Consider the following 56,496-nt stretch of genomic DNA (forward strand, 5'->3'; position numbering starts at 1 on the left):
GCGGCCTGGTGCTGGTGAAGTGGTGGCTCCTGGCGATCCCGCACTACATCGTGGTCGCCTTCCTCGCCGGGAGTTCCGGGGGCGAGGAGCGGTGGTTCGCCTACACGGGGCTCATCGGCGTCCTGGCGTTCTTCGCGATCATCGCCAAGGCCTTCACCGACACCTACCCCCGGGGCCTGTTCGACCTGCTGGTCGGGCTCAACCGCTGGGTGCTGCGGGTGACGGTCTACGCGGCGCTGATGACGGACGCCTACCCGCCCTTCCGGCTGGACCAGGGCGGCAGGGAGCCGGAGCCCACGCCGTGATCGGAGCGCTGGCGGTGATCTTCCTCCTCGCGCACGCCCTGGTGCACTTCAGGGTCTGGGTGACGCCGCAGGACCCGGAGAACCCGCCCCCCTTCGCCCCCGGCCACTCCTGGGCGCTGGCCGCCGCCCACGTGACCGAGGAGACCTCCAGGGCCGCGGCGACGGCCCTGGCCGCGGTCACGGCCCTGCTGTACGCCATCGCGGGCGTGGCCCTGCTGGCGGACGCCGACTGGTGGGCCCCGGCGGCCGTGGTGGCGGCGGCGGGCGGGCTGGTGCTGAAGGTGGTCTGGTTCAACCCGTGGCTGCTGCTGGGCATCGCGCTGGACGCGGGCGTCGTCCTGGCCGTGACGCTGACCTGGCCCGCCTCGCTGTACTGATCCGGGCCGGGCCGCGACGGACCCGCACGCGCCGCCGAGCATCCACCGTGACGAACCGGAGCAGACCATGCAGGACCCGCCCGTCCTCCCCGCCGCGCGCCCGGACGGCCTCGGCGAGGAGGAGGCCGCCCGGCGGCTGGCGGAACGGGGCCGCAACGAGGTGGGGCAGCCCCCGGGCACGCCGCTGTGGGCGCGGGTGGCCGCACAGTTGCGCGACCCGCTGATCCTGGTCCTGCTCGGCGCGGTGGTGCTGACACTGCTGACCGGGGATCACGGCGACACGGCCGTGATCGCCCTGGTGATCATCGCCAACACGGGGGTGGGGGTGGCCCAGGAAGTGCGCGCCGACAACGCGATCGCGGCGCTGACCGCCATGTCCGCCCCCGTGGCCCGGGTGGTGCGCGGCGGTGCCGAACGGGAGGTGCCCTCGGCCGAGGTGGTGCCCGGCGACGTGCTCCTGCTCGGCGAGGGCGACATCGTCCCGGCGGACGCGCGGCCGCTGCACTCCTGGACCCTGTCGGTGGACGAGTCCGCCCTGACCGGCGAGTCCGTGCCCGTGGACAAGGACGTCCGGGCCGGCGGCCCGGAGGCCGGCGCCCTCCGGGCGGGCACCGTCGTCGTACGCGGCCGGGCGGTGGCCCGCGTCACCGCCACCGGGGCGGACAGCGCGCTGGGCCGCATCGCCGCCCTGCTGCACCCGCGCCGCGGCCCCACCCCGCTCCAGCGCCGCCTGGCGGGCCTGGGCCGGGTGCTCGCCGCGGTCACGGTGGCCCTGTGCCTGCTGGTGCTGCTGCTGGGCCTGGCCCGCGGCCAGTCGCTGGAGACGATGGCCGTCACCGCGATCAGCCTGGCCGTGGCCGCCGTCCCCGAGTCGCTGCCCGCCGTCGTCACCCTCGCCCTGGCCCTCGGCGCCCGGCGGATGGCCGCCCGCAACGCGCTGGTGCGGCGGCTGCCCGCGGTGGAGACCCTCGGCTCGGTCACCGTGCTGGCCACCGACAAGACCGGCACCCTCACCGAGGGGCGGATGGTCGTGGAGCGGGTGTGGACGCCCCGTGGCACCGCCCGCCTCACCGGCGGCGGATACGAGCCGGCCGGCGAGCTGCTGTCCGACGGCGGCACCGGCACCGGCGGCGCGGGCGAGGACGGGCCGCCCGCCCCCGCGACGGCACAGGCCGTACGGGCCCTGCTGACGGCCGCCACGCTGTGCAACGACGCCGCGCTGCGCCCCCCGCACGACGGCGAGGAGCGCTGGACCGCGCTCGGCGACCCCACCGAGGCGGCGCTGCTGGCCGCGGCCGCCAAGGCCGGCCTGGACCGCGCCGAGGTGCTGCGCGAGCACCCCCGGGTCGGCGAGGTGCCCTTCGACAGCCTGCGCAAGCGCATGACCACCGTCCACCGTGAACCCTCCGGCGGGCGCCTGGTGTGCCTCAAGGGCGCCCCCGAGGCGGTCCTGAACGGCTTGCTCCTGGACGAGACGCCCCTGCGGCTGGAGCGAGCCCATCGCGAGGCCGCCGCGCTGTCGGCGGAGGGGTACCGCGTCCTGGCCGTGGCGTCCGGCCCGCTCGACGGGGAGCCCGGCCGCTGGGAGGAGGCCGAGAGCGGGCTGCGGCTGCTGGGGCTGGCGGCGCTGAGCGATCCGCCCAAGGAGGTGGCCGGAGCCACCGTCGCCGCCTGCCGGGAGGCGGGCATCATCCCGGTGGTGATCACCGGGGACCACCCGGCCACCGCCCGTGCGGTCGCCGCCCGGCTCGGCATCCTCGACCGGGGCCCGGGACCGACCGGAACCGACGGGGCCGCGCCCACCGAGCCACCCGAGGTGGTGACCGGCCGCGCGCTGGCCGCCGGGCAGGTCGCCGACCCGTCCACGGTGCGCGTGTTCGCCCGCACCGACCCGCAGCAGAAGGTGGACATCGTCCAGGCCTGGCAGGCACGCGGCGCGGTGACGGCCATGACCGGCGACGGCGTCAACGACGGCCCCGCGCTGCGGCAGGCCGACATCGGGGTGGCGATGGGGCGGCGGGGCACCGAGGTCGCCCGGCAGGCCGCCGACCTGGTGCTCGCCGACGACGAGCTGCGCACGGTGGTCGCGGCGGTGGAGGAGGGCCGGCGGGTCTACGACAACATCCGCCGCTTCCTGCTCTACGGGATGGCCGGGGGAGCGGCGGAGATCCTGGTGATGCTGACCGGCCCCTTCCTCGGTCTGACGGTACCACTGCGAGCGGGCCAGATCCTGTGGATCAACCTGCTCACCCACGGTCTGACGGGCGTGGCCATGGGAGCCGAACCGGTCTCCGCGAACGCCATGCACCGCCCGCCGCGGCCTCCCGGCCGGCATGTGCTCGGAGACGGGCTGTGGCTGCGGATCCTGCGGCTGGCCGCGCTGGTGACGGCCGCTTCCCTGGCGGCGGCGCTGTGGGCGCGCGACGCCGGACAGCCGTGGCAGACCACGCTGTTCCTGGCCCTGCTGGCGGCCCAGCTCGGCATCGTGCTGGGGCTGCGGGAGCGGCTGCTGACGCGGGAGAACCCCTTCCTGCCGGCGGCGGTGCTGGCCGCGGTGGTGCTGGGCGCGGCCACCGTCACGGTGCCCTTCCTGGAGGAGGTGCTCCGCACCGGGCCACTGGGCCCGTCCGCCCTGGCGGCCGTCGCGGCCGTCGGCGCGGCCGGGTTCGCCGCGGCCCGGTTCGAGAGCCGCTTCACGCGCGGCGCCGCGGGAGACGCGGCGGGCCCCTTCGGCGGCCCGCCTCAGGCCTGAGGCCTCACACGCGTACGGCCGTCGCGCCCGCCGGGGCACGACGGCCGTACGCGGGCCGGGCCGGCCGGAGCCCGGTCAGCGCGGGGCGGGCGGGGGGACGAGGACGTTCTCGCCCGTGCGCCCGGCCAGATGGTCCTCGATGTTGAGGGCGGTGGCCTGGACGATCTGACCCACCGCGTCGTGGGTGAAGTACGCCTGGTGGGAGCTGACCAGGACGTTGCGGAAGGTCATCAGCCGGGCGAGGGTGTCGTCGGTCATCACGTCCAGCGAGCGGTCGAAGAAGAAGACACCGGCCTCCTCCTCGTACACGTCCAGCCCCACCCCGTCCAGGCGGCCCTCGCGCAGGGTCTCCACCAGGGCGTGGGCGTCCATCAGACCGCCCCGGCTGGTGTTGATCAGGATCGCGTCGTCCTTCATCCTGCGCAGGGCGTCGCCGTCGACCACGTGATAGGTGTCGGGCAGCAGCGGCAGGTGAAGGCTGATCAGGTCGGACTCGGTGAACAGCCGGTCGCGGTCGACGTACTCCATGCCCAGGGCCAGGCACTCGGGGTTCTCCGCGATGTCGGAGCCGAGCAGTCGCATGCCGAAGCCCGCGGCGATGCGGGCGAAGGCCGCACCGATCTTCCCGGTACCCAGGATCCCGGCGGTGCGCCCGTGGAAGTCGCGTCCCATCAGGCCGTTGAGCCGGAAGTCGAAGTCGCGGGTGCGGACCACCGCGCGGGGCACCCGGCGGTTGACCGCCAGGGCCAGGGCCCAGGCGAACTCGGCCACCGAGTGGGGGGAGTAGTGCGACACGCGCGCCACCGACAGGCCCAGCTTCCGGGCGGCGTCCAGATCGATGTTGTTGTAGCCGGTGGCGCGCTGGGTGACCAGCCTGGTGCCGCCTTCCGCCAGAACGGTCAGCACCCCCTCGTCCAGCACGTCGTTGACGCTGCTGCACACCACCGCGCACCCGGCGGCCGTCGCGGCGGTGTCCCGGTCCAGGACCAGGTCCAGGCAGCGCAGGCGGTGCCGCCCGTCGAACGCCTTCTCCAGCAGGGGCCGTTCGTCGGCGACGACCCCGTAGGCGACGATGTCCACCGCCTCCTTCGCCCTCCCGGCCGTGCCCTCCGCCGTCTGCTCCACCGTTTCCTCCCTCGTTCTGCGCCTCTTCCCGGCGCGCGTGTACGTGCCCGGCCGGCCGTGCGGGGCCGGCGGGGGCGCGGGGTTCCGCGCCCCCGTGGAACACGTTGCCCGCAAGCCTTCCGCGGACGCCTGCCTCCGGCCCAGGGCCGAACGGGCCACCCGGGCCTGCCGAGGGCCCCGGGTGCGCCGGCGTCCGGGGGAAGGCCCGCGGTCGGCGGAGCGTCAGGCGAAGCAGGCCTCCCAGGTCCTGGGGCCGACGACGCCGTCGACCGCCAGGCCGTGCCGTGTCTGGAAGCGCTCGCACACCTCCTTGGACCGCGCGTCGTACCGCCCGCCCGTGCCGGGGGACCAGCCGCGCTCGCGCATCCGCCGCTGCCACAGCCCCACGGCGGGGTGCTCGGTGGCCGGCGGATGGCTGAGGTAGACGCCGGGCCAGGCGGGGGGACCGGAGGCGGGCTCCAGCGAGCCGTCCCGCACATGGGAGGAGAGCATGCCCGGGCAGGACGTCGGCAGGTGGTCGCCGTGCCGGTTGATCCCGTGGCCCGCGCCGCCGATGTCGCGCAGATTGGCGATCGACCAGCGGAAGGCGTCCAGGAGCTCCTCGGTGACGGGGTCGTAGTCGGAGGAGGAGCCGCCGGTGAGCGCGCACACCGCGTACCAGTCCCGGTTGCCGGGGTCGGTGCCGTTGGCGGCGGTCCGCACCCACGGCCCCCGGCCCTCGAAGACGCGGCCGTGGACGCACACCAGATAGGTGTAGGCGATGTCGGCCCAGCCGTTGCCGTCCATGTGGTGGTTCTGGATGCCGCGCACCTGGCCGGCGCACTCGCCGTGGTCGAGGCGGGCGACACGGGTGCCGCCGACGTGGTGGACGGTGGTGCCGCCGTTCCCCGGTGCGATGCCGGAGGGCCGGTTGGTGGGGGCGCGGGCGCCCCATTCCGAGCGGGGGACGAAGACGGCCATCAGGCGTCCACCCCCTCCCGGCAGCACTCCACACCGGCGTTGAGGGGCTCGCCGGGGGCGTCGTCGTCGGCTTCGTCGGGGTAGAGGGCGGCCGGGTGGTAGGGGTGGGTGACCGCCGGGAGCCGGTACTCGCCGGCCGCGGCGCCGGTGCCGAGGACGCCCAGGGGCGGAAGCGCGGCGGCGCCGGCCGCGGCCGCCGCGGCGGTGCCGGTCAGGCCCAGGAAGCCACGCCGGGTCGGGCGGGGGGACGGTCCGGGAGACGGTCTGGGGGACAGTGTGGAGGACAAGGGGTTCTCCTGCCGCCGAGGGGTGGGGAGGGCTGGGGGACGGGGACGGGAAGCCGTCCGCCGGAGTGCGCACAGGGGCCTACCCCCCGGCGCCCGGTACAGGCTCGGCCGTACCGGTGAACACTGCCGCCCCCGACGCTGACCGACCAGACGGTATGCAATAGGCGGCGGGGCGTCTAAGCTCCTGCCGACCCCGCCGGCAGTGCACCGGCACACCGACGCGCCGATACGGCGGGAAGGAGGACCCCCATGGCCATCGACCCCACGGGAGCCGACCTCAAGCGGATGCTGGCCGAGGACCCGGGCGGCCCGGTCGTCATGCTCAACCTGCTGCGCTTCGCCCCGGACGGCCGGGCCTCGTACGAGGAGTACGCGCGGCACCTGGCGGACCGCTTCCTGGAGCGCCACGGCGCCGAGGTGCTCTACGCCGGCGACGGCGCCACGGCCCTGGTCGCCGAGGACGGGCAGGAGTGGGACGCGGTGCTGCTCGTCCGCTACCCCAGCCGGGAGGCGTTCTGCCGCATGGTCGCCGACCCCGAGTACCAGCAGGTCACCGCACTGCGCACCCGCGCGCTGACCGAGGCCGTGCTCCAGCCGACCGTCCCGTGGACCTCACGCGGCGGCTCCTCCTCCGACGGGGACTGACGAGCGGCCGGGCCCGTCCGCGCGTTCCCCGGCGCGGCCCGGCCGGGACATGGCACCGTGGCCGCCGTGACGAGGGACGTGGTGACGGGGGACGAACTGCTGTCCGCGCTGGCGGGACTGAGACGGGCGACCGTCGCAGGACGGCGCGCACCGCACAAACCGCTCCTGCTGCTGTGGCTGCTGGGCCGCTTCGCGGCCACCGGCAGCACGGCGGTGGCCTATGGCGAGGCCGAGGAGCCGGTCGGCCGCATGATCGACGACTACGGCCCTCCCGCGCGGTCCTCCGACCGCGCCGCCATGCCTTTCGTGCACCTGGAGCGCACCCTGTGGGATCCGCGGGACGCCGACGGCCGCCCCATACCCCCTTCCGCCCCCGAGCGGGGCTCCTGGTTGCGCGCCCGGGGCGCGACCGGGCGGCTGCACGCGCCCGTCGAGCGCCTTCTGGCCGACCCCGGCACCCTGGCCTCCGCCGCCCGCCTCCTGCTGGACCTCCATTTCACCCCCGTCCTCGAACCCGCGATCCGCGCCGACGCCGGACTGGACCTGACGGCCGTGGAGGAGGCCGCGCTCACCCTCGGGGCGCGGAGGCGCCGCCCGCGCAGGCCGGAGTTCGCCCGGCAGGTGCTGCACGCGTACGCCCGCGCCTGCGCGATGTGCGGCTACGACGGGGTGCTGGGCCGCCACCCGGTCGGGCTGGAGGCCGCCCATGTGCGCTGGCACAGCCAGGACGGCCCGGACGAGCCGTCCAACGGTCTGGCGCTGTGCTCCCTGCACCACGCGCTGTTCGATCTGGGGGCGCTCGGCCTCACCCCGGACCTGCGCATCCGCGTCTCCCCCCGCTACACCGCCCGCGGCCCGGCGGGCCGGGCCGTCGAGGCGCTCGACGGCGCCCCGCTGGCCGGGCCCCGCCCCGGACGGCCGACGGTCGACCCCGTCTTCGTCGAGTGGCACGACCGTCAGGTCTTCAAGCACGCCGGCCGAGCGGCCACCGCCTGAACGCCGCGGCCACCGGCTGCCGGAAGCGCGCGGAGGTGGCGGGCGGGGTCGCGGACGCGCATGCGGTGCCCCTGAGCGGGTACGGCGTCCTCCTGCACAGGAGATCACCGGCGGTCGCGGACGACCGCGTACGCCATCGAGCCGAGGAGGCCGTCATGACCACCCCCGAGGAGAACCGGCCGAAGACCGAGAAGACCGACCAGGTCGTCTTCGACGAGCAGGGCCAGGATTCCGCCCGCCGGGCCGAGGAGGCCAACAAGGACCGCGGGAACGTCGGACGGCAGCTGGAGGACGCCATGAACGAGGCCGGCGTGGACCGCGAGGACCTCACCGGCGAGAAGGGCGAGGGCGGGCGGAGTTAGCCGCACCGCCGCCGGGCCCCGCGAGCGGCCCCGCGCACACCTCCGGGGCGCGACCGCTCGGCGGCCGCGCCCCGGAGGTTGCCGTCGGTCGGGGCTCAGCCCTTGCCGGAGACCGCCCTGCCCACATCGTCCGGTCCGTCGAAGCGGTCCCTCCCCAGCGGCGAGAGCTCCTCGACGACATCCTTCTTCGCGCCCTTGTCCTTGGCGTTCCTCACCAGGGACTCGCGGCCGGCGGGGTGGTCCACGCCGACCGGGACCTTCCGCAGCTCGATCGGGTCGCTGATCTTCGCCATCGGATTCCTCCTCACGGGGCTGCACAGCCCGTACGGCCGGCCTGGTGCCCCGGCGGCCGGGAGCGGGTCAGGAGGAGGCGCTGCTCGCCGCGCCCGGCGCACGCCGACCCCGCGCCGGGCGCCCCCGGCGCCCGCGGGAGACGCCGGACGCGCCGCCGCGTCCGGAGGAACCACCCCGGCCGGAGGAGCCGCTCCGGCTGGAGGAGCTGCTCCGGCCGGACGCGCCGCCGCGGGGCCGCTGGGGCCGCTCGGCGGGCGGCGCGGCGATGACCACGGGAACGCCGGAGGGCTCCTTCGCCCCGGTGATCCGGACGAGTTCCTCGCCGGTGGACCGCACCGGGGTGACCCGGGGCGACACACCGGCGGCGGCCACCATCCGGTCGACCTCGCGGCGCTGCTCGGGAGTGACCAGGGTCACGACACTGCCGGACTCGCCGGCCCGGGCGGTACGGCCGCCGCGGTGCAGGTAGTCCTTGTGGTCGGCGGGCGGATCGACGTTGACGACCAGATCGAGGTTGTCGACGTGGATGCCGCGGGCGGCGACGTTGGTGGCCACCAGGACCGTGGCCTGCCCGTCCTTGAACTGCTCCAGCGTGCGGTTGCGCTGGTTCTGCGACTTGCCCCCGTGCAGCGCGCCGGCCCGCACCCCGCTGGCCAGCAGTCTCCTGACCAGCCGGTCCACGGCGCGCTTGGTGTGCACGAACATGATCACGCGCCCGTCGCGGGCGGCGATGCGCGTGGCGACCGCGTTCTTGTCGTCGGTGCTCACCCGCAGGATGTGGTGCTCCATCGTGGTGACGGCGCCGGCCGGGGGGTCCACGGAGTGGACCACCGGGTCGGACAGGAAGCGCCGCACCAGCCGGTCCACGTCGCGGTCCAGGGTGGCGGAGAACAGCATCCGCTGGCCGTCGGGGCGCACCTGGTCCAGCAGAGCGGTGACCTGCGGGAGGAAGCCCATGTCGGCCATCTGGTCGGCCTCGTCCAGCACGGTGGTCCGCACCTCCTCCAGCCGGCAGTCGCCGCGCTCGACCAGGTCCCTCAGCCGCCCGGGTGTGGCGACGACCACCTCGGCGCCGTTCCTGAGCGCGGCGGCCTGGCGGCCGATGGACAGGCCGCCCACGACCGTGGCCGTCCGCAGCCGTACGGCCTTCGCGTACGGGGTGAGGGCGTCGGTGACCTGCTGGGCCAGTTCCCGGGTGGGCACGAGCACCAGGGCCAGCGGGCGGCGCGGCTCGGCGCGGTGCCCGGCGGTGCGGGCGAGCAGGGCCAGTCCGAAGGCGAGGGTCTTGCCCGAGCCGGTCTGCCCACGGCCCAGGACGTCGCGGCCGCCCAGCGAGTCGGGCAGGGTGGCCGCCTGGATCGGGAACGGCGCGGTGACGCCCTCGCGCCCCAGGGCCTCCAGTAGCGGGGCGGGCATGTCCAGCTCGGCGAACGAGGCGGCCGGAGGCAGCCCGGGGGTGCCGGCCGGCGCCATGGGCTCGTCCCGGCGCGGGGCGCCCCTGCGGCCGGAGGCCGTCTTCTGGGCGGGGAGCCGCACGGGGGCCTGGGAACGGGGGGGACGGCGGCGGGCGGGACGGGCGGAACGGGTTCCGGAACTCTGGTTCACGCGGGGTGGGACCTTCCTCGGAGCGGCGCGTGCCGGGGAGGCTCCGCGGCGCGTGAGCGGGCGGAGAGTCGCGGGAACGAGCCGGTGAAAGAGCGGATCGCGCTGCTGCGCGGAGAAAACCGGCCGGGCGGGCCGGCCGGGAGCGTACGGCTGGAGGGGTGCGCGGCCGGCCGGCCGGCGGCACGGCCGCGGACCGGAACGCGGCACGAGCCGGGGCCCGCACCCTGTGGCGCGGGCCCCGGCTTTTCGTGGTGCTGCGCGTCGCGTTCGCCGAACGCGACGGGATCAGGCGGGAAGGATGTTCTCCGCCTGCGGGCCCTTCTGGCCCTGGGTGACGTCGAAGGTGACCTTCTGGCCCTCGTGGAGCTCGCGGAACCCCTGGGTGGCGATGTTCGAGTAGTGCGCGAAGACGTCGGCGCCGCCGCCGTCCTGCTGGATGAAACCGAAACCCTTTTCCGCGTTGAACCACTTCACGGTGCCAGTAGCCATACTTTTCTCTCCTCCAGATAGGGGCAGTGCAGGAGATCCGCACTGCGCGGATCTCCGTGTCGCCGCAATGAGACCCCGCCGGAAGAGCCGGAAAAACAAAGGCGCCTGAAGGTCACAAACCGTCAGGCGCGCACAAAGTTCATGGGTACCAAAACTGCAACGTGGTCAAACTTAACACACATTCGCTCCCGGCGGGTGGTCGGCAAAGCCGCCGCCGGAGCGCCCGGCACGCAGACCGCTCCGGCCCGGGCGGCGGCCCCGCCCGGCGCTCCGGGGGACGGGGAGAGGGGGAAACGGGGCCGCCGGGGTCAGCCGTCGGTGCGGATCTCGGAGCGGTCCCGGCCCCACAGGGTGTGGTAGGAGCCGGGCCGGTCGGCGCGCCGGTAGGTGTGGGCGCCGAAGTAGTCGCGCTGCGCCTGGGTGAGGGCGGCGGGCAGCCGCCCGGCGCGCAGGGCGTCGTACGAGGCCAGCGCCGCCGAGAGGCCCGGCACGGGGACGCCGTACCGGACGGCGGTGGCCACCACCGCCCGCCATGCCTCCTGCGCGGCGCCGGTCTCCCCGGCGAACTCCTCGTCGGCCAGCAGCGTGGGCAGCGCCGGGTCCGCGGCGTACGCGGCGCGCACCCGGTCCAGGAAGACGGCCCGGATGATGCAGCCGCCGCGCCAGACGGCGGCCACGGCCCCCAGGTCGATGTTCCAGCCGTACTCCTCGCTCGCCGCCCGCATCATGTTCCAGCCCTGGGCGTAGGAGGTGATCTTCGAGGCGTACAGGGCCTGCTCGACCTGGTCGGCGAAGTGCGCGGCGTCCCGCTCGCCGAGTGGGGACCGGTGGGGGCCCGGCAGGCCGGCGGCGGCCTCGCGCAGGCCGGTGTGCCCGGACAGGGAGCGGGCGAAGACCGCCTCGGCGATGCCGGAGACCGGCACGCCCAGGTCCAGCGCGGTCTGCACCGTCCAGCGGCCGGTGCCCTTCTGCTCGGCGGCGTCGGCGACGACGTCGACGAAGGGACGCCCGGTGGCCGCGTCGGTGTGGGCCAGCACCTCGGCGGTGATCCCGACGAGGTAGGAGTCCAGGCGCCCGGTGTTCCAGGCGCGGAAGACCTCGGCGGCCCGGGCCGGGGCATACCCGGCGACGGTGCGCAGCAGGTCGTACGCCTCGGCGATGAGCTGCATGTCGGCGTACTCGATCCCGTTGTGCACCATCTTCACGAAGTGCCCGGCACCGTCGGGCCCGATGTGCGCGGTGCAGGGCGCGCCGTCGGGGGCCTTCGCCGCGATGTCCTCCAGCAGCGGGCCGAGCGCGGCGTACGCCTCGTTCGAGCCGCCGGGCATGATGCTCGGCCCGTGCAGGGCGCCCTCCTCGCCGCCGGAGACGCCCGCGCCGACGAAGTGGACGCCGTGCTCGCGCAGTGCCCGCTCGCGGCGGCGGGTGTCGGCGAAGTGGGCGTTGCCGCCGTCGACGACGATGTCGCCCGGCTCCAGCAGCGGCGCGAACTCCCCGATGACGGCGTCGGTCGCCCCGCCCGCCTTGACCATCACGATCAGGCGGCGCGGCCGCTCCAGCGCGGCGGCGAACTCCTGCGGGGTCCCGGCGGGCACGAAGTCGCCCTCCCCGCCGAACTCCTCCACCAGCGCCTTCGTCCGGGCGCCCGTGCGGTTGTGCACGGCGACGGTGTAGCCGTGGCGGGCGAGGTTGCGGGCCAGGTTGCGGCCCATGACGGCGAGTCCGGTGACGCCGATCTGCGCGGTGTGGCTCATGGTGTGGCTCCTGGGGACACGGGGAACGCGGTACGAGGCCGAGCGGGGCCGGGAAGGAGCGGTGTACCCGGGTACACCGCCGTGACTCCGCTCACCTGGCGTCCGCGTAGCACTCCACCACGGCCGTGGTGAACGGGAAGCGCACCGGGGTCTCGCCGAAGGCCGCCCGGCCCGCCCGCTCGCCCGCCGCGCGGACGGCCTCCGCCACCGCGTCCGCCTCCCGCGCGGGGCAGTGCACGATCACCTCGTCGTGCTGGAAGAAGACCAGCTCGGCGTGCATCCCGGCCAGGGACTGCCGCAGGGAGGCCAGCACCAGCAGCATCCAGTCGGCCCCGCTGCCCTGCACCACGAAGTTGCGGGTGAACCGGCCGCGGGCCCGGGCCGCGCCGCCGCCGGAGGGGCCCGGCGCGTCCGGCTCGGGCGGGCCGGGCGGGCCGGCCCCGCCGTCGCCGGGATCCGCCTCCCGGGCGGCCGAGGGCGGGCAGGTGCGCCCCAGCCAGGTGCGCCCCAGCCGGCCCTCCTCGCCGGCCCGCGCCGCCTCGTCCACGTACGCCACCGCCGCCGGGTAGCGGCGCCGCAGGTCCGCCAGGTGCCGCAGGCCGTCCCCCGAGGTCTGCCCGTACACCGCGCCCAGCAGCGCCAGCTTGGCCCGGTCCCGGTCGCCGCCGAACGCCCGGTCCGACAGGACCGAGTACATGTCCCGGCCGCTTCCGGCCACCTCCATCAGCCCCCGGTCGCGGGACACGGCGGCCAGCACCCTGGGCTCCATCTGGTCGGCGTCGGCGACCACCAGCCGCCATCCCTGGTCGGCCACCACCGCGCGCCGCACCACCTTGGGGATCTGCAGCGCGCCCCCGCCGTTGCTCGTCCAGCGGCCCGTGACCGAGCCGCCGGGCACGTACCCGGGATGGAAGCGGCCGTCGCGCACCCAGGTGCGCAGCCAGGACCGGCCGTGCGCGGTGTGCAGCCGGTACAGCGTCTTGTGGCGCAGCAGCGGGGCGACGGCCGGGTGGTCGATCTTCCGCAGCTCCCACGCCCGGGTCGAGGACAGCCGGATCCCGTCCCGCGTGAACGCCCTGACCACGTCCGCCGGCAGATCGGGCCGCACCCGCACCCCCGGCCCGAAGGCGCGCGAGACCTCCTCGGCCAGCTCCGCCAGCCGGGCGGGCTCGCCGCCCGGGTAGCTCTCGCCCAGCAGCTCCCGCAGCAGCTCCCGGTGGACGTCCGCACGCCAGGGCACCCCCGCGCGGTTCATCTCCGCCGCCACAAGCGTCCCCGCGGACTCCGCCGCCAGCAGCAGCCGCATCCGCTCCGGTCGTCCGGCCGCCTCCACCCGCCGCAACTGGCCGGCGTACACCTCCAGCAGGGCGGCGAGCGGATCGGTGTCCGGCGGCAGCGGCACCGGGCCCGGCGCGAACAGCGAGGGCTGCCGGTCGGCCGCGGGCAGCGGCGGGTCGTCCGGCACCGGCGCCCGGTGCAGCCGCGCCCAGGCCGCCGACAGCGAACGCGGCTCGCCCCACCGGCCCTCGTGGCCCAGCAGCAGCGCCTCGCACGCCTCGACGTCATGGCACCGCTCCACCCGCACCCCGGCCTCCAGCAGCCGCGGGTACACCTGCGCCGTCGACCGCCACACCCACCGGGTGACCGGGCCGGACGCGGTGCGCTCCGCCACGGCCCGCGCCACGTCCGGCCCGGTCACCACCGGGCCCGCCGCGCGCCCCTGCCCGTCCAGCGGACACAGCAGGGTCGCGCCCTCGTCGGTCACCGCCACCGCCCAGCGCGCCGCGCTCCCCCGCTCCCGTCCGCCCCTTCGCCCGGGGCCGTGGCCGTCCCGCATACGGTGGAGTGTGGCAGCGCGGACCGACAACCGGCCGCGGTCTTCGCCCCGCGGTGACGCGGGGCCGCCGATCGGGCATACTCCAATCGCCACAGCCGCTGGTCAGCCGCTCTCGCGACCCGAGGAGCGACATCGGCCGGTACCACCACTTCCCGGTGGCGGCGCCCCACCCCGAGCGCCCGCCGCCGCAGCCCCCGACAGGGAGGAGAGCGCCGCGATGACCCAGTACGGCCCCCAGCCGGTGGAACGCCGGATGCCCACCGAGGAGGCCCGCGACCTCCTCACCCTGGTTCGCGAACTCGCCCAGCGCGAGATCCGGCCGGCCGCGGCCGAGGAGGAGGAGAGCGGCCGCTTCCCCCGCGAGACCTTCGCCCTGCTGTCGGAGTCCGGCCTGCTCTCCCTGCCCTACGGCGAGGAGTTCGGCGGCGGCGAGCAGCCCTACGAGGTGTACCTGCAGATCCTGGAGGAGCTGGCCGCGGCCCGGCTCACCGTGGGCCTGGGTGTCAGTGTCCACACCCTCGCCTGCCACGCACTCGCCCGCTACGGCTCCAAGGAGCAGTGCGCCGAGCACCTTCCGGCGATGTTCACCGGCGGGCTGCTGGGCGCGTACTGCCTGTCCGAGCCCTCCTCCGGCTCCGACGCCGCGGCGCTGCGCACCCGCGCCGTCCGCGACGGCGGCGACTGGGTGATCGACGGCACCAAGGCGTGGATCACCCACGGCGGCATCGCCGACTTCTACACCGTCATGGCCCGCACCGGGGGAGAGGGACCGCGCGGCATCACCGCCTTCCTCGTCCCGGGCGACGCCGAGGGACTCGGCGCCGCCGCCCCCGAGCGCAAGATGGGGATGGGCGGGTCGCCGACGGCCCAGGTCCACTTCGACGGGGTCCGCGTCCCCGACAGCCGCCGGATCGGCGAGGAGGGGCAGGGCTTCGCCATCGCCCTGGACGCCCTCAACTCCGGCCGGCTCGGCATCGCCGCCTGTGCGATCGGGGTCGCCCAGGCCGCCCTCGACGAGGCCCTGGCCTACACCGCCGGGCGCGACCAGTTCGGCCGCCCCGTCTCCGACTTCCAGGGGGTGCGGTTCATGCTGGCCGACATGGCCACCCAGATCGAGGCCGGCCGCGCCCTGTACCTGACCGCGGCCCGGCTGCGCGACGCCGGGGAGCCCTTCGCCCGGCAGGCCGCGATGGCCAAGCTGTTCTGCACGGACACGGCCATGAAGGTCGCCACCGACGCCGTCCAGCTCCTCGGCGGTTACGGCTACACCCGCGACTACCCGGCCGAGCGCCTGATGCGGGAGGCCAAGGTGCTGCAGATCGTCGAGGGCACCAACCAGATCCAGCGGGTGGTCATCGCACGCCACCTGGCCGGTCCCGAGAGCCGCTGAACGTACCGGCGGTCCGCCCCGCCGAACGGCCCCGGGGGCGGACCGCCGGCCCCACGCCGCCTTCCCGCCGCCCTCGGCGGGGGCGTGCCGGCTCCGCTGCTCCGCTGCCGCCGGGCCCGTCGGCTCCGCCGGGGCGCGGCCGGCGGCGGGCCGTGCCACAGGCTCCCGCACCACATACCCGTACCCCTTCCCGGAGGTGGCGCTCAGGCTCTCCCACCGGTCGGCGGGGAACGGCCGGGCCGGGACCGCGGCCCGGCCCGCGCGGGGCGGCGCGAGCCGTCAGTGGCGCGGATGCCGCCCGTGCGGAACGCGCATCGGGTGTGTACCCGGGCCGCCGACGTGGGAGAACGGCTGCATCCGCCAGTGCAGTCCCTCGGGCAGCGTCAGCAGCGTCGCGGCGTCCTGCTCCCGGGTCTCGTGCCCGGAGCCCTCGGGCCCGGCGTCCTCCACCGGACGCCCCGAGCCCTGGCACACCGTCAGGCCGAAGGGATTCCACGGAGTCGGGCACAGGGCGTGCTCGGGGAGCTTCTCCTCGTCCGCCAGCAGCGCTATCGGCTGCGCGCAGTCCGGGCAGACCACCCGGAAGATCTCGTAGGTCTCGTGGGCGTCGTAGGCCTCGGCACTCTCCTCGTGGGCCTCGGTGTCCGGGTGACCGGCGTGGAGCGACTTCACCTTGCGCATGCAATCCCCCTTGGACGGGCTGCCGGGTGTCCGATCGAGGGAGTCCCGGCCACAGCAAGCATTTCCCTCCGTCGCCCTTCCGTAATCTCCGCGCCCTCCCGGACACGGGAGCGCGAGTGTGGCGTTCGTCACATGCTCGCGCCCCGGGGTCGCCGACAGGCCGAACGGTGTGCCGTGGTGCGCCCGGCGCAGTAGGTTGCCTGTCGTGGAGGAGCTGGATCGTCGCATCGTGGAATTGCTCGTCAGAGACGGGCGGATGAGCTACACCGACCTGGGCAGGGCCACCGGCCTGTCGACCTCGGCGGTGCATCAGCGCGTTCGCAGGCTGGAGCAGCGCGGTGTCATCCGCGGCTACGCGGCCGTCGTCGACTCCGAGGCGGTCGGGCTGACCATGACCGCCTTCATCTCGGTCAAGCCGTTCGACCCCAGCGCCCCGGACGACATCGCCGACCGGCTCGCCGAGGTGCCCGAGATCGAGGCGTGCCACAGCGTCGCGGGCGACGAGAACTACATCCTCAAGGTCCGGGTCGCCACCCCCATCGAACTGGAGCACCTGCTGGCGCGCATCCGCTCCCTGGCGGGGGTCTCCACCCGCACCACCGTCGTGCTGTCCACCCCCTACGAGGCCCGGCCGCCCCGCGTGTGAGGGCCACCGCGCCGCGTACGGGCGACCCCGGCGGCCGGGGGCGGCGGGGGAGGGGGAGACTGGCAGCCATGAGCGACAGCACGGCTCCCCTCGGCCGCCCCCGCACCGTCCTCCTGCGCGGAGGCGAGGTCCACAGCCCCGCCGACCCCTTCGCCACCGCCATGGTCGTCGACGGCGGTGGCATCGCCTGGGTCGGTTCGGAAGGGGCCGCGGACTCCTTCGCCGACGGCGTCGACGAGGTGGTCCACCTCGACGGAGCGCTCGTCACACCGGCCTTCACCGACGCCCACGTCCACGCCACCGCGACCGGCCTGGCGCTCACCGGCCTCGACCTGGCCGGTGCCGGTTCCCCGGCCGAGGTCCTGGACCGCGTACGGGAGCACGCCCGGGCCCGTCCCGGCGACCGGATCCTGCTCGGCCACGGCTGGGACGCCGCCGCCTGGCCCGGGCAGCGGCTGCCCTCCCGCGCCGAACTCGACGAGGCCGCCGGCCACCGGCCGCTCTACCTCACCCGCGTCGACGTCCACTCGGCGCTGGTCACCACCGCGCTGCTCGACCTCGTCCCCGGCGCCCCCGGCATCACGGAACTGCCCGGCTACGCCCCCGACGCCGCCCTGACCGGCGACGCCCACCACGCGGTGCGCGCCGTCGCCCACGCCTCCGTCACCCCCGCCCAGCGCACCGAGGCCCAGCGCGCCGCCCTGCGCCGTGCGGCCTCCCGCGGCATCGGCACCCTCCACGAGTGCGCGGGGCCGGAGATCTCGAGCGAGGACGACCTCACCGGCCTGCTGGAGCTGGCCGCCGCCGAGCCCGGACCCCGCGTCTTCGGCTACTGGGCCGAGCACATCACCTCCCCCGAAGGCGCGCGGCGGGTGCGGGAGCTCGGCGCCCTCGGCGCCGCGGGCGACCTCTTCGCCGACGGTTCCCTGGGCTCCCACACCGCCCATCTGCACGAGCCCTACGCCGACGCCGGCCACCGCGGCACCGGCCACCTGGACGCCGACGCCGTCGCCGCACATGTCGCCGCCTGCACCGAGGCCGGGATCCAGGCCGGCTTCCACGCCATCGGCGACGCCGCCCTCACCGCCGTCACCGAGGGCGTGCGCGCGGCAGCCGAACGGGTCGGCCTGGAACGCGTGCGGGCCGCCCGGCACCGCGTCGAGCACGCCGAGATGCTGACCGGGGCCACCATCGCCGCCTTCGCCGAGCTCGCCCTCACCGCCTCCGTCCAGCCGGCCTTCGACGCCGCGTGGGGTGGCGAGGAGGGCATGTACGTCCGTCGCCTGGGCCGCGAACGCGCCCGCACCCTCAACCCGTACGCCGCCCTGCTGCGCGCCGGTGTGCCCCTGGCGCTCGGCTCCGACAGCCCTGTCACCCCGCTCGACCCCTGGGGCACCCTGCGCGCCGCCGCCTTCCACCGCACCCCCGGACACCGGATCTCCGTTCGTGCCGCCTTCACCGCCCACACCCGCGGCGGCTGGCGGGCGGTCGGCCGCGACGACGCCGGCGTCCTCGTACCCGGAGCCCCGGCCGACTACGCGGTCTGGCGCACCGGCGACCTGGTGGTGCAGGTGCCCGACGGCCGGATCGCCGCCTGGTCCACCGACCCGCGCTCGGGCACCCCTGGTCTGCCGGACCTCGGCCCGGACCGCCCGCTGCCCCTCTGCCTGCGGACGGTGGTCGGGGGACGGACGGTCTACGAACACTCGAACGGGTGACGGGGGACGGGCCCATACCGCCGAACGATGTCCCCGAGGTCTGCCCTCCCACGGTGGCTCTCTCGGTACTGACCTGCTGCTTTGAAGAAACGCCGCAGGTCGTGAGGGTGTTGACAGGCTGTGGCGGTCGGCGGGTAGGTTCGGCCGGGTCCACCACAGGACGTCCGACCGGGGATCCTCCGCGCACAGTCGTCGAGCGAGCTGGGTCATGGGCGGTGCGTCGCACCGGCGTACGGCCGGGAGCCAGACCCAGCGTCCGCGGCACGGGGACGGAGCGATCCCGGCTGGTCGGCGGTGCGACCCGGGTGGGGCCCGGAGGCTCAGTAGACAACGACTTTCGGCCGATCCGCAGCCAGCGGGTCCCAGGTCGGCCCGAAGGGCGCCGGGCCCCGATCCCGAGGAGGCCCCTGTCCGGCCCGCGGTCCGCGCGGGCCGCCCGTCCCACCCCTGTGCGGAATCTCCGCATCCGCCCCACCCCGTACCCGTGGAAGCCGCCGGGCGTTGTACGGTCGGGCTCGTCACCGCACGACCTGCGAGAAAGGCCGCGACCGTGCCATCGGGTCCCGAGACCACCGCCGAAGCCGAGACCGGCGGCGCGGCCGCCGACCGTCCGGACGAGCCGCCGCACCGCCGTACGACCGTTCCGGCCGGCACCCCGGACCGCGCCGCGGCCGGAGGAGCCCCCGGCCCGGCCGCCGGCGAAGCCGGGACCCGCACAGCGCCCCGGCTTCCCGTCCGCCTGGCCCGGTCGGCACGCCGCGGGGCGTGGCGCACGGTGGCGGCGGCGGTGAGCGGTGCCGCCCTGGCCGCCGCCTTCCCCCCGTACGGCCTGTGGCCGCTGTCGATCGCCGCGGTCGCAGCCCTCGCCCTCCTCACCCGGGGGCGTACCGCCCGCCAGGGGGCCTGGCTCGGTCTGGCCATGGGACTGCCGTTCTTCCTCGTGCTGCTCAAGTGGCTCCACGTGATCGGCCGGGACGCGGTGTTCGGCCTGTCCCTGGTCGAGTCGCTGTTCTTCGTCCCGATGGGCGCCGCGCTGGCCGCGACCTCGCGGCTGCCGCTGTGGCCGCTGTGGGGCGCCTGCCTGTGGGTGGCCGAGGAGTGGGCGCGTGACCGTATCCCCTTCGGGGGTTTCCCCTGGGGGCGGCTGGCCTTCGCCGTCACCGACTCGCCGTTCCTGCCGCTGGCCGCTCTGGGCGGCGCACCCCTGGTGACCTTCGCCGTCGCGCTGACCGGCACCCTGCTCGCCGCCGCCGTCCCGTACGGCGCGGCCGCCGCCCGCCGACGGCGGAGAACGGGCGGGGCCGAGGGGACCGCCGCCCCGGCGGGTGGCGGCCCCCGTACGGTGCGCCCGGCCCTCGCCGCCGCCGGGGCGGCCGCCCTGGCGGCGGCCGTCACCGCCGCCGGCCACGCCGTGCCGGTCCGCACCGCGGCGGCCGACACCGTCCGTATCGCCGTCGTCCAGGGCAACGTTCAGCAGCCCGGCATGGACTTCCTCGGCCGCCCGATGCTGATCCTCAACAACCACGTCGAGGCCACCCTGAAGCTGGCCGAGGACGTGGAGGCGGGCCGGGAGGAGCGGCCCGATTTGGTGATCTGGCCGGAGAACGCCTCGGATCTGGACCCGCACCGGTACCCGCAGGCGTACGACGCCATCGACCGGGCGACGAAGGCCGTGGGCGTCCCCGTCCTCGTCGGAGCCCTCGTCGGCCACCCCGAGCGCGAGGGCTACGTCGAGAACCAGGGCATCGTCTGGGATCCCGAGGCGGGCCCCGGAGCCTCGTACACGAAGCAGCACCCGGTGCCCTTCGGCGAGTACGTTCCCTACCGCGACCAGCTCAGCAAGGTCATCACCCGCCTCCAGCGCGTCCCGCGCGACTTCTGGCCCGGCGAGAGCACCGGGGTGATGGACGTCGGCCCCGCCCGGCTCGGCGACGTCATCTGCTTCGAGGTCGCCTACGACGAGATCGTGCGCGACACCGTCAACGACGGCGCCCGCGCGCTGGTGATCCAGACCAACAACGCCACCTACGGCAACACCGGCCAGCCCGAGCAGCAGCTGGTCATGTCCCGGCTGCGGGCCGTCGAGCACGGGCGGGCCGTGGTCACCGCCGCCACCAGCGGCATCAGCGCGATCGTCGCCCCCGACGGCACGATCGGGCAGCGCACGGAGGAGTTCACACAGGACGTGATCACCGCCGACCTCCCGCTGCGCGACGAGACCACCCCCGCCGACCGGATCGGCCCCGTACCGGAGTGGGTGCTCGCTATGGTGGGCGTCCTGTCCTGCGCCGCGGCCCTCGCGACCGGCCGACGGGGGCGGGCACACGGGGTGAACAGGACGGACGAGAAGAGGCGGCAGCAGTGAACGACGCGGGGCAGCGCCGGAGGGATCCGCTCGGCAGGGTCCTTGTGATCATCCCGACCTACAACGAGGTCGACAACATCCGGCCGATCGTCACCAGAGTGCGCACCGCCGCCCCCGAGGCCCACGTCCTGGTCGCGGACGACAACAGCCCCGACGGCACGGGGAAGGCCGCCGACGAGATGGCGGCGCGGGACGAGCGGGTCCACGTCCTCCACCGGGAGGGCAAGGAGGGGCTGGGCGCCGCCTACCTGGCGGGCTTCCGCTGGGGCATCGACAACGGCTACGACGTCCTGGTCGAGATGGACGCGGACGGCTCCCACCAGCCCGAGGAGCTGCCCAGGCTGCTGACCGCGCTCAAGGGCGCCGACCTGGTGCTGGGCTCGCGCTGGGTGCCGGGCGGGCGGGTGGTCAACTGGCCCAGGTCCCGCGAGTTCCTCTCCCGCGGCGGCAGCATGTACTCCCGGACGGTGCTCGGCATGGCGGTGCGGGACGTCACCGGCGGCTACCGGGCCTTCCGCAGGGAGACCCTGCTGGGGCTGGGCATGGACGACGTCGCCTCCCAGGGGTACTGCTTCCAGGTGGATCTGGCCCACCGGGCGGTGCAGGCCGGGTTCCAGGTGGTGGAGGTTCCCATCACCTTCGTCGAGCGCGAGCGCGGCGACAGCAAGATGAGCCGCGACATCCTGGCCGAGGCGATGTGGCGGGTCACCGCCTGGGGTGTGCGGTCCCGTGTGAACCAGGTGCTCGGCCGCAGGCACACTGGATGACATGACGACCGGCGCACCGTACCCGTACGAGCCCCCTCCGCGGCACTCCCGGCCCGGGCCGGGAGGCCCGGGATCCCCCGGCACAGGGCCCCGGCGCCGTCCCGGGCGCGGCCTCGCGCCCCTGGGGCTGGCGGCCTTCGTGATCCTGGAGATCTGGCTGCTGATCCTGCTGGCGGACGCCGCGAACGGACTGGCCGTCCTGGCCGTCCTGGTCGCCGGGGCGGTACTCGGCGCCGCGGTCGTCAAGCGCGCGGGACGCCGAGCCTGGCGCGGTCTGGTCGAAACCGTCGAGAGCCTTCAGCCGGGTGCCGAGCCGCGCCCCGGACCGCGGGCGGACCGCGGCGGGCACGGACTGGCCATGCTCGGCGGCCTGCTGCTGATGCTGCCCGGTCTGATCTCGGACGCTGCCGGGCTGTTGTGCGTCTTCCCGCCGACGGCCGTGCTGCTGCGCCGCGGCGTGGAGCGCCGGCTCGGCCGTCGTACCGGCTTCGCCCCCGGGTCCCTGGGGGACTCCCTGCGGCAGGCGCGTACGGCGGAGGAGCAGTTCCGCATCCACCGGCCCGACGGCAGGGTGGTGCAGGGAGAGGTCGTGCGCGACGACGAGCGCGACGCCCGCCGCGGCGAGGACGGGTAGCGGGCGGGAGGAGCGCACGGACGCAGACGCGGGCGAGGGGCCCGACCACCGGCCGGTGGTCGGGCCCCTCGCCCGCGTGCTCCCGCCGCGTGCCGCCGTCAGGCGGACTTGCGCTTGCTGTCCCGCGGGTGCACGGCGATGTTCATGGTCCCGGAGCGCAGGACCGCCAGCCTCTCGGCCAGCACCTCCTCCAGCTCCTCACGGGTGCGCCGCTCCATGAGCATGTCCCAGTGCGTACGCGCGGGCTTGCCCTTCTTCTCCTCGGGCCCCTCGCCGTTGACCAGGAGCGCCTGGGCGCCGCATACCTTGCACTCCCACTCCGGCGGAATCTCGGCCTCAACCGAGAACGGCATCTCGAACCGATGACCGTTCTGGCATGCGTACTCCACGGCCTGGCGCGGCGCCAGGTCGATACCGCGGTCGGTCTCGTAGCTGGTCACCACGAGTCGCGTGCCGCGCAGAGCTCGCTCACTCATGAATCGTGCCTCCCGGGCTTGTCGCCCACAGGACAGGTGTCGCTGTCGTCGTCATCCGTTCAACGTCCGGTCGGCGGTGAAGATTCCCGATCTGGGACATGCGTCGCCCGTCGTGCCGCTGCCTCGTCGGATATGCGGTACCCGCAGCCGCCCGCTTTGTCACATCCCACAAGGGAGGTAACGTAACGTTCGCCTATCCTTGGCGTGCGGTAACGGTCCATCCGGCGAGTTGCAGGCGTACACTACCCGCCCTTCGGCCGATGGCCTAAATCCGATCCGGCGCAGCGGCGCCCACCGCCGCCACCGCTCGTCTGATCGGTACCCGCGACAGCAGGACGAAACCCAGAACGAAGAAGATCACCAGTGAGATGATCGCGTCCCGATAGCTGCCGGTGAGCTGGTAGGTGAGCCCGAACACCAGCGGTCCCAGCCAGCTTGTGCCGCGATCGCTCACCTCGTACAGCGAGAAGTACTCCGCCTCCTTGCCCGGCGGCACCAGTTGCGCGTACAGCGACCGCGACAGCGCCTGCGTGCCGCCCAGCACCATTCCGATCGCCGCGGCCAGCACGAAGAACCACACCGGCTCGCCCGCGGGCAGCACGTATCCGGCGCCCACCGTCGCCGTCCACGCCACCAGAGAGCCCAGGATCGTGCGCTTGGCGCCGTAGCGCACCGCCAGCCGCCCCAGCAGCAGCGCCCCCACCACCGCCAGGACCTGCACCAGCAGGACCGCGCCGATGAGGGTGGTCTGGTCCATCCCCAGTTCTCCGGCGCCGAAGACCGAGGCCTGGGTGATCACCGTCTGCACACCGTCGTTGTAGAGCAGGTAGGCCAGCAGGAACATCAGGGTCAGCGGGTAGCGGCGCAGATCGCGCAGTGTCCCGGCGAGCTGCCGCCAGCCGCCCCGCAGGGACATCCCTGCGCCGGCCGGACCGCCGCGGGCGTGCGCGGCGGGCCGCTCGCGCAGCCGTCGCAGCGGGATGATCGCGAAGACCGCCCACCACAGGCCCGCCGAGGCCAGGCAGATCCGCACCGCGGTGCCCTCGTCCACACCCAGCGACTCGTGCCCGAGGAACAGTGCCAGATTGGCCACCAGCACCAGGGACCCGGAGGCGTAGCCGAAGGCCCAGCCCCGGGAGGAGACCGCGTCCCGCTCCCCGGGGGTGGCGATCTGGGGCAGGAAGGAGTTGTAGACCACCACGGCCGTGGCGTAGGAGACGTTCGCCACCACCAGCAGCGCGCCGCCCAGCAGATAGCGGTCGCCCTCCAGGAAGAACATCCCCGTGGTGGCCGCCGCCCCCAGGTAGGCGAACACGCCCATGATCGGCTTCTTGCGGCCCGACCGGTCGGCGATCGCCCCGGCCAGCGGCATCACCAGCACCGACAGCAGCACCGAGACGGAGACGGTGTAGGCGAAGTACGAGCCGGCGCGGACCGGGATGCCCAGGGGGTGGACGTAGCCGGCGCCGTCCGCCGCGGCCTCGGCGACCGAGGTCAGATAGGGGCCGAGGAAGACGGTGAGCACGCTGGTGGAGAAGACGGAGACCGCCCAGTCGTAGAAGTACCAGCCGCGCTGCTCGCGGCGCCGCTCGGCGGCCCCGGCGAAGCCCTCCGCGCCACTCGTGTCACCGGCGCCCTCCGTGCCGCCGCCCGCGCTCCTCGCCGCTCCTCCGGCGTCCCCGGCGCCCCCGGCCCCCGCCACGGTCTCGGTGCCCACCCGCGCCCCCTCGTTCGTCCCGTGCGCAGACGCGGGTCGCGGGCGGGGAGCGGCCCGTGCCGCCCGGCCGCCGGACGTCAGATCCAGGCCCCCCGCTCGGCCAGCACCGTGCGCAGTGTCTCGATGTGATCGGTCATGATGCCATCCACGCCCAGATCCAGCAGCGCCCTCATCCGCTCCGGATCGTTGACCGTCCACACGTGCACCTGGAGACCCCTGCGGTGGGCGTGGCGGACGAACGCCCGGTCCGCCACCGGTATCCCGCCGTGCCGCACCGGGACCTGCGCGCACAGCGCGCCGCGGCCGACCGCGCCCGGCAGGCGGTACGAGCGCAGCCGCAGGCCCAGGACACCGCGTGTGCCCAGCGAGGTGGCCAGCCGCGGGCCCGCCAGGTGCCGGGCCCGGGCCACCCGGGACTCGTCGAAGGCCCCCAGGCACACCCGGTCCCAGGCGTCGGCGCGGTCCAGGATCTCCAGCAGCGGGGCGAGCGCGGCGTCCGCCTTGACGTCGATGTTCCAGCGGGCGCGGGGGAAGGCGCGCAGCAGGTCGGAGAAGAGCGGCACCGGCTCGCCGCCGCCCACCCGGACCCGCCGCACCCGCGCCCACGGCAGGGAGGCGATCGCCCCGCTGCCGTCGGTGACCCGGTCCAGCGTGGCGTCGTGGAAGGCGACCAGCTGCCCGTCCGCCGTGGCGTGCACGTCGGTCTCCAGATAGCGGTAGCCCAGTTCCACCGCCCGGGCGAAGGCGCCGTGGGTGTTCTCCGCCCCCGGGGCGGCGCCGCCCCGGTGGGCGAAGGCCAGGGGGGCGGGGTGGTCGAAGAAGGGATGGTCGGGGCGCGGTGCGCGGAGGGCCGGTGCCGTCATGGACGCAGTATGGCGCGACGCCGCCGGTGTTCCTGCGGGCGGTCCGCCGAGCCGTCCGCGGTGCCGCCCCCGGCGCGGGCGGGTGCGCCGAGGACCCTCAGGAAGAACTGGGAGAGCGGCCCGATCGCCAGGGCGTAGAGCACCGTGCCCGCGCCCACGGTGCCGCCCAGCAGGAAGCCGGTGGCCAGGGCGGCCATTTCGATGCCCGTCCGCACCAGGCGCACCGAGCGCCCGGTGACCCGGTGCAGGCCGGTCATCAGGCCGTCGCGCGGGCCCGGCCCGAAGCGCGCCGTGATGTACAGGCCGGTCGCCGCCCCGTTCAGCACCACCGCGCCCACCAGCAGCGGCGCCCGTAGCGCGATCGCCCCCGGCTCCGGCAGCAGGGCCAGGGTGGCGTCCATGGCCAGACCCACCACGACCACGTTGGAGACGGTGCCCAGGCCGGGCCGCTCCCGCAGCGGTATCCACAGCAGCAGCACGGCCGCGCCGGTGATGATCACCACGGTGCCGATGGTCAGCCCGGTGTGCCCGGAGACACCCTGGTGGAAGACGTCCCACGGGCCGAGGCCGAGGTCGGCGCGGACCATCAGCGCCAGGCTGGCCCCGTAGAGCACCAGACCGGCGTAGAGCCGTACGAGGCGGCGGGCGAGGCGGTCGGGGAGGCGCCGTCCGGGACGGCGGCCGGCGGGCGGGGCGGAACCGCCCGGATCCCTGGGACATCTGGAATCTCTGGAACCGGACAAGGAGCCGTCCTTTCTGGCGCATTGGATCGATGCGTGACACTCTGTGGCCCGTAAGCGGTTCCCGGACATGGCCAATCCCGAGAAGGTGGACTCAACCGATGGCTCAGTGGACCTCGGCGGTCGGAGCGCCGCAGCTCGCCCGTCTCCTCTCCTCCCACCGCTCCGAGGCCGGCGGAGCGCGGCGGACGCCCGCCTACCGGGCCCTCGCCGACGGAGTGCGCCTGCTGGTGCTGGAGGGCCGCGTCCCCGTCGCCGCCCGGTTGCCCGCCGAGCGGGAACTGGCCGCGGCCCTGTCCGTCAGCCGCACCACCGTGGCCGCCGCGTACGAGGCGCTGCGCGGCGACGGATTCCTGGCGTCGCGCCGCGGCGCGGGAAGCTGGACGGCCCTGCCCGCCGGCAACCCCCTGCCGTCCGGCGGGCTGGCGCCCCTGCCCCCCGACGCGGCCGGGACCATGATCGACCTGGGCTGTGCCGCCCTTCCCGCCCCCGAGCCCTGGCTCACCCGCGCCTTCCAGGGAGCCCTGGCCGATCTGCCTCCCTACGCCCACACCCACGGCGACTACCCGGCGGGGCTGCCGGTCCTGCGCCAGGCCCTGGCCGACCGCTACACAGCCCGCGGCGTCCCGACGATGCCCGAGCAGATCATGATCACCACCGGCGCCATGGGCGCGGTGGCCGCGATCCGCGCGCTGTTCGCGCCGCGCGGCGAGCGCGTCGCCGTCGAGCACCCCTCGTACGCCAACGTGCTGCGCCTGCTGAGCGAGGGGGGCGCCCGGCTGGTGCCCGTCGCGATGGGCGAGGGGCTCACCGGCTGGGACCTGCCCGCCTGGCGCCGGGTGCTGAGGGACGCCGCGCCGCGGATGGCGTACGTCGTCGCCGACTTCCACAACCCCACCGGTGCGCTGGCCGGGGAGGAGCAGCGCCGGGAACTCGTGGCCGCCGCCCGGGCCGCGGGCACCGTGCTGGTGGCGGACGAGACCATGGCCGGCCTCGACCTCGACGCCCCGCCCGGCAAGCCGATGCCCCGCCCGGTCTCGGCGTTCGACCCGGGCGGCTCCACCGTCGTCACGGTCGGCTCGGCCAGCAAGGCCATCTGGGCCGGCCTGCGCATCGGCTGGATCCGGGCCGCGCCCGAGACCATCCGCAGCCTGGTCGCGGCCCGTGTCTACGCGGACCTGGGCAGCCCCGTGCTGGAGCAGCTCGCCGTCGCCCGGCTGCTGGTGGAGGGCAGCGGGCGGAGCGGTGGGCAGGAAGGCGGGGACAGCGGCTGGGACCGGGCCATGGAGGTCCACCGCGAGCGGGCCCGGGAGAACCGCGCCGCCCTCACCGGGGCTCTCCGGGAGCACCTCCCGGACTGGGGGTTCACCGTCCCGCGCGGCGGCCTCACCCTGTGGGCGCGCACCGGTGATCTGTCCGGTTCGCGGATCGCCGAGGCGGGCGAGCGGCTGGGCGTGCGAGTCCCCTCCGGGCCGCGCTTCGGGGTGGACGGCGCGTTCGAGGGCTATGTGCGGCTGCCGTTCACGGTCTCCGGCCCCGTGGCCGCCGAGGCCGCGGCCCGGCTGGCGGCGGCCGCGCGGCTGGTCGCCGACGGGCGGAGCGCGGGGGGCGACATCCCGCGCAGCTCCGTCGCCTGAACCACCGTCGGCCCCGCCGCCCGCGCGGCGGGGCCGACGGTGGTTCAGGCGACGGAGCCTCAGCGGACCGGCCGCCGGGCCGGGGCCTTCGGCGGCCCGGCCACCGGCTCCGGCAGCAGTTCCAGGACCGCCCGGCGCTGCGGCTCGGCCGCCTCCTCGTCGAAGGGGTCGGGGGCGGCGGGCACCTGCAGGCGGTGCACGGGTCCCGAGCCCAGCCGGGCGTAACCGCGCCCCGGGGGGACCTCGGGCGGCGGTGTGGTCGAGGGTGCCGCACCGAGCACCGCCCGCACCTCCTGCGGCGTCGCCGCACCGAGCACCACCCGTGCCCGGGTGTACGCGCGGACGGCCCCGGTCAGCTCCTCCGCGCCCTCGAACTGGTCGGCCAGCGCCACGGTCACCCGCACCGCGCGCCCGTACCGAAGGGGCACCTGGAGCAGGTCCTGCGGGTCGCGCTGGCCTTCGGCGCGGGCCAGGTGGCTGAGCACCGAGGGCCGGTCCACCAGCACCCACAGCGGGCGGCAGAGGTCCTCCGGCGCGTCCCGCCCGGTCTGGCGGACCCGGTTGGCGGCCAGCAGCCTGCGCTCCGTCTCCCGCACCACCCACTCCAGCGCCGACAGCGCGCCGGCCGGCGTGGACTCCACCGCCGGTACCCTGCCGCGCCCGGCCAGGAACGCGTACTCACCCGCTCCGCCGCCGTCCACGACCAGCACCTCGCCCTGCCGCAGGGCCTGGAGGGCGACCGACCGCAGCAGCGTGGTCGTCCCCGACCCCGGGTGGCCCAGCGCCAGCAGGTGAGGCTCGGTGGAGCGCGGGCCCGTACGCCACACCACCGGGGGCACGTCCCGCCGCTCGCCGCCCTCCGCGACCACCGGCACCGTGCGCCGGACGGTGTGGAGGTCGGTGAAACCGAGCACGGTCTCGCCGGGCGCGGTGACGAAGCGCTGCGCGCAGACGCCGGCGGGCAGCGGTGGCAGCGCGGTCAGGGTGAGCTCGCCCACTTCCTCCTCCCAGGCGAAGTGGTACTCCCGGCCCCGGCCGGCCTTGGCGCACAGCAGTTCCTGGAGGCGCGCGCGGGACTCCGGATCGCCGTCGCCGAAGTGCGGCGGGTAGCGCAGCCGCAGCCGGGCCAGCCGTCCCTCCCCGGCGAACGCGAAGCCGGTGAAGGCCCGCCGCCAGTCGCCGTCGTGGGCGTACAGGGGCTGCGGGCGGGGGTCGTCGGCGAGCGACAGATGCGGCACCAGTGCTTCGTAGAGGGTCTGCAGCCGTGCGCGCTCGGCCTCGCCCGGCTCGGCTCCGGCGGTGTCCGGGGACCGGTCGCGGCCCTGCCGGAGCGCGGCGCCCGCCAGGGCGACCGCCCCCAGCAGCGGCCCGTACGGGGTCAGCCACAGCGCCAGCAGGCAGGCGGTCACGGCGAACAGCACCGGCCCCCGCCGCTCCCGGGGGGTGCGCTCCCAGCGGCGCCGCCCCGCGGAGGCGAGGCGGCCCAGCCCGCGGGCGGCCACGGCCGGCAGGTGCAGTGCGTCGAGGGCGTGCTCCGCGGCCGCCCGCCGCAGTTCCCGCCCGCGGGCCGGCGGGGCGGCGCCCGGTACGGGGTGGGGATGGGGGTGGGGATGGGAAGCGTGCAGCGGGGTGAGTGCCGGGGGGAAGGGCCGCCAGGCCACGCCGAATCTCCTGCCGTCCGGAGCCCTGGGGCTCGAAGTCCTGAGGGTCGTGGGTGTGGGGGTCCGGTGGGTGCACCGGGGAGGGGCGCCGGGAGGCCGCGCCGGGCAGGACGCCGCGCCGGGAGGGACGCCTAGAAGGGGATGTTTCCGATGAGGTTGGCGAGGGTGGCCCCGCCCGCCTGGATGCCGGGTGCGATCGCCGATCCCGCCAGGTAGAACCCGAAGAGCGCGCACACGATGGCGTGGGAGAGCTTGAGGTTGTCCTTGCGGAAGAACAGGAAGACGATCACTCCGAGCAGCAGGACACCGGAGATCGACAGCACCATGGGTCAACTCCCTGTGTGGCGATGGGTTTGTCACCGTGTGTCCCTCAAGCTTCACAGAGCGTCCGGAGTGCCGAAAGCGGCGGAAGGGTGATATCAGTACATTTCCTCCGCTCCGTCCGGGGGATGGCTTCCCGGAAGCCGACACGCGACAGGGAACGGGAACCCATGCGCCGCGAACCCGCACTGCTCTACGTCACCGACCTCTCCTACGAGGCCCGGGGCCGCCGCTACGGCGACGAGGACATCCGCCTCTCGGCCCGCCTGCGCGAGGACTTCCGGGTCGCGCTCTGCCACCCGCGCGACGCGGCGGCGCTGATGGACGCCTTCGACGCGGTCGTGGTGCGCAACAGCGGTCCCGTGCTGCACCACCGGGACGCCTGGGAGGACTTCCGTGTCCGGGCGCTGGAGCGGGGGACCCGGGTCTTCAACGAGCTGTCGGGCAGGGCGGACATGGCCGGGAAGCGGTACCTGACCGAGCTGAGCGCGGCGGGGGAGCCGGTCATCCCCACCGTCGACCGCCGCGAGGACCTGGACCGGCTGCCGCCGGCGGCCGAGTACGTCGTCAAGCCCGAGCTCGGCGCCGACTCCATCGGTCTGGAGGTCGTCCCCGCGGACCGGCTGGCCGGACTCGCCCTCGGGTCCGACGCCGGCCTGCTGGTCCAGCCGAGGATCGTCTTCCGCCACGAGGTCTCGTTCTACTTCGTCGACCGCTCGTTCCAGTACGCCCTCTACGCCCCCGACCCCGCGCGGCGGTGGGAGCTGGAGCCGTACGCCCCCACGGCGGACGACCTCGCCTTCGCCCAGCGGTTCGTGGACTGGAACGCCGTCGACCACGGCATCCAGCGTGTGGACGCCTGCCGCACGGCGGAGGGGGAGCTACTGCTCGTGGAGCTGGAGGACCTCAACCCCTACCTGTCGCTGGACCGGGTGGACGCGGGCACGAGGGAAGCGTTCGCAGTCGCGATGACCGCCTCGCTGCACACGCTGCTGACCTGAGGGGCGGCGGCCCCCGCGGCTTCAACGGAAAAAAGGGGGGCAGCGGGACAGCGGCCCGGGGTTGGTGAACGAACCCCGCATTCGCTATATTCGCGGACTCGTGTCTTTTCTGGAATAAAAGAAAAGTCCGAGTGGGCTGAGAATAGCGAATGGGGGAATGACTTGTCAAGGCAGGAAATCGAGGGGGAGCAGTGTTACGTCACCCGCCTGTACCGCAGGCTCGACGAGCTGCGCGAGCGCGAGGCCGGGCGGCTGGAGACGGCTCTGTCGCAGGCCGGGACCGGTCACCAGGCCCTGCTGGAAAGGGATGTGACCGCCGCCCGCCACCGTGCGGGAATCAGCCGCCTGGATTCCGCGGAGAACGGGCTGTGTTTCGGCCGGCTCGATCTGCTCGACGGCGTGCGGCGCTATGTCGGGCGGCTCGGAATCGCGGGCGAGGACGCGGACGGGGAACCGCTGCTCATCGACTGGCGGGCCCCCGCCGCCCGCCCTTTCTACACCGCCACCGGAATCTCCCCGCAGGGCGTACGGCGCCGCCGCCACATCCGGACCAGCGGCCGGACGGTCACCGGCGTCCAGGACGAACTGCTCGGACCTGACGGCGGTGACGGCGTTCTCGTGGGAGAGGCCGCCCTGCTGGCCGCGCTGAGCGCCGACCGCACCGGCCGGATGGGTGACATCGTCGAGACCGTGCAGGCCGAACAGGACCGGGTCATCCGCTCCCCCCACGCCGGCGTGCTGGTCGTACAGGGCGGTCCCGGCACCGGGAAGACCGCCGTCGCCCTGCACCGCGCGGCGTACCTGCTGTACACCCACCGGGAGCGGCTGGCCCGGAGCGTGGTGCTGGTCGTGGGCCCCAACCCGGTCTTCCTGCGGTACGTCGCGGAGGTGCTGCCCTCCCTCGGCGAGACCAGTGTGCTGCTGTCCACGGTGGGTGAGCTGTACCCCGGAGTCACCGCCGACGGCGAGGAGCCGCCCGGGGCGGCCGAGGTCAAGGGCCGGGCGGTGATGGCGGAGGTCGTGGCCGCCGCGGTGCGCGACCGGCAGCACGTTCCCGGCGGCGGGCTGGAGGCCGTCCACGGCCGCGAGTCCGTACGGCTGGACCGTGCGGACTGCCTGCGGGCGCTGGAGCGGGCCCGCGCCACCGGGCTGTCGCACAACCGGGCGCGGCCGGTGTTCGTCCGGCTCGTCCTGGACGCCCTCGCCCGGCGGGTCGCCGAGGAGCTGACGGAGTCGGTGCTCGGCGTCCTCGGGGACGACGGCGAGCCGTTCGCCGAGCCCGCCCCCGTGGCCGGCGAGGACCCCGAGGCCGAGCTGCTGGGCGAGGAGGATGTCGAGGGCATCCGCCGGGAACTGGCGGCGGACGCCGGGGTGCGCGCGGCGATCGACGCGATGTGGCCGCATCTGACCCCGCAGCGCCTGCTGGCGGATCTGTACGCCTCGCCCGAGCGGCTGGCGTCCGCCGCTCCCCGGCTCACGTCCGCCGAACGCGCGCTGCTGTCGCGCGCCCCCGGAAACCGGTGGACCCCGGCGGACGTGCCGTTGCTGGACGAGGCCGCCGAACTGCTGGGGGAGGACGACCGGGTCGCCCGCGCCGCCGCCGAGGCCGAGCGCCGCGAGCGGATCGCACTCGCCCAGGAGGCGCTGGACACCGCCCACGGCTCCCGCTCCACCGATCTGGAGGCCGGCGAGGAGGCCGAGATGCTCACCGCCCGCGACCTGCTGGACGCCGGGCTGCTGGCCGAGCGCCACGAAGAGGGCGACCACCGAACCCCGGCCGAGCGCGCGGCGACCGACCGGACCTGGGCCTTCGGCCATGTCGTCGTGGACGAGGCGCAGGAGCTGTCCGCGATGGACCGGCGGCTGCTGATGCGGCGCTGCCCCGGACGGTCGATGACCCTGGTCGGTGACATCGACCAGGCGGGAGCCCGGGGCGGGGCGCACTCCTGGGGCGAGGCGCTCGCCCCGCACGTGGGGGACCGGTGGCGGCTTGAGCGGCTGGAGGTCAACTACCGCACCCCCGCGGAGATCGCGGAGGTCGCCGCCGACGTGCTGGCCGCGCTCGGGACGGCCGCCGAGCCGCCGCGGCCGGTACGCTCCACCGGTGTACGGCCGTGGCGTCTGCGCGTACCGCCGGGTGAACTGCCCTCCCTTGTCGGTGAGCTGGCGGCGAAGGAGGCGGCCGCGGTGGGGGAGGGGCGGCTGGCGGTGATCGTGCCCGACGCCCGGCTGGCGGAGCTGGGCCGCGTGGTGGCGGCGGCCGTGCCCGGGGCGGAGACCGGACGGGAGGTGCGGCTGGAGGGCACGGTGGCGGTGCTGGACGTCGCACGGGCCAAGGGCCTGGAGTTCGACTCCGTCCTGCTCGTCGGGCCGGAGGAGATCGCGGCCGCCTCGCCGCGCGGCCTGAACGACCTCTACGTCGCCCTCACCCGCGCCACCCGTCGGCTGGCAGTGGTGCACACCGGCGAACTGCCCGGCGCTCTGGCACGGCTGGTCCCGTACGGCGGGCACGGCGGACCCGGCGGGCGCTGACGGACCCATGCCCGCCGGTCCCGGCCTCCTCGCGGGGTACGGCGGCCCGGGTGGCGTCGGAGCGGCGGGGACGGCCGCCGGGGGCGGTGCCGGTCGGCCGCACGACGGCGGGCCCGGGCCAACGGCCGTCGGCGGCCCCCGCTCAGGAGAGCGGGGCCTGCCGGGAGCCCGGGGTAGGGGGTCAGGAGCGGGCCGGAGGCCGCCGGGGCGGGCCGCCGTCCTGACCGCGTACCTCCAGATCGTCCAGGAGTTCCCGGGTCGCCTCGGCCACGGCCTCGACGGCGCGCTCGAACGCGGCGCGGTTGTGGGCGGCGGGCGTCCTGAAGCCCGAGACCTTGCGGACGTACTGCAGGGCGGCGGCGCGGATGTCCTCGTCGCCGACCTCGGGCGCCATGGGTGGTCGGAGTGTCCTGATGCTGCGGCACATGCCCCCCAGTGTGGCGCGTGTCCGGCGCGGCCGGGGGTACCGGGGAGAAACACCGGATCCCGCCCGACGGATGGAGTGGACGTGCAGGCGCTGACCGTGGCTCCCGGCCGGAAGAACTCCCTGCGGCTCGACACCCTCCCCGACCCCGAGCCCGGGGAGGGGGAACTGCTGGTGGACGGCCTGGCCGTCGGTGTGTGCGGCACCGATCTGGAGATCGTCTCGGGAGGCCACGGAGCCCCGCCGCCGAACCGGGAGCGCCTGGTCATCGGCCACGAGTCCCTGGGCCGGGTGCGCCAGGCACCGCCGGACAGCGGCTGGGTGCCCGGCGACCTGGTGGTCGGCGTCGTCCGCCGGCCCGACCCCGTGCCGTGCGGGGCGTGCGCCCACGGCTACTTCGACATGTGCCGCAACGGGATGTTCACCGAGCGCGGAATCAAGGGGCTCGACGGATACGCCTCGACCTCCTGGACGGTCGAGGCCGACTACGCGGTGCGCCTGGAACCCGGGCTGGAGCACATCGGGGTGCTCATGGAGCCCACCACCGTGGTGGCCAAGGCATGGGACCAGGTGGAGCGCATCGGCGGGAGGTCCTGGTTCGCCCCGCACTCGGTGCTCGTCACGGGGGCCGGGCCGATCGGACTGCTCGCCGCGCTGCTCGGGCGGCGGCGCGGTCTGGAGGTCCACGTCCTGGACCGGGTGGAGAGCGGCCCCAAGCCGGAGCTGGTCCGGCGGCTGGACGCCGAGTACCACTGCGAGGACGCCGAGCGGGTCATGGAGCGGGTGCGGCCGGACGTGGTGATCGAGGCGACCGGCGCCGCGCCGGTCGTCCTCGGGGTGATGTCGGCCATGGACCCCTACGGAGTGCTCTGCCTGACCGGGCTGTCGTCCGCCGGGCGCACCCTGGAGGTGGACGCCGGGTACCTCAACCGCGAGCTGGTGCTGGACAACTCCGTGGTGGTCGGCTCGGTCAACGCCAACCGGCAGCACTACGCGGCCGCGGCCGCGGCCCTCGCCGAGGCGGACCGGGGCTGGCTGGACGCGCTGATCACCCGCCGGGTGCCGCTGGAGTCCTTCGCCCAGGCCTTCGAGTGGCGGCCGGACGACGTCAAGACGGTCATCGAGCTCGCCCGGCACTGAGCGGGCCGGGCGGGGGCGGCGGCGCCCACCGGGACGGGCCCGGGAGCGCCGGGCTCAGGAGCGCCCGTCGCCGGAGCGGAGGCGGGAGGGGCCCCGGCCCCCGGCCAGGTTCTGCGCGGTGTCGATCAGCGGGATGTGGGAGAGGGCCTGGGGGAAGTTGCCGACCAGCCGCCGGTGCCCGGTGTCGTACTCCTCCGAGAGCAGGCCCAGGTCGTTGCGCAGGTCCAGCAGCCGCTCGAACAGTTCTCGCCCCTCCCGGACGCGGCCCTGGAGGATGTAGTTGTCGGCCAGCCAGAAGGAGCAGGGCAGGAAGGCCGCCTCGCCGGCGGGCAGGCCGTCCACGGAGTCGGTGCGGCTGCCCATGGTGTAGCGCTGCACGAGGCCGTCCCCGAGCAGCTCCCGCTCGATCGCGGCCACGGTCCCCCTCATCCGCGGGTCGTCCGCCGGCAGGAAGCCCACGGACGGGATGAGCAGCAGCGAGGCGTCCAGCTCCGCGGAGCCGTAGTACTGGGTGAAGGTCGCGCGGTCGGCGTCGTAGCCGTACGCGCAGACCTCCCGGAAGATCTCCCGCCGCAGGTTCCTCCACCGGTCGGCGGGCCCTTCCAGGCCGAAGCGCTCCACGGCCTTCACCGCCCGGTCGGCGGCCACCCAGGCCATCACCTTGGAGTGGGTGAAGTCCCGGCGCGGGCCGCGCACCTCCCAGATGCCGTTGTCGGGATCGCGCCAGTGGGACTCCAGGAAGTCCATCAGCACGCGCTGGACCCGCCAGGCGTCCTGGTCCGGCGGCACGCCCCGGGCCCTGGCCTGGTGCAGGGCGTCCATGAGCTCCCCGTGGACGTCCAGCTGGAGCTGTCCGGAGGCGGCGTTGCCGATGCGTACGGGGCGGGAGTGCTCGTAGCCGGGCAGCCAGTCCAGTTCCGTCTCGCTCAGCAGCCGCTCGCCCTCGACGCCGTACATGATCTGCATCCGCCGCGGGTCGCCGGCCAGCGCGCGCAGCAGCCAGTCGCGCCAGGCCACCGCCTCCCGCTCGTACCCGGAGTCCAGCAGTGCCATGAGGGTGAAGGTGGCGTCGCGCAGCCAGCAGTAGCGGTAGTCCCAGTTGCGCACCCCGCCCAGCTGCTCGGGCAGGGATGTGGTGGGGGCGGCCACGATGCCGCCGCTGGGCGAGTAGCTCAGCGCCTTGAGCGTGATCAGGGAGCGCACCACCGCCTCGCGGTACTCGCCGGAGTAGGCGCAGTGGCCGGCCCACTCCCGCCACCACCGCTCGGTGGCGGCCACGGCCCGGACCAGCTCCGCGGTGTCCGGCCGGTCCGGCTCCCCGTGGCGCAGCCCCCTCCAGGCCAGCCGGAAGCCCGCCTTCTGGCCCGCGTCGACGGTGAAGTCCGCGACGCACTCGCCGTCGTCCACGGTGAAGTCCGCGCCGGAGTCGAGGACGACCACGTCCGGTCCCGCGTAGGCGCGCAGCCTTCGTCCCTCGGGCCGCAGCCAGGCCGGGGTGACGCCGTAGTCGAAGCACAGGCGCACCAGCGAGCGCATCCGCACCCGCCCCTCCAGGCCCTCCACGACGCGCACCACCGAGGGGTGGTCGCCGTCGACGGGCATGCAGTCGGTCACCCGGGCCCGGCCCTCGGGGCCGGCGTACTCGGTCTCCAGTACCGCGCTGTCGCCCCGGTAGCGACGGGCCAGCGGTCTGGCCCGGTCGCGGGGGGCGAGCAGCCAGCGGCCGTGCTCGGGGCGGCCCAGCAGGGCGGCGAAGCACGCGTCGGAGTCGAACCGGGGCAGGCACAGCCAGTCGACCGAGCCGTCGTAGCCCACCAGCGCGGCGGTGCGGGTGTCGCCCAGCAGGGCGTAGTCCTCAAGCCGGAGCGGCACGTGGCGTCTCCCTTCGGCCCTCTCGGGTCGCCGACGGCCGTAATACCCGGTGTTCCCGCCATTACACGGACGGGTTAGGGGTCGGCGCTTCGCCGAGGGCGCGAGGATTCCGAATTTTGATCTATTTTTGTCCTTTTTGCCGGTTTCCAGGCCCTTTCGGGTGGTTATCCGCAGTCTTGGAGCCAGAGGAACCGGCAACGAGGAGAGCCCCATGATCACCAAGGAGCAGATACCCGAGGTACTGGACCACCAGGTCTACGACGCCGAGGGCAAGAAGATCGGAGAGGCGGGGCACGTCTTCCTCGACGATGTCACGGGCCGGCCGGAGTGGGCGAGTGTCCGCACCGGGCTCTTCGGCAGCAACGAGACCTTCGTTCCGATCCACGACGCGGCCATGGTGGAGGACCACCTGGAGGTGCCGTACTCCAAGGACCAGGTCAAGGGCGCCCCCCGTGTCGACGTGGACCAGGGCGGGCACCTGTCCGAGCAGGAGGAGCGCCGGCTGTACGACTACTACGGCGTCGACTGGGGCGGTTACGCGCAGGAGGCCGGCCGCACCGGTGCGGGCGGAACCCGCGGCCGCGACGAGGCCATGACGCGCTCCGAGGAGGAGATGCGTGTCGGTGTCGAGCGCCAGGAGACCGGCACGGCCCGGCTGCGCAAGTACGTCGTCACCGAGGACGTCCACAGGACGGTGCCCGTGCGGCGCGAGGAAGTCCGTGTGGAGCGCGAGCCCATCACCGAGGAGAACAGGGACGAGGCCATGGGCGGCCCGGAGATCTCCGAGGCCGAGCACGAGGTGACCCTGCACGAGGAGCACCCGGTGGTCGAGACCGAGGTGCGTCCGGTGGAGCGGGTGCGCCTGACCACCGACGAGCGCACCGAGGAGGAGACCGTCGAGGGGCAGGTGCGCAAGGAGCGCATCGAGGAGGAGGCGGACGAAGACAAGCGGCGTCGCCGCCGCTGAATCGCCGGTTCCGCCCCCCGGGGGCCCGTTCGGAGACTTCCTTTCCGTGCGGGCCCCGGCTGTGCCGGTGCACCGTCGGAGTGCCGGGCGAAAGGGAGTGTCGTGTGAATGCCAGGTCGAAGGCCGGGTACTTCGCCCTTCGTGAGTCACTAGTCACATATGACGCAAAAAGCAAATTTCGTAGGACCAACTGGAGGCACCGGTGAGTGAATCTCCGAGCACGGGCAACGGCCCCGCACAGCAGACAGGCCAGACCGCGAAGCAGGAGACCCGCGCCACGGCCGACCGGGCGAAGGAGGCCGCGGGCACCGTGGCCGGAAGCGCCGGGGAACAGGCGCGCAATGTGACGGGGGAGGCCCGCGACCAGGTCGTCGGCATGGCGGACCACCTCAGGGAGCGTGCCACCCGGGAGGCGGACACGCAGACCAGGAGGACGGCCGACACCATACGCCAGTGGGCCGACGACCTGTCGGGCATGGCGGAGAACACCCGGTCCGACTCCCCGGTGCGCAACCTGGCGACCCAGGCCGCCGACGGCGGCCGCCGCGCCGCCGACACGCTGGAGGAGCGGGGTGTCGGCGGTCTGGTCGAGGGCGCGGAGTCCTTCGCGCGCCGCCGTCCGGCCGCCTTCCTGACGGGCGCGGCACTGGCCGGCTTCGCCATCGGGCGTATGGCCAAGGCGGGCACCAGGACGGCCCAGCAGGGACAGGACGGCTCCGGTACGGCACAGGCCCAGGGTTACGAGGCCTACCCGCCGTCCCCGGGCGCGGCGGTCCCAACGGGCCCGGGCGGAGAGGTCCGGCAGATGCCCGCCTACGGGGAGCACTCCTACGGCGCCCCGGGCACCGCCGGCACCTACGGAACCCCCGACCTCCCCCGTCGTCCGGAGGTGGGCTGACATGGCGTACACGGCTCACCGGCCGGACACCGACCCGGAGGCCCGGGGCGGGACGACGCAGGAAGACGCCTCGATCGGCGAGCTGCTCTCCGTGGTCACCTCGGACGCGCAGAAGCTGTTCCGGCAGGAAGTGGAACTGGCCAAGGCCGAGATCCGCGAGGAGGCCACCAAGGCGGGCAAGGCCGCCGGCATGTACGGCGGGGCCGGGTTCGCCGGCTACATGACCGTCCTGTTCGCCTCGCTGGCGCTCACCTTCGGTCTGGCCAACGTCATGGACTGGGGCTGGGCGGCGCTCATCGTCACCGCCCTGTGGGGCGTGGCCGCGGCCGTGATGTACGTGGTGGGCCGCTCGAAGATGAAGCAGGTCCACCCCAAGCCGGAGCGCACCGTCCAGACCCTCAAGGAGGACGCCGAATGGGCACGTCACCCGACGAGCTGAGGGCTCAGATCGACACCACCCGGCAGGAGCTGTCGGAGGACGTCGGCAGGCTTGCCGATCACGCCAACCCCCGCCACGCCGTCCGCCGCCGCAAGGAGCGGGCGCGGGGCAGGATGACCGTAGTACGGGAGCGAGTCATGGGAACCACCTCGGACACGACGCAGTCGGTCCGTGAGAGTGCCGGGAACACCGCGGACAGGGCGCGCGAGGGAGCCGGGCAGGCGGGCGAGGCCGTCAAGGCCGCCCCCCACCACGCCGCGCGCAAGACCCGGGGCAACCCGCTGGCCGCCGGGGTGATCGCCTTCGGCGCCGGGATGCTGACGGCCTCGATGCTGCGCAGCTCGCAGAAGGAGGAGCAGGCGGTCGGCCGGCTCTCCGAGAGGGCGGGCGGACTGGCCGGGCCGGTGAAGGAAGCGGCGATGGAGTCCGTGGAGCACCTGAAGGAGGACGCCAGGCAGTCCGGCCAGCAGGCGGCCCAGCAGGTCAAGGAGACCGCCTCGGACGCCGCCCGCACCACCGCCGAGGACGCCCGCGGGCAGGCCGGGGAGGTCAAGGGACAGGCCCGCCGGTCCGGGCAGAGCGTGACCGACGAGACCCGCCGCCAGAGCCCCGGCCCGGCGCACTGAGACAAGCTCCGCGGCGGCCGCCCCCTCCCCGGGGACGGGGGCGGCCCGGCCGGGAGCCGGTGAGGTGCCACCACATGTCGAACCACAAGAGCCGGCAACAGCGGGACGGTTCCGCGGGGCAGACCCCCGAGGAGCCCACCGACCTGCCGAAGAAGTCCTGGAAGGGCGTGCTGAAGCGCACGGTCGCCGAGTTCAAGGACGACAACGTCACCGACTGGGCGGCCGCCCTCACCTACTACGGGATCCTGTCGATCTTTCCCGCGCTGCTCGCGCTGGTGTCCATCCTCGGCGTGATCGGCGAGTCCGCGATCCAGCCCCTGATCGACAACCTCGGCAGCATCGCGCCGGGCGCCGCGCGCGACATCCTCGACAGCATGCTGACACAGCTCCAGAACAACCAGGGCGCCGCCGGATTCGCGCTGGTCATCGGTCTCGCCCTGGCGGTCTGGTCCGCGTCCGGCTATGTCGCCGCCTTCATGCGCGCGTCCAACGCCATCTACGACATCGAGGAGGGGCGCCCGATCTGGATGACGCTGCCCGTGCGGGTGGGCGTCACCCTGACCCTGCTGGTGCTCCTGGCGCTGAGTTCCGTCGCGGTGGTCTTCACCGGCGACATCGCACAGCGGGCCGGCGACGTCCTCGGCCTGGGCGACACCTTCCTGACGGTGTGGAGCATCGCCAAGTGGCCGGTGCTGGTCCTGCTCGTCGCCTTCATGATCGCGCTGCTGTACTGGGCCGCGCCCAACGTCAAGCGCCGCTTCCGCTGGGTCAGCCCCGGCAGCCTGGTCGCCGTGCTGCTGTGGATCGTGGCGTCGGCCGCCTTCGCCTTCTACGTCGCCAACTTCGGCAACTACAACAAGACGTACGGCAGCCTGGCGGGCGTGATCATCTTCCTGATCTGGCTGTGGATCACCAACATCGTGATCCTGCTGGGCCAGGAACTCAACGCCGAGATCGAGCGCGGCCGGGCCATCGAGGACGGACATCCGGTCGACGAGGAGCCCTACGTCGAGCCGCGCGACACCCGCAAGTTCCCGGATGACAACCCCAGTGGCCGGGACTGACACCGGCACTGTGTGCCCCGGCCCCCGGCCCCCGGCCCCCGGCCCCCGGCCGCTCCGGCCGGGGGCCGTCTTTGCCGGGGCGCGCCCCGGCAAAGGCGGGCATCGGACGGACCGCGGCGGGTACGGGGCATCAGCGGGGCGCCGCGCCGCCGGGCGCGGCGGGAACACGAGCACCGGGCGGACCCGGACCCGGAGGAAGAGGGAGACGATGCCGCAGAGCGGGACCGCGGGCGAGCACATCGCCGACGCCGTGGAGCAGGTGACCCGGGAGGCGTCCGAGCTGTTCCGCGACCGCTTCCAGGGGTTCGGCGCCGGACTGCGTACCGCCGTCCGGCGGGCGGGTGCGGGCGGCGCGCTGCTGGGCGGCGCCGGGGTGTGCGCACTGCTGGCGGTGGGATCCGCCCACCGGGCGGCGCTGCGGACACTGGAATCCGCCCTGCACCCGGCGCAGGCTGCGGCTGTGCTCTCGCTGGCCTACACCGCCGGGGCCGGCGCGCTGGTGAGACTGGGCCGCGACCGGCTCAGGGCCGCCGGGCGCGCCTCGGGGGCGAGCCCGGAGCCGACCGGCCCGTGACCCTGTGTACCGTCCCGGGCGAATCAGCCGGGAATGTGGGGGTACGCAGCAGACAACCCCGCTCGCGGGGGTGGAACCGAGCAGAGGAGGCTCGCTGTGAAAGGTGAACACGACAAGGAAGAGTCCTCCGCGCCGCGGCCGACGCACCTGCGCACCGGCAGCGAGCAGCCGGTGGATCCGGAGGATCTGGTCAGGCTGTCCGGCCGCGAGCCCACGCCGGAGCGGATCGAGAGGGCGCGCAGGGAGCTGGAGGAGCACGGAGCCGCCGCCGTCGAGAGGTACCTCCCCTAGCAGGCCGGGCCGCGGGTCGTCTCCCGCGGCCGCTCCACGGCACCGCCCGCCGCACGCGGGCGGTGCCGTTCGCCGTTCACCGGCCCGTGTGCTCCACAAGGGCCTCGGCAGTCCGTTGCCCGGAACGGGAACCGCACTGCCGCCGAACACACTGTAAGTTCCAGCCACAGGTGCCGTCCGGCACCACGATGCCCGGGCAGCGCGTGCGCCCGCGGTCTCGCCCCGGCGCATGCGACCCTCCCAGGAGCACGTCCCCAGTGACCCCCCTTGCGCTCGGTCCGGCCTGGCTGGATCCGGACCACCTCATCCAGACCTTCGGGCTGATCGGCATCCTCTGCATCGTCTTCGCCGAATCCGGGCTGCTCATCGGCTTCTTCCTGCCCGGCGACTCGCTGCTGTTCACCACCGGCCTGCTGGTCGCCACCGATCAGTACCTGCACCATCCGCTGTGGCTGGTGTGCACCCTGATCGTCATCGCCGCGGTCGCCGGCGACCAGGTGGGCTACCTGTTCGGCCGGAAGGTGGGCCCGGCCCTGTTCAGGCGGCCGGACTCCCGGTTCTTCAAGCGGGAGAACGTGGAGAAGGCCCACGAGTTCTTCGAGAAGCACGGGCCCAAGTCCCTGGTGCTGGCCCGCTTCGTGCCGATCGTGCGGACCTTCACCCCGATCATCGCCGGTGTCAGCCGGATGGACTACCGCGGCTTCGTGCTCTTCAACGTCATCGGCGGAGTGCTGTGGGGCGCGGGCGTCACGCTGCTGGGCGCGGCGCTCGGGCAGGTCCGGTTCGTCCGCGAGCACATCGACCTGATCCTGGTCGGCATCGTGCTGCTCTCGGTGCTCCCGATCGCCGTCGAGTACCTGCGTGCCCGGCGCCGGCCGGGTGGTGCGGCGCCCGCCGCCGGCATCCTCCTCGACGACACCACCGTCACCCTGCGCGGTGTGGCCGGGGTACCGGCGGCCGACACGCCCCCGGAGCGGAAGCGCGGCCGGGGCCGCCACGCCAGGCGCTGAACCGGCCCGCCCCGGCCCGCGCTCCCGGCCGTCACGCTTTGACGCCGACCCCGCCGTACTCTTCCACGGCGGGGGGAAGGCCACCGGAGAGCGACGCGCCGGTCGGCGGGGCATCCGGCCGCCACTGCGAGACCGGCACCACGCCCGGCTCCAGCACCTCCAGGCCCCTGAAGTACCCGGCGATCTGCTCGGGGGTGCGGAGCAGGTAGGGGGCCCCGGCCATCTCGTTGTAGAACCGCTGTGCGCGGTTGAACGCCTCGCTGCCGTCGGTGCCGTCGTTGCTCACCAGGCAACTGCCCGACGGCAGGGCGGCCATCAGCCGCTTCACGGTCGCCCTGGCCTCGTCGTAGTCCTCGATGTGGCCCAGGATGTTCATCAGCATCAGGCCGACCGGGCGGTCGAGGTCCAGGGTCCGGGCGGCCTCGGCCAGGATGGTGTCGGGGCTGCGCAGATCAGCGTCGATGTAGGCGGTGGAGCCCTCGGGGGTGGAGGTCAGCAGAGCCCGGGCGTGGGCCAGGACCAGGGGGTCGTTGTCGACGTAGACGATCCGCGACTCGGGGACGACCCGCTGGGCGACCTCGTGGGTGTTGTCGGCGGTCGGCAGTCCGGTGCCGATGTCCAGGAACTGCCGGACGCCCAGCTCACCGGCCAGATGCGTCACGGCGCGGGAGAGGAAGCCGCGCGAGGCGCGGGCGAGTTCCACGATTCCGGGGAAGATCTCCTGGTACTGGTCGCCCGCCTCGCGGTCGGCGGTGTAGTTGTCCTTGCCGCCCAGCCAGTAGTTCCAGATCCGCGCCGAGTGCGGGATGCTGCGGTCGATCGCGGGCAGCGCGTCCCGGTCGTTGCGGGGTCGGCCGTCGGTCATGGGACCCTCCTGATCCTGTGCCCTGTCTGTAGGCGGCCGGACCGGCCGCCATGCACAACCTAGGACCTGTCGCCCTCCGTGCGCCGGTGGCCGCGCGGCCGGGCGAGAGGCCGAGCGGCTCCGGCGGCCCGCCGATCACCGCGAACATGCCATTCACGCCTGCGTGCTGTGAGAAGTAAATCCGTTATGGTGGCGTTTGCCCCGGGCGATTAACAGACATCGTGTGTACGTAGGCGAAACCTCACCCGGATGGGCGTGTGAGTTGTTCGGGGCCGGGTACGCGCCGTGCTGCACATGACAGATCAAAAGAGGAGGGCATGATGCGTAGCCTGAGCCCGGAGGTTCAGCTGACGAGCGGTGACGTCTTGCCGGACCAGGAGCAGGAGACCGCCTCCACTGATCTGCCCGAACTGCCGAGAATCGAGGACGCGGGCAAGGTCGCGCCCCGCGACGCCCGGCAGCTTTCGAAGCTGTTCTTCGAGCGCCTGCGTGTGCTTGAGGAGGGGACGCACGAGTACCAGTACGCGCGCAACACCCTCATCGAGCTCAACCTGACGCTCGTCAACTACGTCGCCTCCCGGTTCCGCCACCGCGCGGAGCCCATGGACGACATCGTCCAGGTCGGCACCATCGGCCTGATCAAGGCCATCGACCGTTTCGACCTGAGCCGCGAGGTGGAGTTCACCTCCTTCGCCGTCCCGTACATCGTGGGCGAGATCAAGCGCTTCTTCCGGGACACCAGCTGGGCCGTGCGCGTTCCGCGCCGGCTGCAGGAGCTGCGCATCGAGCTGGCCCGGGCGAACGAGGAGCTCGGCCGCCGGCTGGGCCGCTCCGCCACCACCGAGGAGCTGGCGGAGTTCATGAACGTCACGGTCGAGGAGGTCATCGAGGGGCAGGTGGCCAGCAACGGCTACGTCGCCGGCTCCCTGGACCTTCCCGTGGGTGACGAGGGCAAGGACACCCCCCTGGCCGACCAGCTCGGTGACGTCGACCCGGCCCTGGAGAAGGTGGAGAACCTCCACGCGCTCAAGCCGCTGATGGAGCAGCTCCACGAGCGTGACAGGCGCATCCTGCAGATGCGCTTCGGCGGCGACATGACACAGTCGGAGATCGGGGCCGAGCTGGGGATCTCACAGATGCACGTCTCCCGGTTGCTGAGCAGGGCGCTGGCGCGCCTCCGTGAGGGCATGCTGACCCAGAAGTGAGCCGGACGGCCGGCGCCCGCCGAGGGTGGCGCGCACGGCGACGCGGGCCCGGCGTCCCGGCCGCGGGCCCGGCGTCGCCGTGCCCGGACGCGCCGGGGACCCTCCGGATCCCCGCGGGGAAGGGGGCGCGTACGGCTGTGGGTCACCGGGCGTTAGCCACCGCGGACCCCGGGCACACGGTGCGTGTGTCCGCCGCCTCGGCGGACGCCTGTGACAGACGGCGAAGGGAAGACACCGGCCATGGGACACGGCGGAGACATCATCCAGGAGCTGAGCACGGACCACCGGGAGGTCGAGGAGCTCTTCGGCAGGATCGAGGCCATGCCCGTGGGAGACGCGCGGCGCAAGGAGTTCGCCGACCAGGCCGTCATGGAGCTGGTGCGGCACTCCGTCGCCGAGGAGCAGTACCTCTACCCGGCGGTGCGGGAGATCCTGCCGGACGGCGGCGAGATCGCCGACAGGGAGATCGAGGAGCACTCCGCGGCGGAGCGCACCATGAAGGCGATGGAGGGGTGCGGCGCCGACGACCCCGAGTTCGACCGGCTCGTCGCCGAGCTGACGACCGAGATCCGCTCCCACATCGCCGACGAGGAGCGCAACCTCTTCCCGCGGCTGCGCCGGGCGGCGACCCAGGAGCGGCTGGACAAGCTGGGCGACAAGGCGCGCACCGCGAAGAAGACGGCCCCGACGCGCCCCCACCCCTCGGCCCCCGACACACCGCCGGCCAACAAGGTCATGGACGCGGGCGCGGGCATGGTCGACCGGCTCCGCGACGCCCTCACCGGCCGGGGCAAGGGCCACTGAGCCCGCCCACCGGGCCACCTGCGGCGGCCGCCGCACGTACGGCTCCCGCGTGCGCCCGAGGCACGGCGACACCGCCTATGGCACCGTCGGCGCGGCCGCCTGGTTCCGGTGGAAGACCAGGGCGCCGTCCGACACGTCCACCCGCAGCCGGGTGTGCGGCGCCAGCTCGCCGCCGAGCAGCATCCGCGAGAGCTGGTTGTCCACCTCCCGCTGGATGGTGCGGCGCAGCGGCCGGGCCCCGTACTCCGGCTGGTAGCCGTGCCGGGCCAGCCACTCCACGGCCTGCGGGGTGAAGTCGATCTCCACGTCCTGGGCGTGCAGCCGCCGGCGCGTCTCGTCCAGCAGCATGTCCGTGATCCGCCGCAACTGCTCGTCGGAGAGCTGGCGGAAGACCACGATCTCGTCGATGCGGTTGAGGAACTCCGGGCGGAAGTGCTCGCGCAGCGGGCGCAGCACCCGCTCGCGGCGGGCCGCTTCCTCGGCCTCGACGCCCTCGCCGCCCGCCGCGCCGGGGGAGAAGCCCAGCGTGCCGCCGCGTCCGGTGATGGCCTCGGAGCCGAGGTTGCTGGTCATCACGATGACGGTGTTGGTGAAGTCCACCGTGCGGCCCTGGGAGTCCGTCAGCCGCCCGTCGTCCAGCACCTGGAGCAGGATGTTGAAGATGTCCGGGTGCGCCTTCTCCACCTCGTCCAGCAGCAGCAGCGAGTACGGGTGGCGGCGCACCGCCTCGGTGAGCTGGCCGGCCTCCTCGTGGCCGACGTACCCGGGCGGGGCGCCGACCAGCCGGCTGACGGTGTGCCGCTCCTGGTACTCGCTCATGTCCAGGCGCACCATCCGGTCGTCGGTGCCGAACAGCGCCTCCGCCAGCGCACGGGCCAGCTCGGTCTTGCCCACGCCGGTGGGGCCGAGGAAGAGGAAGCTGCCGATCGGGCGGTCGGGGCTGGACAGCCCGGCCCGCGAGCGCAGCACGGCGTCGGCGACGACGGAGACCGCCTCGTCCTGGCCCACCACCCGCCGGTGCAGGTGCTCCTCCAGGCCCAGCAGCCGGGCCTTCTCCTCCTGGGTGAGGGTGCTGACGGGGATGCCGGTCTGTCGCGAGACGACGTCGGCGATGTCCTCGACACCGACCTCGGCGATACGGTCGCCCACCGGCTGCCTCCCGTCCCCCTCGGCGGCCTGCCGCTCCACCTCGGCGAGGCGGTCGCGCAGCTCCTTGGCGCGCTCGTAGTCCTCGTCGGCCACCGCCTGGTCCTTGTCGCGCCGCAACTGCTCGGCCTCGCGCTCCAGGGCCCGCACGTCGGTGCCCCGGGTGGAGGAGCGCAGCCGCACCCGCGCGCCCGCCTGGTCCATCAGGTCGATCGCCTTGTCCGGCAGGAAGCGGTCGGTCAGATAGCGGTCGGACAGCTCCACGGCCGCCAGCAGCGCCTCGTCGCTGTAGCGGACCTGGTGGTGCGCCTCGTAGCGGTCGCGCAGCCCCCGCAGGATCTCCACGGCGTCGGCCGTGGCCGGCTCGGGGACCAGGACGGGCTGGAAGCGCCGGGCCAGCGCGGCGTCCTTCTCGATGTGACGGCGGTGCTCCTCCAGCGTGGTGGCGCCGATGACGTGCAGCTCGCCGCGGGAGAGGGCCGGTTTGAGCATGTTGCTGGCGTCCATCGCGCCGCTCTCGCCGCCGCCCCCGGCACCCACCACCGTGTGCAGCTCGTCGATGAAGACGATCAGCTCGTCGGTGTGGTCGCGGATCTCGTCGATGATGCCGCTGAGCCTCTCCTCGAAATCGCCCCGGTAGCGGGTGCCGGCGACCACACCCGCGAAGTCGAGCTGGACGACGCGGCGGCCCAGCAGGTTGTCCGGCACGTCACCGTCGGCGATGCGCTGGGCCAGGCCCTCCACGATGGCGGTCTTGCCGACGCCCGCCTCGCCGATCAGCACCGGGTTGTTCTTGCCCCGCCGGGCCAGGATCTCGATGGTCTGCTCGATCTGCTCGTCGCGGCCGATCACCGGGTCGATACGGCCCTCGCGGGCGAGCTCGGTCAGATCGCGGCCGAACTTGTCCAGGTTCGGGGTGCTCGTTCCCCCGGGGCGCCCTCCGGGGGCGGGCTGGCGTTCGCCGGCCGGACCCGGGCCGCCGGGCTGCGGTCCCTCCGGAAGACCGGAGCGCGGATCGAAGTGGGCGGCGTTGAGGATCTGGCCGGCCGCGGAGTCCCGGTTGGCGGCCAGGGCCACCAGCACGTGCTCCGGGCCGATGTAGGACGAACCGGAGGAGCGGGCGACCTGGTGGGCGTCCATCAGGGCGCGCTTGACGGCGGGGCTGACGGAGATGGAGGAGCGCGGCGGACCGTCCCCGGCATGCCGGTCGATCTCGGAGACGATGGTGTCGGGATCGCCCCCGGCGCGGGAGACCATGGCGCGGGTCGGATCGGTGGTGAGTGCCGCCCGCAGCAGATGCTCGGTGTTGAGGTCGGTGCTGCCGTGCTGCGCGGCGTAGGACGCCGCGGAGGAGACGAGCTGCCGGGCGGGCTCGCTCATCAGCCGCACGAAGTCGAAGTACCGGGGCCCCGGCCGCTGCCCGCCCGACGACGAGGCGCCCAGGAAGCGCGCGAGGAACTCTCCGAGCGGATCCCGGCCGAAGTCCTCGGGACCCATGTACCCGCTGGTCATAGATGTCCATCCCGCCGGCCCGGCGGACCGGGCCGCGCTTGCTGTCTCGGTGCGTCTGTCTCGGTGCTCCGGGGTTCCCCCTCGGGCAGGTACGACACGTCGGGTACGGCCCCACTTGTCCGGAGGCGCCGCGGGCGGCAGGTGTGAGCCGGGCGTACGGGGTTATCCGGAGCGTGCGACTCCTTCGGCGGGGACTGTGCCGGGCGGGGCGGCCCCGCCCGGCACAGTCCCCGCCGGTGGTGCCGCTGGTCTGTGGGTTCGTCTGTCGGTTCGCTGTCGGAAGGGCACGGTCGATGTCGTTGCTGTCGGGTCTGCCGGGTGTGCCGGGTCTGCGTCTGCCGGTGTCTCCGCCGGCCGCTCTGGTGCCGCAGGGGGTGATGGCCGGAGCGCGCGGGGCGGTGGACACCGCCGGCAGGCTGGCCGGGCAGTTCATGGGACTGTCGCGCCGGGCCGTGTGGTCCCGGCCGGGGCGCTGCTACATCACCGTCCACGGGATCAACGCCCCCGAGGGCGAGCGGACCGCCCGGCGCGTGGAACGGGTCCTGGAGCGGCATCCCGGGGTGCTGTGGGCGCGGGTGAACGCGCCGTCGGGGCGGGTGGTGGTGGCACTGGAGTCCCCGCCGCCGCCCGAACGCGAACTGGTGGTGCTGGTGGAGCGCGCCGAGGGGCACGTCCCCTGCGCGGACGAGGAGCACGAGGAGTGGTGCCAGGAGCCGCACCACCCCTGCGAGGGGCCTCGGACCGGCCAGTCCGTCACCGCCCTGACCGCCGACCTGGTGGGGCTGGGGCTGTCCACGCTCAACCGGGTGGCCCCCTGGACACCGCTGCCGCCCGAGGTGGCCGCCCTCACCGGGGCCGTCGCCCGCCACCCGCGGCTGCGGCAACTGGTCGCCAGGGGGCTGCACGACCCGCAGCAGGCCGACTCCCTGCTGCCGGTCCTCACCGCCCTGACCCAGGGCGTGGCCACGCGCGGCGGCGGCCTCGTGCTCGACGTCGTGGAGCGCATGGCGCAGTGGCGGGAGGCCGGGGCGTACCGCAGGGCGTGGGAGGAGGCCGAGGCGAGGCTGGTGGGCAGCCCCGGGGACGCGGCGGCCGGCCCGGTCGCGGTGGAGCGGCCCGTGCCCCCGCCCCGTGACGCCGTCGACCGCTACGTCGAGCGTTCGACGGCGCTGACGGCCGCGGCCGGGGCGGCGACCGCGCCGTTCGCCGGACCGCGGCGCGGGCTGGCGGTGGCGCTCTCCGGTGTGCCCAAGGCCCCGGACGCGGGCCGGGAGGGCTTCGCCACCACGCTCGGCCGCGCCCTGGCGCTGCGGGGGGCGACCGTCATGGACCGGAGCGTGCTGCGCAGGCTGGGTCAGACGGACACCGTCGTACTGGACGAGGAGGCGCTCAGCGGCAGCCACCACGAACTGGCCGACCTGGTGCCGCTGGAGGGGGCCGGACCCCGGGAGGCCGCCGAGCGGGTCTTCGCGCTCTTCGTTCCCGAGAGGGTCGGCGAAACACATCGCGACGAGGACGGCTGGGTCCTGGGGCCGCTGGAGGAACTGGAGCTGACCGGACGCAGGGGGGTGCGGGCGGCGGCCCGGCTGCGCAGGCAGGGCAGCGAGAGCGTCCTGGGTCTGGCCCGGGGCAGGCGGCTGGCGGCCGTCGCCGGCCTGGCCCGGCAGAAGGCCCCGGGCGCGGACGCGGTGGCGGCCGCGGCCCGCCGCGCCGGGGTACGCGTGGTGCTGGCCGGTACCCGCCCGGAACCGGCGTTCGGCTTCGCCGACGCCGTCGTCCCCGGCGGCGACCGCCTCACCGCGTCCCTGCGCGGGCTGCAGGCGGACGGCGCGGTGGTGCTGCTGCTGTCGGGCGACCGGCGGGCGCTGGCCGCCGCCGACTGCGGAATCGGCGTGCACCGCGAGGGCGAGCCGCCGGCCTGGGGCGCGCACATCCTGGTCGGTACCGACCTGGAGTCGGCCGGTCTGATCGTGGACGCGGTCGGGGTGGCCGCCCAGGTCGACCGGGAGAGCCGGTTCCTGGCCGCGGGCGGCAGCGGCGTCGGCGCCGTCGCCGCCCTCCAGGCGCCTCCCGACCGGGCGACGGCCCGGGGTGCCGCGGCGGGCACCAGCGCCGGGACCGCGGCGTTCTGCCTGGGCACCTGGCGGGTCCGGCAACTGCTGTCCCGCCCGGTCACTCCGCCGGTGGAGACCACCCCCTGGCACTTGATGCCCGCCGACCGCGCCCTGGAGCGGCTGGGCAGCGCCGAGGAGGGCCTGACCAGGCAGGAGGCCGAGCGTCGGGCGGGCCGGGACACCACATCCGAGCAGCCGGCGCGCATCGGCCTGCCGGCCGCGTTCATCGAGGAACTGGCCAACCCGCTCACCCCGGTGCTCGCGGCGGGCGCAGCCCTGTCGGCGGCCGTGGGCTCGCGCACCGACGCGGTGCTGGTGGCCGGCATCACCGGCGTGTCAGCCCTGGTGGGCGCCGTCCAGCGGGTCAGGACGGACAAGGCGCTGGAGGAGCTGTTCGCCCGCTCGGCGATCGGCGCGCGGGTGCGGCGCGGCGGGGCCGAACGCCTGGTGGCCGCGGGGGACCTGGTGCCCGGGGACGTGGTGGTGCTGCGCTCCCAGGAGGTCGTCCCGGCCGACTGCCGGCTGCTGCGGGGGGATGGGCTGGAGGTCGACGAGTCCTCGCTGACCGGCGAGTCCCTGCCGGTGGCCAAGGATCCGGCACCGGTGGTCGCCGCGCAGATCGCCGACCGCCGCTCGATGCTCTACGAGGGCACCACCGTCTCGGCGGGCACCGCGGTGGCCGTCGTGGTGGCCACCGGATCGGCCACCGAGGTCGGGCGGAGCCTGGCCACCGCCCGCCAGAAGGCACCCGACACCGGGGTGGAGTCGCGGCTGCACGCCCTGACGAAGACCAGCCTGCCGCTGGCACTCGGCTCGGCCGCCGCAGTCGCCGGATCCGGGCTGCTGCACGGCCGCCCCCTGACGGATACGCTCGCCTCGGCGGTGAACCTGGCCGTCGCCTCCGTGCCGGAGGGCCTGCCGCTGCTGGTCAACGCGGCCCAACTCGCCGCCGCCCGCCGCCTGGCCGACCACGGCGCGCTGGTGCGCAACCCCCGCACCATCGAGGCGCTCGGCCGCGCCGACGTGCTCTGCTTCGACAAGACCGGCACCCTCACCGAGGGCGATCTGCAGCTCGCCGCCGTCAGCGACGGCCGGCGCGAGCTGCCCGCCGACCGGCTCGACGCCGCCCGCAAGCAGATCCTGGGCGCCGCGCTGCGCGCCACCCCGCCGGCCCGCGCCTCCGAACCCATGGAGCACCAGACCGACCGCGCGGTGGTCGCCGGGGCCCGGCGCGCGAAGGTGGCCGTACGCCAGGGGGCGTCGCAGTGGCGGCGCACCGACGCCCTGCCGTTCGAGCCGTCCCGCGCCTACCACGCCACCGCCGGCCGGACCTCGCGCGGAATGCTGCTCAGCGTCAAGGGCGCGCCCGAGAACGTGCTGGAGCGCTGCACCCGGCTGCGGGAGGGGAGCGGCGGCAGGGACGCCGGGAAGAACGCCGGGAAGGAGAAGGAGCTCGACAAGGCGGCCCGTGAGCGCCTGACCGGCGCGGCCGAGGAACTCGCCGGCGCCGGGCGGCGGGTGCTGGCCGTTGCGGAGCGCCCGCTGAACGAGGAGGAGGACCTCACCGACGAGGCCGTCGCCGGCCTGACGTTCCTCGGCTTCGTCGCCCTCGCCGACCCGGTGCGCTCCTCGGCCGCGCCGGCCACCGCGCGGCTGCGGGCGGCCGGGGTGCAGACGGTGATGCTCACCGGCGACCACCCCGCGACCGCGGACGCCATCGCGGCCACCGTCAGCGAGGACCCCGACCAGAAGGTGTGCACGGGAGCCGAGATCGACGAACTGAGCGACGACGAGCTCGACGGACTGCTGCCCACGCTGGACGTCATCGCCCGGTGCAGCCCCCACCACAAGGTCCGCATCGTCCAGGCCTACCAGCGCATCGGCCGGGTGGTGGCGATGACCGGGGACGGCGCCAACGACGCCCCGGCCATCCGGCTGGCGGACGTGGGCATCGCGCTGGGGCGGCGCGGCACGCCCGCCGCGACCGCGGCCGCCGACCTGGTCGTCGGTGACGACCGGCTGGAGACGATCATCGCCGCGCTGCTGGAGGGCCGCGCGATGTGGGGCTCGGTGCGCGACGCGCTGGCCATCCTCGTCGGCGGCAACCTCGGAGAGGTGGCCTTCAGCGTGCTGGCCGCGGCACTCACCGGCAGTTCCCCCCTGAACGCCCGTCAGATCATGCTCGTCAACCTCCTCACCGACCTCGCCCCGGCGCTGGCCATCGCGGTGCGCGAACCGGCGACGGAGGCCGGCGAGCGGCTGCTGAGCGAGGGCCCGGACCGCTCCCTGGGGGCCGGTCTGAGCCAGGAGGTGCTGCTGCGCGGTGCCACCACCACGCTCGGCGCCGGGCTGGCCTGGGGCGCGGCCAGGCTCACCGGTCGGGGACGGCGCGCCGGCACGGTGGCCCTGGCCTCGGTGGTGGGCACCCAGCTCGCGCAGACGCTGCTCACCGGCGGGCTGGACCGCAACGTGCTGACGGCCGGGATCGGTTCGGCCGCGGCCCTGGTGGGGGTCATCCAGACACCCGGGGTCAGCCAGTTCTTCGGCTGTACCCCGCTCGGCCCCGTCGCCTGGGGCATCACCCTCGGATCGATCACCACGGCCACGCTGCTGGGGGCCGCCGCGGCCCCGGTGGTGCGCAGGCTGGCGCCGGAGTCGGCGCAGTGGGCCCCGCCGGAGTCGGCCGGGGAGCCGGCGGGGGACTCGGAGTCGTCGGACCGGCCGGTGGAGTGAGCCCGCGCGCGGTGGGGGAGTACGGCATGCCGTACTCCCCCACCGCGCGCATGAGAGAACCGCGGCCCGTGACCAACCTGGAGGTGGTCACGGGCCGCGGCCACATGACAGGGGGTGAGGAGCCCCCTCGCGGTTCGCAGGACCGGATCAGAGCTGGCCGCGCCAGGCGCCCGTCTCCGCGCCACGCTTCTCGATGAACTCCTTGAACCGCTTCAGGTCGCCCTTGGCGCGGTGGCGCACCACGCCGAGCTTGTCGCCGACGGTCTCCGCCGCGCCCTCGGGGTCGTGGTCCATCTGGAGCATCACCTTGGTCGTGCTGTCGTCCAGCCGGTGGAAGGTGACCACACCGGCCTGCCCGGCCTCGCCGTCGACCGTCGTCCACGCCACCCGCTCGTCCGGGATCTGCTCGGTGATACGGGCGTCGAACTCCCTCTCGGCACCGGCGACCTTCGTCACCCAGCGGGTCAGTGTGTCGTCCTTCTGCTCGACCCGCTCGACGCCTTCCATGAACTCGGGGAAGCTCTCGAACTGGGTCCACTGGTTGTACGCGGTGCGCACCGGCACGCGGACCTCGATCGACTCCTCGACGTGAGACATCCGGCATCCCTTCTCTCGCTGTGATGACTGGTATGTGACGCTTTGTGTCGTTGTCTCACGCGTACCCGGAAGGGATACGGCCATGCGGGTGTGTTCGGTGAACGTCCGTCAGCCCCCGCGGGCTCCTCCGACGGGCTGTCAGGGCAGCGGCGTCCCACCGGTGGCGTTGACGACCTCGGCGGTGATGTAACTCGCCTCCTGGGACGCCAGGAAGACATAGGCCGGGGCCAGTTCGGCGGGCTGGGCCGGCCGGCCCAGCGGGGACTGCTTGCCGAACTCCGAGGTGCCGGGCATCGTCGCGGGGATCAGCGGGGTCCACACCGGCCCCGGCGCGACGGCGTTGACCCGGATGCCCCGCTCGGCCAGGTACTGGGCGAGCCCCTGGGTGAAGGTGACGATGGCGCCCTTGGTCATGGCGTAGTCGAGCAGGTGGGGGCTGGGCTTGTAGCCCTGCACCGAGGTGGTGTTGATGATGCTGCCGCCCGGGGGGATGTGGGGCAGGGACAGCTTGGACAGCCAGAACATGCCGTAGAGGTTGGTGTGCATCGTCCGGTCGAACTGCTCGGTGTCGATGCCCTCGATGCTCTCGGGCTGTGCCATCTGGAAGGCCGCGTTGTTCACCAGGACGTCGATGCGTCCGAACTCCGCCACCGCCCGGTCCACCAGCCGGCGGCACTCGGACTCCTCGCGGATGTCGCACAGCAGGGGCACGGCCTTCCGGCCGGCCTCCTCGACCAGCCGCGCCGTCTCCCGGGCGTCCTTCTCCTCCTCGGCGAGATAGGTGAACAGCACGTCCGCGCCCTCCCGCGCGAAGGCGAGGGCCACGGCGCGTCCGATGCCCGAGTCGCCGCCGGTGACGACCGTCTTCCGGTCCGTCAGGCGGCCGCTGCCCCGGTAGGACGACTCGCCGTGGTCGGGCTCCGGCTCCATCCGCCCGGTCAGGCCGGGGTGCGGCTGGTCCTGCTGGGGGAACTCCGGCCGCGGGTGCTGCCGGGTGGGGTCCTGCTGCTCCTGGTCGTTCATGTCCGCCTTCTTCTCCGTCTCTCGGTGTCGCCGGTTCCCCGGCTCCCTTCCCCGCCGCCGCGATCGCGGCGGCCGCCGGGCCGCGGTGCCGCGCCACCCGCCCCGGAAGACGCCGCACCCGCCCGGAGCCCTCGGGCTCCGGGCGGGTGCGGCGTCCGGGGGGACGCGGTCGTCCGCCCGTCCCCGGCGGGAGGCGCGCCCGGGCCGTCGCCGTCAGGTGCGGTGGCCGGTGTCCTCGACGCCCAGTCCGAGTGCCCGGGCGATGTCCTGGACGTTCCGGAACTCCTGCCCGGCCGGCAGCCTCTGCGCCAGGCTCAGCAGCCGGTCGGGGGCGTTGTTCTCACGCAGTTTGCCGAGCACGGCGTCGCGGTCGGCCGGGTAGAGCCCCAGGCCCAGGTGCCGGGCCAGCTCACTGCGCACCTCGACGTCGTTCTGGTCCATCCCCGCAGGCGTGCCGCCGGTGAGTACGGTGTTCGGCGCGCGGTCCACATCGGGCTGGTCCTCGCCCGAGGGCTGGAGCTCCTGGTCCTCCTCCATGCGGAGCGACCGGCCCGCGCGGAGTTCGCCCTCCATCTCGTGCTTGAGCTCGTCGTCCCGGGCGGGGCCGGTCTTGTTCTTCCCGTGCGTGGCCATCTCGTCCTCCCGAAAGGTCGAAGCGCTGGTCGGCGGCGTGCGCCGACGTGGGGACCGCGTTCCCGGGGATGTCTGGATTACACCGTTTGTATATCTTTTGCGTCCGGCTCCGCGGTCACCCCATGTCACCGCGCCGCTCCGTCGAGGCATCGGCGATGTCCCTGCGCCCGACGTTCTCGGCCTGGTCGATGGCCGCGACGTCCGGGTGGTGCAGGTCGAACGCCGGGGACTCGGAGCGGACCTTCGGCAGGGTGACGAAGTTGTGCCGCGGCGGCGGGCAGGAGGTCGCCCACTCCAGCGAGCGGCCGTAGCCCCACGGGTCGTCCACGGCGGCCTTCGGCGCGTACTTCGCCGTCTTCCAGACGTTGTACCAGAACACCAGGACCGACAAGCCCAGCAGGAACGAGCCGATGGTGGAGACCGTGTTCAGCGCGGTGAAGCCGTCGGCCGCCAGGTAGTCGACGTACCGGCGCGGCATGCCCTCCGCGCCCAGCCAGTGCTGGACCAGGAAGGTCATGTGGAAGCCCACGAACAGCACCCAGAAGGTGATCTTGCCCAGCCGTTCGTCGAGCATCTTCCCGGTGAACTTCGGCCACCAGAAGTGGAAGCCGGCGAACATCGCGAAGACGACCGTGCCGAAGACCACGTAGTGGAAGTGCGCCACCACGAAGTAGGAGTCGGTCACATGCCAGTCCATCGGCGGGGAGGCCAGGATGACGCCGGTCAGACCGCCGAAGAGGAAGGTGACCAGGAAGCCGGCCGCCCAGAGCATCGGCGTCTCGAAGCTCAGCGAGCCCTTCCACATCGTGCCGATCCAGTTGAAGAACTTCACGCCGGTGGGCACCGCGATCAGGAAGGACATGAAGGAGAAGAACGGCAGCAGCACACCGCCGGTGGCGAACATGTGGTGCGCCCACACGGTGATCGACAGACCGGTGATGGCGATGGTGGCGCCGATCAGGCCGATGTAGCCGAAGATCGGCTTGCGGCTGAAGACCGGGATGACCTCGGAGATGATGCCGAAGAACGGCAGCGCGATGATGTAGACCTCGGGGTGGCCGAAGAACCAGAACAGGTGCTGCCACAGCAGCGCGCCGCCGTTGGACGGGTCGAAGATGTGCGACTGGAACACCCGGTCCGACTCCAGGGCGAACAGCGCCGCCGCCAGCGGCGGGAAGGCCAGCAGGATCAGCACACTGGTCAGCAGCACGTTCCAGGTGAAGATCGGCATCCGGAACATCGTCATGCCGGGTGCGCGCATGCAGATGATCGTGGTGATGAAGTTGACCGCGCCCAGGATCGTGCCGAAGCCGCCCAGACCGAAGCCCATGATCCACAGATCGCCGCCGACCTGGGGCGTGCGGGTGTCGTCCGACAGCGGCGTGTACGCGGTCCAGCCGAAGTCGGCCGCGCCGTCGGGTGTGAGGTAGGAGGAGAGCGCGATCAGTCCGCCGAAGAGGTACAGCCAGTAGGCGAGCATGTTCAGCCGCGGGAACGCCACGTCGGGCGCGCCGACCTGCAGTGGCATGATCCAGTTCGCGAAGCCGGCGAACAGTGGGGTGGCGAACAGCAGCAGCATGATCGCGCCGTGCATCGTGAACGACTGGTTGTACTGGTAGTTG

50 protein-coding genes (2 of these 50 cut by a window edge) are annotated in these 56,496 nt (G+C 74.3%); 27 read left to right on the plus strand and 23 right to left on the minus strand.

The window, feature by feature from the left end; translation table 11 throughout:
* From ACGRHY_RS23540 to ACGRHY_RS23550, 3 genes are all read left to right on the plus strand, one after another.
* On the plus strand, positions 1–305 hold the end of the coding sequence (locus tag ACGRHY_RS23540; protein WP_394637301.1) for a DUF4389 domain-containing protein. 355 nt of this gene lie to the left of the window's left edge; the window shows 305 of its 660 coding nt (coding positions 356–660); its start codon lies off the left edge, out of view; its stop codon occupies positions 303–305.
* Positions 302–682, plus strand: a complete 381-nt coding sequence (locus ACGRHY_RS23545) for a hypothetical protein (protein ID WP_394637302.1) — start codon at positions 302–304, stop codon at positions 680–682. Before ACGRHY_RS23540 ends, ACGRHY_RS23545 begins: the two co-directional genes overlap by 4 nt.
* A gap of 67 nt (positions 683–749) precedes the next feature.
* Positions 750–3,434 (plus strand): cation-translocating P-type ATPase, encoded by a 2,685-nt coding sequence (locus ACGRHY_RS23550; RefSeq protein ID WP_394637303.1) that lies wholly within the window; start codon positions 750–752, stop codon positions 3,432–3,434.
* Between the two features lie 75 nt (positions 3,435–3,509).
* On the opposite strand, the gene ACGRHY_RS23555 is transcribed toward ACGRHY_RS23550, so the two are convergent.
* The 3 genes from ACGRHY_RS23555 to ACGRHY_RS23565 form a co-directional block, all read right to left on the minus strand.
* Positions 3,510–4,514, minus strand: coding sequence for a 2-hydroxyacid dehydrogenase (locus ACGRHY_RS23555; protein ID WP_394638173.1), 1,005 nt, complete (start codon positions 4,512–4,514; stop codon positions 3,510–3,512).
* 267 nt (positions 4,515–4,781) lie between these two features.
* Positions 4,782–5,519, minus strand: a complete 738-nt coding sequence (locus ACGRHY_RS23560; RefSeq protein ID WP_394637304.1) for a peptidoglycan recognition protein family protein — start codon at positions 5,517–5,519, stop codon at positions 4,782–4,784.
* Entirely contained in the window at positions 5,519–5,806 is a 288-nt protein-coding gene (locus tag ACGRHY_RS23565) for a hypothetical protein (RefSeq protein ID WP_394637305.1), read from the minus strand. The genes ACGRHY_RS23560 and ACGRHY_RS23565 overlap by 1 nt, the downstream gene beginning before the upstream one ends.
* Positions 5,807–6,055: 249 nt before the next feature.
* Here ACGRHY_RS23565 and ACGRHY_RS23570 point away from each other — a divergent pair, with 249 nt between their 5' ends.
* From ACGRHY_RS23570 to ACGRHY_RS23580, 3 genes are all read left to right on the plus strand, one after another.
* Positions 6,056–6,451 carry a DUF1330 domain-containing protein gene (locus ACGRHY_RS23570; RefSeq protein ID WP_394637306.1) on the plus strand — a complete coding sequence of 132 codons (396 nt, stop codon included), beginning with the start codon at positions 6,056–6,058 and terminating at the stop codon, positions 6,449–6,451.
* Positions 6,452–6,532: 81 nt separating this feature from the next.
* Positions 6,533–7,447, plus strand: coding sequence for a phosphorothioated DNA-binding restriction endonuclease (locus ACGRHY_RS23575; protein ID WP_394638174.1), 915 nt, complete (start codon positions 6,533–6,535; stop codon positions 7,445–7,447).
* 155 nt (positions 7,448–7,602) lie between these two features.
* Positions 7,603–7,809 (plus strand): hypothetical protein, encoded by a 207-nt coding sequence (locus ACGRHY_RS23580; protein ID WP_394637307.1) that lies wholly within the window; start codon positions 7,603–7,605, stop codon positions 7,807–7,809.
* A gap of 95 nt (positions 7,810–7,904) precedes the next feature.
* On the opposite strand, the gene ACGRHY_RS23585 is transcribed toward ACGRHY_RS23580, so the two are convergent.
* From ACGRHY_RS23585 to ACGRHY_RS23605, 5 genes are all read right to left on the minus strand, one after another.
* On the minus strand, positions 7,905–8,102 hold the full coding sequence (locus tag ACGRHY_RS23585; RefSeq protein WP_394637308.1) for a DUF2795 domain-containing protein: 198 nt from the start codon (positions 8,100–8,102) through the stop codon (positions 7,905–7,907).
* A gap of 67 nt (positions 8,103–8,169) precedes the next feature.
* Positions 8,170–9,708 (minus strand): DEAD/DEAH box helicase, encoded by a 1,539-nt coding sequence (locus tag ACGRHY_RS23590; RefSeq protein ID WP_394637309.1) that lies wholly within the window; start codon positions 9,706–9,708, stop codon positions 8,170–8,172.
* A 285-nt stretch (positions 9,709–9,993) separates the two neighbouring features.
* A complete protein-coding gene (locus ACGRHY_RS23595; protein WP_093656524.1) occupies positions 9,994–10,197 on the minus strand; it encodes a cold-shock protein in 204 nt (67 codons plus the stop codon).
* 308 nt (positions 10,198–10,505) lie between these two features.
* Entirely contained in the window at positions 10,506–11,951 is a 1,446-nt protein-coding gene (gnd, locus tag ACGRHY_RS23600) for an NADP-dependent phosphogluconate dehydrogenase (RefSeq protein WP_394637310.1), read from the minus strand.
* Between the two features lie 91 nt (positions 11,952–12,042).
* Entirely contained in the window at positions 12,043–13,788 is a 1,746-nt protein-coding gene (locus tag ACGRHY_RS23605) for a bifunctional 3'-5' exonuclease/DNA polymerase (RefSeq protein WP_394637311.1), read from the minus strand.
* 217 nt (positions 13,789–14,005) lie between these two features.
* Here ACGRHY_RS23605 and ACGRHY_RS23610 point away from each other — a divergent pair, with 217 nt between their 5' ends.
* Entirely contained in the window at positions 14,006–15,178 is a 1,173-nt protein-coding gene (locus ACGRHY_RS23610; RefSeq protein ID WP_394637312.1) for an acyl-CoA dehydrogenase family protein, read from the plus strand.
* 279 nt (positions 15,179–15,457) lie between these two features.
* Here the strand turns inward: ACGRHY_RS23610 and ACGRHY_RS23615 are convergent, their stop codons facing one another.
* The gene (locus ACGRHY_RS23615) at positions 15,458–15,859 is read right to left on the minus strand and encodes a hypothetical protein (RefSeq protein ID WP_394637313.1); all 402 of its coding nucleotides are present in this window, start codon (positions 15,857–15,859) and stop codon (positions 15,458–15,460) included.
* 205 nt (positions 15,860–16,064) lie between these two features.
* On the opposite strand from ACGRHY_RS23615, the gene ACGRHY_RS23620 reads away from it, so the two are divergent.
* The 5 genes from ACGRHY_RS23620 (at position 16,065) to fxsA (ending at position 21,989) form a co-directional block, all read left to right on the plus strand.
* Positions 16,065–16,505, plus strand: coding sequence for an Lrp/AsnC family transcriptional regulator (locus tag ACGRHY_RS23620; RefSeq protein ID WP_394637314.1), 441 nt, complete (start codon positions 16,065–16,067; stop codon positions 16,503–16,505).
* 68 nt (positions 16,506–16,573) lie between these two features.
* Positions 16,574–18,223, plus strand: a complete 1,650-nt coding sequence (locus tag ACGRHY_RS23625; protein WP_394637315.1) for an amidohydrolase — start codon at positions 16,574–16,576, stop codon at positions 18,221–18,223.
* Between the two features lie 550 nt (positions 18,224–18,773).
* Entirely contained in the window at positions 18,774–20,588 is a 1,815-nt protein-coding gene (lnt, locus tag ACGRHY_RS23630) for an apolipoprotein N-acyltransferase (RefSeq protein WP_394637316.1), read from the plus strand.
* The gene (locus ACGRHY_RS23635) at positions 20,585–21,355 is read left to right on the plus strand and encodes a polyprenol monophosphomannose synthase (RefSeq protein WP_394637317.1); all 771 of its coding nucleotides are present in this window, start codon (positions 20,585–20,587) and stop codon (positions 21,353–21,355) included. Before lnt ends, ACGRHY_RS23635 begins: the two co-directional genes overlap by 4 nt.
* Before the next feature lies 1 nt (position 21,356).
* Positions 21,357–21,989 (plus strand): FxsA family membrane protein, encoded by a 633-nt coding sequence (fxsA, locus tag ACGRHY_RS23640; RefSeq protein WP_394637318.1) that lies wholly within the window; start codon positions 21,357–21,359, stop codon positions 21,987–21,989.
* Between the two features lie 98 nt (positions 21,990–22,087).
* On the opposite strand, the gene ACGRHY_RS23645 is transcribed toward fxsA, so the two are convergent.
* From ACGRHY_RS23645 to yczE, 4 genes are all read right to left on the minus strand, one after another.
* On the minus strand, positions 22,088–22,465 hold the full coding sequence (locus tag ACGRHY_RS23645; RefSeq protein ID WP_093656502.1) for an RNA polymerase-binding protein RbpA: 378 nt from the start codon (positions 22,463–22,465) through the stop codon (positions 22,088–22,090).
* 265 nt (positions 22,466–22,730) lie between these two features.
* A complete protein-coding gene (locus tag ACGRHY_RS23650) occupies positions 22,731–24,167 on the minus strand; it encodes an MFS transporter (protein ID WP_394638175.1) in 1,437 nt (478 codons plus the stop codon).
* Between the two features lie 92 nt (positions 24,168–24,259).
* Complete coding sequence (locus ACGRHY_RS23655; protein ID WP_394637319.1) at positions 24,260–25,045, minus strand: glycerophosphodiester phosphodiesterase family protein; 786 nt, start codon at positions 25,043–25,045, stop codon at positions 24,260–24,262.
* Positions 25,042–25,788 (minus strand): membrane protein YczE, encoded by a 747-nt coding sequence (gene yczE, locus ACGRHY_RS23660; protein ID WP_394637320.1) that lies wholly within the window; start codon positions 25,786–25,788, stop codon positions 25,042–25,044. The genes ACGRHY_RS23655 and yczE overlap by 4 nt, the downstream gene beginning before the upstream one ends.
* 98 nt (positions 25,789–25,886) lie before the next feature.
* Between yczE and yczR the strand changes: the two genes are divergently transcribed.
* On the plus strand, positions 25,887–27,422 hold the full coding sequence (gene yczR, locus ACGRHY_RS23665) for a MocR-like transcription factor YczR (RefSeq protein ID WP_394637321.1): 1,536 nt from the start codon (positions 25,887–25,889) through the stop codon (positions 27,420–27,422).
* A 59-nt stretch (positions 27,423–27,481) separates the two neighbouring features.
* Here the strand turns inward: yczR and ACGRHY_RS23670 are convergent, their stop codons facing one another.
* Together ACGRHY_RS23670 and ACGRHY_RS23675 are read right to left on the minus strand one after the other, a co-directional pair.
* The gene (locus tag ACGRHY_RS23670; RefSeq protein WP_394638176.1) at positions 27,482–29,047 is read right to left on the minus strand and encodes a hypothetical protein; all 1,566 of its coding nucleotides are present in this window, start codon (positions 29,045–29,047) and stop codon (positions 27,482–27,484) included.
* A gap of 167 nt (positions 29,048–29,214) precedes the next feature.
* Complete coding sequence (locus tag ACGRHY_RS23675; RefSeq protein ID WP_394637322.1) at positions 29,215–29,409, minus strand: hypothetical protein; 195 nt, start codon at positions 29,407–29,409, stop codon at positions 29,215–29,217.
* A 165-nt stretch (positions 29,410–29,574) separates the two neighbouring features.
* Between ACGRHY_RS23675 and ACGRHY_RS23680 the strand changes: the two genes are divergently transcribed.
* Together ACGRHY_RS23680 and ACGRHY_RS23685 are read left to right on the plus strand one after the other, a co-directional pair.
* Positions 29,575–30,405 carry an ATP-grasp domain-containing protein gene (locus ACGRHY_RS23680; RefSeq protein WP_394637323.1) on the plus strand — a complete coding sequence of 277 codons (831 nt, stop codon included), beginning with the start codon at positions 29,575–29,577 and terminating at the stop codon, positions 30,403–30,405.
* A gap of 162 nt (positions 30,406–30,567) precedes the next feature.
* Positions 30,568–32,937 carry a HelD family protein gene (locus ACGRHY_RS23685; RefSeq protein ID WP_394637324.1) on the plus strand — a complete coding sequence of 790 codons (2,370 nt, stop codon included), beginning with the start codon at positions 30,568–30,570 and terminating at the stop codon, positions 32,935–32,937.
* Positions 32,938–33,118: 181 nt separating this feature from the next.
* Here ACGRHY_RS23685 and ACGRHY_RS23690 read toward each other — a convergent pair whose 3' ends face one another.
* Positions 33,119–33,364, minus strand: coding sequence for a DUF2277 domain-containing protein (locus ACGRHY_RS23690; protein ID WP_394637325.1), 246 nt, complete (start codon positions 33,362–33,364; stop codon positions 33,119–33,121).
* 81 nt (positions 33,365–33,445) lie between these two features.
* On the opposite strand from ACGRHY_RS23690, the gene ACGRHY_RS23695 reads away from it, so the two are divergent.
* Positions 33,446–34,501: a glucose 1-dehydrogenase gene (locus ACGRHY_RS23695; protein WP_394637326.1), complete on the plus strand. Its 1,056-nt coding sequence runs from the start codon at positions 33,446–33,448 to the stop codon at positions 34,499–34,501.
* Between the two features lie 54 nt (positions 34,502–34,555).
* Here the strand turns inward: ACGRHY_RS23695 and ACGRHY_RS23700 are convergent, their stop codons facing one another.
* The gene (locus ACGRHY_RS23700) at positions 34,556–36,373 is read right to left on the minus strand and encodes a glycoside hydrolase family 15 protein (RefSeq protein ID WP_394637327.1); all 1,818 of its coding nucleotides are present in this window, start codon (positions 36,371–36,373) and stop codon (positions 34,556–34,558) included.
* Positions 36,374–36,584: 211 nt separating this feature from the next.
* On the opposite strand from ACGRHY_RS23700, the gene ACGRHY_RS23705 reads away from it, so the two are divergent.
* From ACGRHY_RS23705 to ACGRHY_RS23740, 8 genes are all read left to right on the plus strand, one after another.
* On the plus strand, positions 36,585–37,340 hold the full coding sequence (locus ACGRHY_RS23705) for a DUF2382 domain-containing protein (protein WP_394637328.1): 756 nt from the start codon (positions 36,585–36,587) through the stop codon (positions 37,338–37,340).
* Positions 37,341–37,542: 202 nt separating this feature from the next.
* Positions 37,543–38,238, plus strand: coding sequence for a hypothetical protein (locus ACGRHY_RS23710; RefSeq protein ID WP_394637329.1), 696 nt, complete (start codon positions 37,543–37,545; stop codon positions 38,236–38,238).
* 1 nt (position 38,239) lies between these two features.
* Positions 38,240–38,677 (plus strand): phage holin family protein, encoded by a 438-nt coding sequence (locus tag ACGRHY_RS23715; protein ID WP_394637330.1) that lies wholly within the window; start codon positions 38,240–38,242, stop codon positions 38,675–38,677.
* Complete coding sequence (locus ACGRHY_RS23720; RefSeq protein WP_394637331.1) at positions 38,653–39,303, plus strand: DUF3618 domain-containing protein; 651 nt, start codon at positions 38,653–38,655, stop codon at positions 39,301–39,303. The genes ACGRHY_RS23715 and ACGRHY_RS23720 overlap by 25 nt, the downstream gene beginning before the upstream one ends.
* 74 nt (positions 39,304–39,377) lie before the next feature.
* Positions 39,378–40,367: a YihY/virulence factor BrkB family protein gene (locus ACGRHY_RS23725; protein WP_394637332.1), complete on the plus strand. Its 990-nt coding sequence runs from the start codon at positions 39,378–39,380 to the stop codon at positions 40,365–40,367.
* Positions 40,368–40,575: 208 nt separating this feature from the next.
* Positions 40,576–40,941 carry a phage holin family protein gene (locus ACGRHY_RS23730; protein WP_394637333.1) on the plus strand — a complete coding sequence of 122 codons (366 nt, stop codon included), beginning with the start codon at positions 40,576–40,578 and terminating at the stop codon, positions 40,939–40,941.
* A 96-nt stretch (positions 40,942–41,037) separates the two neighbouring features.
* A complete protein-coding gene (locus ACGRHY_RS23735; RefSeq protein ID WP_394637334.1) occupies positions 41,038–41,232 on the plus strand; it encodes a hypothetical protein in 195 nt (64 codons plus the stop codon).
* Between the two features lie 257 nt (positions 41,233–41,489).
* Complete coding sequence (locus ACGRHY_RS23740; RefSeq protein WP_394637335.1) at positions 41,490–42,242, plus strand: DedA family protein; 753 nt, start codon at positions 41,490–41,492, stop codon at positions 42,240–42,242.
* A gap of 31 nt (positions 42,243–42,273) precedes the next feature.
* On the opposite strand, the gene ACGRHY_RS23745 is transcribed toward ACGRHY_RS23740, so the two are convergent.
* Positions 42,274–43,107 carry an SAM-dependent methyltransferase gene (locus ACGRHY_RS23745; protein ID WP_394637336.1) on the minus strand — a complete coding sequence of 278 codons (834 nt, stop codon included), beginning with the start codon at positions 43,105–43,107 and terminating at the stop codon, positions 42,274–42,276.
* Between the two features lie 320 nt (positions 43,108–43,427).
* On the opposite strand from ACGRHY_RS23745, the gene ACGRHY_RS23750 reads away from it, so the two are divergent.
* Positions 43,428–44,312 carry an RNA polymerase sigma factor SigF gene (locus ACGRHY_RS23750; protein WP_394638177.1) on the plus strand — a complete coding sequence of 295 codons (885 nt, stop codon included), beginning with the start codon at positions 43,428–43,430 and terminating at the stop codon, positions 44,310–44,312.
* A gap of 240 nt (positions 44,313–44,552) precedes the next feature.
* Positions 44,553–45,116 (plus strand): hemerythrin domain-containing protein, encoded by a 564-nt coding sequence (locus ACGRHY_RS23755; protein ID WP_394637337.1) that lies wholly within the window; start codon positions 44,553–44,555, stop codon positions 45,114–45,116.
* Between the two features lie 75 nt (positions 45,117–45,191).
* On the opposite strand, the gene ACGRHY_RS23760 is transcribed toward ACGRHY_RS23755, so the two are convergent.
* Positions 45,192–47,774 carry an ATP-dependent Clp protease ATP-binding subunit gene (locus tag ACGRHY_RS23760; protein WP_394637338.1) on the minus strand — a complete coding sequence of 861 codons (2,583 nt, stop codon included), beginning with the start codon at positions 47,772–47,774 and terminating at the stop codon, positions 45,192–45,194.
* Positions 47,775–48,067: 293 nt separating this feature from the next.
* Here ACGRHY_RS23760 and ACGRHY_RS23765 point away from each other — a divergent pair, with 293 nt between their 5' ends.
* The gene (locus ACGRHY_RS23765; protein WP_394637339.1) at positions 48,068–52,621 is read left to right on the plus strand and encodes a cation-translocating P-type ATPase; all 4,554 of its coding nucleotides are present in this window, start codon (positions 48,068–48,070) and stop codon (positions 52,619–52,621) included.
* A gap of 147 nt (positions 52,622–52,768) precedes the next feature.
* Here the strand turns inward: ACGRHY_RS23765 and ACGRHY_RS23770 are convergent, their stop codons facing one another.
* The 4 genes from ACGRHY_RS23770 to ctaD form a co-directional block, all read right to left on the minus strand.
* Complete coding sequence (locus ACGRHY_RS23770) at positions 52,769–53,218, minus strand: SRPBCC family protein (RefSeq protein ID WP_394637340.1); 450 nt, start codon at positions 53,216–53,218, stop codon at positions 52,769–52,771.
* Between the two features lie 138 nt (positions 53,219–53,356).
* Positions 53,357–54,241, minus strand: a complete 885-nt coding sequence (locus tag ACGRHY_RS23775) for an SDR family oxidoreductase (protein ID WP_394637341.1) — start codon at positions 54,239–54,241, stop codon at positions 53,357–53,359.
* Between the two features lie 213 nt (positions 54,242–54,454).
* Positions 54,455–54,874, minus strand: coding sequence for a DUF2795 domain-containing protein (locus ACGRHY_RS23780; protein ID WP_394637342.1), 420 nt, complete (start codon positions 54,872–54,874; stop codon positions 54,455–54,457).
* 115 nt (positions 54,875–54,989) lie between these two features.
* Positions 54,990–56,496 carry the 3' portion of an aa3-type cytochrome oxidase subunit I gene (gene ctaD, locus ACGRHY_RS23785; RefSeq protein WP_394637343.1) on the minus strand. It continues 206 nt past the right edge of the window, so only the last 1,507 of its 1,713 coding nucleotides appear in the window; the start codon falls outside the window, past its right edge; it ends in the stop codon at positions 54,990–54,992.

The organism is Streptomyces shinuiensis (assembly GCF_043660855.1).
Classification (GTDB): Bacteria; Actinomycetota; Actinomycetes; order Streptomycetales; family Streptomycetaceae; genus Streptomyces.

What these genes read in the sequence shown, in the direction of transcription:
- ACGRHY_RS23760 (WP_394637338.1), bottom strand. Translation starts at nt 47,774, where the DNA reads ATGACCAGCGGGTACATGGGTCCCGAGGACTTCGGCCGGGATCCGCTC.
- ACGRHY_RS23720 (WP_394637331.1), top strand. Translation starts at nt 38,653, where the DNA reads ATGGGCACGTCACCCGACGAGCTGAGGGCTCAGATCGACACCACCCGG.
- ACGRHY_RS23775 (WP_394637341.1), bottom strand. Translation starts at nt 54,241, where the DNA reads ATGAACGACCAGGAGCAGCAGGACCCCACCCGGCAGCACCCGCGGCCG.
- yczR (WP_394637321.1), top strand. Translation starts at nt 25,887, where the DNA reads ATGGCTCAGTGGACCTCGGCGGTCGGAGCGCCGCAGCTCGCCCGTCTC.
- ACGRHY_RS23585 (WP_394637308.1), bottom strand. Translation starts at nt 8,102, where the DNA reads ATGGCGAAGATCAGCGACCCGATCGAGCTGCGGAAGGTCCCGGTCGGC.
- ACGRHY_RS23560 (WP_394637304.1), bottom strand. Translation starts at nt 5,519, where the DNA reads ATGGCCGTCTTCGTCCCCCGCTCGGAATGGGGCGCCCGCGCCCCCACC.
- ACGRHY_RS23705 (WP_394637328.1), top strand. Translation starts at nt 36,585, where the DNA reads ATGATCACCAAGGAGCAGATACCCGAGGTACTGGACCACCAGGTCTAC.
- ACGRHY_RS23605 (WP_394637311.1), bottom strand. Translation starts at nt 13,788, where the DNA reads ATGCGGGACGGCCACGGCCCCGGGCGAAGGGGCGGACGGGAGCGGGGG.
- ACGRHY_RS23680 (WP_394637323.1), top strand. Translation starts at nt 29,575, where the DNA reads ATGCGCCGCGAACCCGCACTGCTCTACGTCACCGACCTCTCCTACGAG.
- ACGRHY_RS23725 (WP_394637332.1), top strand. Translation starts at nt 39,378, where the DNA reads ATGTCGAACCACAAGAGCCGGCAACAGCGGGACGGTTCCGCGGGGCAG.
- ACGRHY_RS23625 (WP_394637315.1), top strand. Translation starts at nt 16,574, where the DNA reads ATGAGCGACAGCACGGCTCCCCTCGGCCGCCCCCGCACCGTCCTCCTG.
- ACGRHY_RS23645 (WP_093656502.1), bottom strand. Translation starts at nt 22,465, where the DNA reads ATGAGTGAGCGAGCTCTGCGCGGCACGCGACTCGTGGTGACCAGCTAC.
- ACGRHY_RS23550 (WP_394637303.1), top strand. Translation starts at nt 750, where the DNA reads ATGCAGGACCCGCCCGTCCTCCCCGCCGCGCGCCCGGACGGCCTCGGC.
- ACGRHY_RS23615 (WP_394637313.1), bottom strand. Translation starts at nt 15,859, where the DNA reads ATGCGCAAGGTGAAGTCGCTCCACGCCGGTCACCCGGACACCGAGGCC.
- ACGRHY_RS23675 (WP_394637322.1), bottom strand. Translation starts at nt 29,409, where the DNA reads ATGGTGCTGTCGATCTCCGGTGTCCTGCTGCTCGGAGTGATCGTCTTC.
- ACGRHY_RS23610 (WP_394637312.1), top strand. Translation starts at nt 14,006, where the DNA reads ATGACCCAGTACGGCCCCCAGCCGGTGGAACGCCGGATGCCCACCGAG.
- ACGRHY_RS23765 (WP_394637339.1), top strand. Translation starts at nt 48,068, where the DNA reads ATGTCGTTGCTGTCGGGTCTGCCGGGTGTGCCGGGTCTGCGTCTGCCG.
- gnd (WP_394637310.1), bottom strand. Translation starts at nt 11,951, where the DNA reads ATGAGCCACACCGCGCAGATCGGCGTCACCGGACTCGCCGTCATGGGC.
- ACGRHY_RS23655 (WP_394637319.1), bottom strand. Translation starts at nt 25,045, where the DNA reads ATGACGGCACCGGCCCTCCGCGCACCGCGCCCCGACCATCCCTTCTTC.
- ACGRHY_RS23595 (WP_093656524.1), bottom strand. Translation starts at nt 10,197, where the DNA reads ATGGCTACTGGCACCGTGAAGTGGTTCAACGCGGAAAAGGGTTTCGGT.
- ACGRHY_RS23755 (WP_394637337.1), top strand. Translation starts at nt 44,553, where the DNA reads ATGGGACACGGCGGAGACATCATCCAGGAGCTGAGCACGGACCACCGG.
- ACGRHY_RS23580 (WP_394637307.1), top strand. Translation starts at nt 7,603, where the DNA reads ATGACCACCCCCGAGGAGAACCGGCCGAAGACCGAGAAGACCGACCAG.
- ACGRHY_RS23715 (WP_394637330.1), top strand. Translation starts at nt 38,240, where the DNA reads ATGGCGTACACGGCTCACCGGCCGGACACCGACCCGGAGGCCCGGGGC.
- fxsA (WP_394637318.1), top strand. Translation starts at nt 21,357, where the DNA reads ATGACGACCGGCGCACCGTACCCGTACGAGCCCCCTCCGCGGCACTCC.
- ACGRHY_RS23770 (WP_394637340.1), bottom strand. Translation starts at nt 53,218, where the DNA reads ATGTCTCACGTCGAGGAGTCGATCGAGGTCCGCGTGCCGGTGCGCACC.
- ACGRHY_RS23745 (WP_394637336.1), bottom strand. Translation starts at nt 43,107, where the DNA reads ATGACCGACGGCCGACCCCGCAACGACCGGGACGCGCTGCCCGCGATC.
- ACGRHY_RS23750 (WP_394638177.1), top strand. Translation starts at nt 43,428, where the DNA reads ATGCGTAGCCTGAGCCCGGAGGTTCAGCTGACGAGCGGTGACGTCTTG.
- ACGRHY_RS23730 (WP_394637333.1), top strand. Translation starts at nt 40,576, where the DNA reads ATGCCGCAGAGCGGGACCGCGGGCGAGCACATCGCCGACGCCGTGGAG.
- ACGRHY_RS23690 (WP_394637325.1), bottom strand. Translation starts at nt 33,364, where the DNA reads ATGTGCCGCAGCATCAGGACACTCCGACCACCCATGGCGCCCGAGGTC.
- ACGRHY_RS23570 (WP_394637306.1), top strand. Translation starts at nt 6,056, where the DNA reads ATGGCCATCGACCCCACGGGAGCCGACCTCAAGCGGATGCTGGCCGAG.
- ACGRHY_RS23780 (WP_394637342.1), bottom strand. Translation starts at nt 54,874, where the DNA reads ATGGCCACGCACGGGAAGAACAAGACCGGCCCCGCCCGGGACGACGAG.